Origin of the sequence: Actinomyces sp. SKVG-SVH-4(1) (assembly GCF_048514265.1) — a bacterium.
Lineage (GTDB): Bacteria > Actinomycetota > Actinomycetes > Actinomycetales > Actinomycetaceae > Actinomyces > Actinomyces oris.
Map to the genome: position 1 here is coordinate 1 of NZ_JBGEVE010000013.1, position 57671 is coordinate 57671.

General features: G+C 65.8%; 51 protein-coding genes, 2 tRNA genes and 1 pseudogene (1 of these 54 running past the window's edge). 20 read left to right on the top strand and 34 right to left on the bottom strand.

Going from position 1 to position 57671, the window contains the following annotated elements:
- Nucleotides 1–756 precede the first annotated feature (756 nt).
- On the bottom strand, nt 757–972 hold the full coding sequence (locus AB7V09_RS10305) for a YdeI/OmpD-associated family protein (protein ID WP_419143690.1): 216 nt from the start codon (nt 970–972) through the stop codon (nt 757–759).
- Between the two features lie 123 nt (nt 973–1095).
- Between AB7V09_RS10305 and AB7V09_RS10310 the strand changes: the two genes are divergently transcribed.
- Nucleotides 1096–2010, top strand: a complete 915-nt coding sequence (locus AB7V09_RS10310) for an alpha/beta hydrolase (protein WP_419143691.1) — start codon at nt 1096–1098, stop codon at nt 2008–2010.
- A gap of 34 nt (nt 2011–2044) precedes the next feature.
- A complete protein-coding gene (locus AB7V09_RS10315; protein WP_419143692.1) occupies nt 2045–2554 on the top strand; it encodes a helix-turn-helix domain-containing protein in 510 nt (169 codons plus the stop codon).
- 96 nt (nt 2555–2650) lie between these two features.
- Here AB7V09_RS10315 and AB7V09_RS10320 read toward each other — a convergent pair whose 3' ends face one another.
- From AB7V09_RS10320 to AB7V09_RS10330, 3 genes are all read right to left on the bottom strand, one after another.
- Nucleotides 2651–3004 carry a hypothetical protein gene (locus tag AB7V09_RS10320; protein ID WP_419143693.1) on the bottom strand — a complete coding sequence of 118 codons (354 nt, stop codon included), beginning with the start codon at nt 3002–3004 and terminating at the stop codon, nt 2651–2653.
- A gap of 811 nt (nt 3005–3815) precedes the next feature.
- A complete protein-coding gene (locus tag AB7V09_RS10325) occupies nt 3816–4742 on the bottom strand; it encodes a hypothetical protein (protein ID WP_419143694.1) in 927 nt (308 codons plus the stop codon).
- 3 nt (nt 4743–4745) lie between these two features.
- Nucleotides 4746–5678, bottom strand: coding sequence for a hypothetical protein (locus AB7V09_RS10330; RefSeq protein WP_419143695.1), 933 nt, complete (start codon nt 5676–5678; stop codon nt 4746–4748).
- A 1470-nt stretch (nt 5679–7148) separates the two neighbouring features.
- Here AB7V09_RS10330 and AB7V09_RS10335 point away from each other — a divergent pair.
- Nucleotides 7149–8891: a recombinase family protein gene (locus AB7V09_RS10335; RefSeq protein WP_419143696.1), complete on the top strand. Its 1743-nt coding sequence runs from the start codon at nt 7149–7151 to the stop codon at nt 8889–8891.
- 280 nt (nt 8892–9171) lie between these two features.
- Here AB7V09_RS10335 and AB7V09_RS10340 read toward each other — a convergent pair.
- Both AB7V09_RS10340 and AB7V09_RS10345 read right to left on the bottom strand, forming a co-directional pair.
- Nucleotides 9172–9247: transfer RNA gene (locus tag AB7V09_RS10340), tRNA-Val, on the bottom strand.
- 165 nt (nt 9248–9412) lie between these two features.
- Complete coding sequence (locus tag AB7V09_RS10345) at nt 9413–9817, bottom strand: DUF3052 domain-containing protein (RefSeq protein ID WP_009406144.1); 405 nt, start codon at nt 9815–9817, stop codon at nt 9413–9415.
- A gap of 397 nt (nt 9818–10214) precedes the next feature.
- Here AB7V09_RS10345 and aceE point away from each other — a divergent pair, with 397 nt between their 5' ends.
- On the top strand, nt 10215–12968 hold the full coding sequence (aceE, locus tag AB7V09_RS10350; RefSeq protein ID WP_009747360.1) for a pyruvate dehydrogenase (acetyl-transferring), homodimeric type: 2754 nt from the start codon (nt 10215–10217) through the stop codon (nt 12966–12968).
- A 108-nt stretch (nt 12969–13076) separates the two neighbouring features.
- Nucleotides 13077–13718 carry a DUF3060 domain-containing protein gene (locus tag AB7V09_RS10355; RefSeq protein ID WP_419143697.1) on the top strand — a complete coding sequence of 214 codons (642 nt, stop codon included), beginning with the start codon at nt 13077–13079 and terminating at the stop codon, nt 13716–13718.
- A 99-nt stretch (nt 13719–13817) separates the two neighbouring features.
- Here the strand turns inward: AB7V09_RS10355 and aspA are convergent, their stop codons facing one another.
- Entirely contained in the window at nt 13818–15296 is a 1479-nt protein-coding gene (aspA, locus tag AB7V09_RS10360) for an aspartate ammonia-lyase (protein WP_419143698.1), read from the bottom strand.
- Nucleotides 15297–15560: 264 nt separating this feature from the next.
- On the opposite strand from aspA, the gene AB7V09_RS10365 reads away from it, so the two are divergent.
- From AB7V09_RS10365 to AB7V09_RS10380, 4 genes are all read left to right on the top strand, one after another.
- Nucleotides 15561–16760, top strand: coding sequence for a PucR family transcriptional regulator (locus AB7V09_RS10365; RefSeq protein ID WP_419143699.1), 1200 nt, complete (start codon nt 15561–15563; stop codon nt 16758–16760).
- 261 nt (nt 16761–17021) lie between these two features.
- Nucleotides 17022–17273 (top strand): acyl carrier protein, encoded by a 252-nt coding sequence (locus AB7V09_RS10370; protein WP_070513247.1) that lies wholly within the window; start codon nt 17022–17024, stop codon nt 17271–17273.
- A gap of 8 nt (nt 17274–17281) precedes the next feature.
- Complete coding sequence (locus AB7V09_RS10375) at nt 17282–18535, top strand: beta-ketoacyl-[acyl-carrier-protein] synthase family protein (RefSeq protein ID WP_141406848.1); 1254 nt, start codon at nt 17282–17284, stop codon at nt 18533–18535.
- 175 nt (nt 18536–18710) lie between these two features.
- Nucleotides 18711–19211 carry a DUF3145 domain-containing protein gene (locus tag AB7V09_RS10380; protein WP_004564722.1) on the top strand — a complete coding sequence of 167 codons (501 nt, stop codon included), beginning with the start codon at nt 18711–18713 and terminating at the stop codon, nt 19209–19211.
- Between the two features lie 97 nt (nt 19212–19308).
- Here the strand turns inward: AB7V09_RS10380 and def are convergent, their stop codons facing one another.
- From def to AB7V09_RS10405, 5 genes are all read right to left on the bottom strand, one after another.
- Complete coding sequence (gene def / locus AB7V09_RS10385) at nt 19309–19800, bottom strand: peptide deformylase (protein WP_004564721.1); 492 nt, start codon at nt 19798–19800, stop codon at nt 19309–19311.
- 165 nt (nt 19801–19965) lie between these two features.
- Nucleotides 19966–20040 (bottom strand) — tRNA-Asn (locus AB7V09_RS10390).
- 90 nt (nt 20041–20130) lie between these two features.
- Nucleotides 20131–20697, bottom strand: a complete 567-nt coding sequence (locus AB7V09_RS10395; protein ID WP_419143700.1) for a hypothetical protein — start codon at nt 20695–20697, stop codon at nt 20131–20133.
- A gap of 50 nt (nt 20698–20747) precedes the next feature.
- Nucleotides 20748–22763, bottom strand: a complete 2016-nt coding sequence (gene dnaG / locus AB7V09_RS10400) for a DNA primase (RefSeq protein WP_419143701.1) — start codon at nt 22761–22763, stop codon at nt 20748–20750.
- Nucleotides 22764–22831: 68 nt separating this feature from the next.
- Entirely contained in the window at nt 22832–24151 is a 1320-nt protein-coding gene (locus tag AB7V09_RS10405; protein WP_419143702.1) for a deoxyguanosinetriphosphate triphosphohydrolase, read from the bottom strand.
- A 189-nt stretch (nt 24152–24340) separates the two neighbouring features.
- On the opposite strand from AB7V09_RS10405, the gene AB7V09_RS10410 reads away from it, so the two are divergent.
- The 5 genes and pseudogenes from AB7V09_RS10410 to AB7V09_RS10430 all read left to right on the top strand — a co-directional run bounded on the left by AB7V09_RS10410 (nt 24341) and on the right by AB7V09_RS10430 (nt 30800).
- Entirely contained in the window at nt 24341–25567 is a 1227-nt protein-coding gene (locus AB7V09_RS10410; RefSeq protein ID WP_419143703.1) for a glycosidase, read from the top strand.
- Nucleotides 25568–25709: 142 nt separating this feature from the next.
- Nucleotides 25710–26966, top strand: a pseudogene (locus tag AB7V09_RS10415) (sugar ABC transporter substrate-binding protein).
- A gap of 90 nt (nt 26967–27056) precedes the next feature.
- A complete protein-coding gene (locus AB7V09_RS10420; protein ID WP_314884087.1) occupies nt 27057–28631 on the top strand; it encodes an ABC transporter permease subunit in 1575 nt (524 codons plus the stop codon).
- Nucleotides 28632–28658: 27 nt separating this feature from the next.
- Nucleotides 28659–29588: a sugar ABC transporter permease gene (locus AB7V09_RS10425; protein ID WP_419143704.1), complete on the top strand. Its 930-nt coding sequence runs from the start codon at nt 28659–28661 to the stop codon at nt 29586–29588.
- A gap of 198 nt (nt 29589–29786) precedes the next feature.
- Nucleotides 29787–30800 carry a LacI family DNA-binding transcriptional regulator gene (locus AB7V09_RS10430; protein WP_419143705.1) on the top strand — a complete coding sequence of 338 codons (1014 nt, stop codon included), beginning with the start codon at nt 29787–29789 and terminating at the stop codon, nt 30798–30800.
- Nucleotides 30801–30843: 43 nt separating this feature from the next.
- On the opposite strand, the gene AB7V09_RS10435 is transcribed toward AB7V09_RS10430, so the two are convergent.
- Together AB7V09_RS10435 and AB7V09_RS10440 are read right to left on the bottom strand one after the other, a co-directional pair.
- Nucleotides 30844–32094, bottom strand: a complete 1251-nt coding sequence (locus tag AB7V09_RS10435; RefSeq protein WP_419143706.1) for a glycerate kinase — start codon at nt 32092–32094, stop codon at nt 30844–30846.
- Between the two features lie 40 nt (nt 32095–32134).
- A complete protein-coding gene (locus AB7V09_RS10440; RefSeq protein WP_419143707.1) occupies nt 32135–33523 on the bottom strand; it encodes a dipeptidase in 1389 nt (462 codons plus the stop codon).
- Between the two features lie 41 nt (nt 33524–33564).
- Between AB7V09_RS10440 and AB7V09_RS10445 the strand changes: the two genes are divergently transcribed.
- Nucleotides 33565–34173 carry a DUF3043 domain-containing protein gene (locus AB7V09_RS10445; protein ID WP_419143708.1) on the top strand — a complete coding sequence of 203 codons (609 nt, stop codon included), beginning with the start codon at nt 33565–33567 and terminating at the stop codon, nt 34171–34173.
- Nucleotides 34174–34213: 40 nt separating this feature from the next.
- Here the strand turns inward: AB7V09_RS10445 and AB7V09_RS10450 are convergent, their stop codons facing one another.
- A complete protein-coding gene (locus AB7V09_RS10450) occupies nt 34214–35269 on the bottom strand; it encodes a quinone-dependent dihydroorotate dehydrogenase (RefSeq protein ID WP_419143709.1) in 1056 nt (351 codons plus the stop codon).
- A 150-nt stretch (nt 35270–35419) separates the two neighbouring features.
- On the opposite strand from AB7V09_RS10450, the gene AB7V09_RS10455 reads away from it, so the two are divergent.
- The 3 genes from AB7V09_RS10455 to AB7V09_RS10465 all read left to right on the top strand — a co-directional run bounded on the left by AB7V09_RS10455 (nt 35420) and on the right by AB7V09_RS10465 (nt 37449).
- Entirely contained in the window at nt 35420–36328 is a 909-nt protein-coding gene (locus AB7V09_RS10455; RefSeq protein WP_009747567.1) for a neutral zinc metallopeptidase, read from the top strand.
- Between the two features lie 192 nt (nt 36329–36520).
- Nucleotides 36521–37030 (top strand): flavodoxin family protein, encoded by a 510-nt coding sequence (locus AB7V09_RS10460; RefSeq protein WP_419143710.1) that lies wholly within the window; start codon nt 36521–36523, stop codon nt 37028–37030.
- Nucleotides 37031–37089: 59 nt separating this feature from the next.
- Nucleotides 37090–37449 (top strand): hypothetical protein, encoded by a 360-nt coding sequence (locus AB7V09_RS10465; RefSeq protein ID WP_419143711.1) that lies wholly within the window; start codon nt 37090–37092, stop codon nt 37447–37449.
- Nucleotides 37450–37545: 96 nt separating this feature from the next.
- Here the strand turns inward: AB7V09_RS10465 and AB7V09_RS10470 are convergent, their stop codons facing one another.
- The 5 genes from AB7V09_RS10470 to AB7V09_RS10490 all read right to left on the bottom strand — a co-directional run bounded on the left by AB7V09_RS10470 (nt 37546) and on the right by AB7V09_RS10490 (nt 41355).
- Complete coding sequence (locus AB7V09_RS10470; protein ID WP_419143712.1) at nt 37546–39072, bottom strand: polyamine aminopropyltransferase; 1527 nt, start codon at nt 39070–39072, stop codon at nt 37546–37548.
- Nucleotides 39073–39082: 10 nt separating this feature from the next.
- Nucleotides 39083–39328, bottom strand: a complete 246-nt coding sequence (locus tag AB7V09_RS10475; protein WP_003780291.1) for a DUF350 domain-containing protein — start codon at nt 39326–39328, stop codon at nt 39083–39085.
- A 52-nt stretch (nt 39329–39380) separates the two neighbouring features.
- Entirely contained in the window at nt 39381–40151 is a 771-nt protein-coding gene (locus AB7V09_RS10480; RefSeq protein ID WP_279013054.1) for a hypothetical protein, read from the bottom strand.
- Nucleotides 40148–40486: an S-adenosylmethionine decarboxylase family protein gene (locus tag AB7V09_RS10485; protein ID WP_279013055.1), complete on the bottom strand. Its 339-nt coding sequence runs from the start codon at nt 40484–40486 to the stop codon at nt 40148–40150. The genes AB7V09_RS10480 and AB7V09_RS10485 overlap by 4 nt, the downstream gene beginning before the upstream one ends.
- A 119-nt stretch (nt 40487–40605) precedes the next feature.
- Nucleotides 40606–41355, bottom strand: a complete 750-nt coding sequence (locus AB7V09_RS10490) for a hypothetical protein (protein ID WP_419143713.1) — start codon at nt 41353–41355, stop codon at nt 40606–40608.
- 190 nt (nt 41356–41545) lie between these two features.
- On the opposite strand from AB7V09_RS10490, the gene AB7V09_RS10495 reads away from it, so the two are divergent.
- The gene (locus AB7V09_RS10495) at nt 41546–42382 is read left to right on the top strand and encodes a MerR family transcriptional regulator (RefSeq protein WP_419143714.1); all 837 of its coding nucleotides are present in this window, start codon (nt 41546–41548) and stop codon (nt 42380–42382) included.
- A 78-nt stretch (nt 42383–42460) separates the two neighbouring features.
- On the top strand, nt 42461–42856 hold the full coding sequence (locus AB7V09_RS10500; protein ID WP_419143715.1) for a DUF488 domain-containing protein: 396 nt from the start codon (nt 42461–42463) through the stop codon (nt 42854–42856).
- Between the two features lie 19 nt (nt 42857–42875).
- Here AB7V09_RS10500 and AB7V09_RS10505 read toward each other — a convergent pair whose 3' ends face one another.
- The 14 genes from AB7V09_RS10505 to AB7V09_RS10570 all read right to left on the bottom strand — a co-directional run.
- Nucleotides 42876–43271, bottom strand: coding sequence for a metal-sulfur cluster assembly factor (locus AB7V09_RS10505; RefSeq protein WP_004564698.1), 396 nt, complete (start codon nt 43269–43271; stop codon nt 42876–42878).
- 51 nt (nt 43272–43322) lie between these two features.
- Nucleotides 43323–43799, bottom strand: coding sequence for a Fe-S cluster assembly sulfur transfer protein SufU (sufU, locus tag AB7V09_RS10510; protein ID WP_010615419.1), 477 nt, complete (start codon nt 43797–43799; stop codon nt 43323–43325).
- 2 nt (nt 43800–43801) lie between these two features.
- Entirely contained in the window at nt 43802–45154 is a 1353-nt protein-coding gene (locus AB7V09_RS10515; RefSeq protein ID WP_419143716.1) for a SufS family cysteine desulfurase, read from the bottom strand.
- Between the two features lie 161 nt (nt 45155–45315).
- Nucleotides 45316–46065, bottom strand: coding sequence for a Fe-S cluster assembly ATPase SufC (sufC, locus tag AB7V09_RS10520; protein WP_419143717.1), 750 nt, complete (start codon nt 46063–46065; stop codon nt 45316–45318).
- Between the two features lie 68 nt (nt 46066–46133).
- Nucleotides 46134–47393 (bottom strand): Fe-S cluster assembly protein SufD, encoded by a 1260-nt coding sequence (gene sufD / locus AB7V09_RS10525; RefSeq protein ID WP_419143718.1) that lies wholly within the window; start codon nt 47391–47393, stop codon nt 46134–46136.
- A 92-nt stretch (nt 47394–47485) separates the two neighbouring features.
- Nucleotides 47486–48925, bottom strand: a complete 1440-nt coding sequence (gene sufB, locus AB7V09_RS10530) for a Fe-S cluster assembly protein SufB (RefSeq protein ID WP_075392583.1) — start codon at nt 48923–48925, stop codon at nt 47486–47488.
- Nucleotides 48922–49656, bottom strand: a complete 735-nt coding sequence (locus tag AB7V09_RS10535; protein ID WP_009747484.1) for a helix-turn-helix transcriptional regulator — start codon at nt 49654–49656, stop codon at nt 48922–48924. The genes sufB and AB7V09_RS10535 overlap by 4 nt, the downstream gene beginning before the upstream one ends.
- Nucleotides 49657–50212: 556 nt before the next feature.
- Nucleotides 50213–51133, bottom strand: coding sequence for a glycosyl hydrolase family 32 (locus AB7V09_RS10540; RefSeq protein ID WP_419143719.1), 921 nt, complete (start codon nt 51131–51133; stop codon nt 50213–50215).
- Nucleotides 51134–51140: 7 nt separating this feature from the next.
- Nucleotides 51141–51992 (bottom strand): carbohydrate ABC transporter permease, encoded by an 852-nt coding sequence (locus AB7V09_RS10545; RefSeq protein WP_419143720.1) that lies wholly within the window; start codon nt 51990–51992, stop codon nt 51141–51143.
- Nucleotides 51993–52107: 115 nt separating this feature from the next.
- On the bottom strand, nt 52108–52914 hold the full coding sequence (locus AB7V09_RS10550) for a carbohydrate ABC transporter permease (protein ID WP_419143721.1): 807 nt from the start codon (nt 52912–52914) through the stop codon (nt 52108–52110).
- Between the two features lie 247 nt (nt 52915–53161).
- Nucleotides 53162–54439 carry an extracellular solute-binding protein gene (locus AB7V09_RS10555; protein ID WP_419143722.1) on the bottom strand — a complete coding sequence of 426 codons (1278 nt, stop codon included), beginning with the start codon at nt 54437–54439 and terminating at the stop codon, nt 53162–53164.
- Nucleotides 54440–54537: 98 nt separating this feature from the next.
- Nucleotides 54538–55551, bottom strand: a complete 1014-nt coding sequence (locus tag AB7V09_RS10560) for a LacI family DNA-binding transcriptional regulator (protein WP_419143723.1) — start codon at nt 55549–55551, stop codon at nt 54538–54540.
- Between the two features lie 266 nt (nt 55552–55817).
- Nucleotides 55818–56522, bottom strand: coding sequence for an NUDIX domain-containing protein (locus tag AB7V09_RS10565; RefSeq protein WP_419143724.1), 705 nt, complete (start codon nt 56520–56522; stop codon nt 55818–55820).
- Nucleotides 56523–56604: 82 nt separating this feature from the next.
- Nucleotides 56605–57671 carry the 3' portion of a glycosyltransferase family 4 protein gene (locus tag AB7V09_RS10570; RefSeq protein ID WP_419143725.1) on the bottom strand. The gene runs 91 nt beyond the window's last position, so only the last 1067 of its 1158 coding nucleotides appear in the window; its start codon lies off the right edge, out of view — the gene reads right to left on this strand; its stop codon occupies nt 56605–56607.

Below are 57671 nucleotides of genomic sequence, written 5' to 3' on the forward strand. Positions count from 1 at the left end.
CGGCTCAGTAACGATGCGCCGGTCCACTGTGCTGTCTCCTCACTTCTGAGACGTTTGAGTGTCATGACTTCTGAGACACTCGCTCGGGCGGGAATCCTGGGCAGGCTGGTGGTCCAGGAGGCAAGGGTGGCTTAGGGGCGAGGCATGACGGGGTGTGGGTGTCCATAGTGCTGACATCAACCCCGCACCGGCGCTGCATGCCGGAGAGAAACCGCAGGATTCCAACGATCCCCGCTGGGCGCGCTGACGCCGGGCCCGTTGATGTCAGCGCTGCGGACACCGGGCAGGGCAGGAGGGAGTCCGTGGTTCGTACGGCAGAGCCCGGCACCCTCACCCTGGGGCCGGCCGCGCTTCTCCCTGCCTGGTCCTCGCTAGCTCCCGCGCAGGGTCCCGGTGGTCATGGTTCGACTCCGGCCCCGCCCCGAGTCGGCTCGAGGCGGCCTGCTCCACGAGGGTCGGGATCCACTGGCCAGGGGCTGTGCGTACTGCACGAAGGCCCCACCTACCTGCAGCACCCCCAACCCTCCTCCAGTAGCACCCCACCCCTCGTGCCGTGCATCCAGACGACACCAGAAGCCACCACAGTGGCCGGGGCACCCCGCTCCGCCAGGCTGAAACAGCAGCTCTCCCATCTGGCAGACGCACCCCACCGATGTCTCAGATGTCATGACATCCGAAACTCTCAGAAGTCATGAGACAACATAGATGCATCGGTCCACGCCCATGCCTGCCGCTGCAACGAGCCGGCGAGGACACTCAACCGCGACTGGCTTCCCCGTGCTTCTCCACCATCATCTCTGCCGCCTTGGTGGCCCGACGACGACGGGTCTCGGCGCGCTTCGCCTCACCGATCCATCGCATGTACTCGTTGCGGTGCGACGGAGGCAGAGCCCCGAATATCCTCCCCGCCGCCTCATTCTCCGACAACGCCTCGGACAGCTCCTCCGGGATGGCCGTCTGCTCGTCACTCATTGCCTCTCCTCCGGCCGCTTGACAGAACTATCGCAAGGATAAGGGACAGTTAGGCAGCTCGTAATGGGCCTCCGTCGTAGACCCAAGCACAGGCGCAGAGGCTCGCACGACTAGCATCGACGTATGCAGGCCAATCCGTACGCGCCCTTCCTGCCACCCCACCACCAGCACGCGGCCTCGCTGGCGCCTAAGTCGACGTGGTGGCAGTGGCACGGCCATCGGGTGCACATTGCACGTGCACCCGAACCGAAGGCGCCAGCCAGGGTGCTACTCGTCCACGGGGCGGGCGGGCACAGCGGGGCGCTGTGGCCCATCGCCGCACTGGTGGCCTCACGCGGTATCGACATCAGTGCCGTCGACCTGCCTCTGTACGGGCGCACGAGGTCTCCGGTTCCCGCAGCCGTGCGTTACGACACCTGGGTCGATCTCCTCATCGACCTCGTCGAAGCCGAGCGCGACCACCGCCCCCTGGTGCTTCTGGGCGCTAGCATCGGTGGCCTTCTCGCCTATGAGGTGGCGGCCCATTCGCCGCATGTTGCGGCGGTGGCAGCCACGTGTCTGCTCGACCCGGGCAACTGGCGCGCCCGAGCGCATATGACGCGTGCAGGAGTACTAGGCGTCCTGGGCGGGCCATTGTCGAGGCTCGCCCGAGGAGGACTGGCGCACACCATGGTCTCGATGAGCGCGGTGGCGAACCTGCGGAGGATGAGCCGCGATCGCGCACTGTCTCGTCTGTGCTCTCTCGATCCGCGTGGGGGCGCCGCCAGGGTCCCCTTAGGGTTTCTCGCCTCCTACCTGCGGTTCGCACACACCCCACCCGAGCGCAACCGCACGCCGGTGACGCTGCTGCACCCAGGTCGGGACGCGTGGACGCCGATCGAGCTCAGCGCCCGAGTTCTGGCGCGGGCCGCGGGTCCGGCCGATCTGGTGATTCTGCGCGAGTGCGGCCACTTCCCCGTCGAGGACCCGGGACTCACGGAACTCGTCGACGCAGTCGCCGGCCTGGCTCGGCGCCTCGGCTCGCAGGGTGAGGCCTGAAGTACTGCGGGCCTGTCAGCACCAGGTCACGCTCATGGTGGCCCTCCTTACCTCTGTCACCAAGAACTGGCAGACGCTACTGGAATTCGCCAGGACGCTGCCGCCCGAGGGCGAAATCCCCACCGCCACTGCCACCACCGACGGAAGAGTCCCCACGGCCGCAGCCCCGGCAACCACCGACGACGAAGCCACGACCACCATAGCCACTCCCCCGCCTCAGCGCCTGCGCCAGCATCACACCCGCCTTACGCCAGCGCAGAAGGATGAGGTGATCACCCTGTACCAGCAGGGCACGCCAGTACGCGAGATCTGCCAGCGCTATGGCATCAGCAGGCAACAGGTCAGTGACCTCCGCGCCGCTCGGGGCATCCCCTGCCGGCCACGTGGCTTGAGCGACGAGCAGAAGCGCCAGGCCGAGCAGCACTACCTCGCCGGCCAGTCCTGCGCCACCATCGGCCGCCAGTTCGGCGTGCATGCCGAGACCGTCCGCCGCTACCTCCACACCACCGGCATTGCCCTGCGTCCCAGACCCGGTGCTGCATGAGCGGCACACAGCAGATGTGTAGCACCAGGCCGAACGCCACCAGCAGACGACGCGCTCATTGTCAGCAACGACGTCGCTTAGCCAGCCGCAACCCACTCACCCCTCATCTTCCACATACCGAGCCAGCGTGCTCACCAGCCGACGGGCACTCTCTAGGGTGATGTCGAGGCCGTGAGTGTGGGAGCCGTCGCCTATGTAGAGCCACGTGTCGTCGCAAGTGCGGTACTGGTAGCGCACCAGGCTGAGCTCGACGGCGGCAGGATGATGCTGGATGGTGCCAGCCTCATCGGTGCTACGCTCCAAGGCGATGCAGGGCACGAGGGCCGGCGTGGCTTCGTGGAGGTGGTCGTCTGCCTCATCTGGTCCATCAGCGTCGTGGCTGATGCACCAGGCTGGGCAGCCGGCAGTCGGTGGGGTGTAGTCCTCGCTGCGATCTTCTGGAGTGGCCATGGGCTTCCCCTCCTCCATCTTCGGTATGCGGTGAGGCTGTCAGGGGGAGAGTGAAGCGGAGGACAAGGTGAAGCGGGAGGGCGGATGGCTGACGGAGAACAGGAAAAGCTGAAATGCACCCGCAACACATTGATGTTTCGGTTTCTTCAAAAAGGGGCGGGTCGGACTCAAACCGACCATGCCGACATCTGACGGCCTCACCTGCGAGTTACCCGTCAGCTTTCATACGCAATTGCGTGGCGGCGATTCAACGCCGCTTCACCCCTTAATATAAAGATTAGCAGACTTGTGGGACAAATACAAACTGCTCGCCCCACAAGTCTGCCAATTACTCGCACCTAGTGCTCTGTTATCCTCTTCGTCTTATGGTCGGTTGAATGATCCTGCTTCGTCCCAGGATTATCCCACGATCGATGCCATCCTTCACCGTACACAGTGACATGCTCGTCAGCGCCAATAGTGCCATAGGCGTTCTTGTTTCCGTTGATCGACATCCCTGTCGGCGACTTCCCATTGCTCCTGCGCTGGTAGATCGTTCCCTCCACAGGCTTGTCCGCCATCTGCCTAACCTCTCTGCTAGCTGCTTTGGCGATCTTCAGATTCTGAAGATACGGTTAGATTACTCTCCACCAACCCAAAGCAAATAAACTCAGCTGAATTGTAACTAGTTCGTTACCCACAGCCAGTATAGTTCCACGTTGGCTGACCGCACAACAGCATAGCTACCTACAAGGCTTACTCGTAGCACCACAAATGGGAGTAAGAAGCATAGCTACACCACGAGGTCCCGGTTCATGCCGATATCAACACACTACTTACCTTCCACAATTCTAATCCACTCCGTTGTGTCATCAGTAGTATTGCGCACTGCGATCACCTTCCCACTCTGACTACCTGGATATACATCCACGCGATACGTTGATCCATTTGCGAACGCATGGGTGAGGGCGAAGCCGTTTTTCAGCTGCTCGCCAGTAACCGTGTACGTCTTCGAGATCGCATGCGTTCCTATCTTCGATCTACTGCGATCACGGCGCTGTATCCTCGGATCTTTAATCCCGTGCTCTTCAAGCAACTTCCCAAGGAGCTTCCGGCAGCCGCCACCCTTCTTTCCTGTGATCAGGTAGTTGTCGGTCGATAGATAACTGCGATAGTAGTACGACCCATTTTTTGTCAGATAGCCATTATTTTCGTCTTCGTATCTCACACGGCGATCAAGCAAAAGCAGTAGATTTTCGCTCATCGGTGCCCACCCGCCTTCAACTTCATACCTTTGTCTGCTGTATCCCAACCAGATCTGGAAGCTGGAGTAATGAAAGCAGGCAAGTTCGCCAGTGTCAAGCAAGCAATACAGCGAGTATTCGTATATTTGGCGAGACTTCTTCGACATATTCCCAGAGCAAGGATTCTTCAGTTTTTCATTTGTCGTATCTCCAGTCTCAGTTTTACAAATAACCCAGTACCCAATATGCTCCCTCGCGTAACGCTTTTCCGGAGTATCGTTCGGTTCCGCCGCGAAGAGGTTGCGGAAGAACTTTGCGACCTTGCCGGAGCCATCGTTTGCCTCCGCTATTCTCTTATCCACCTCGCCTTGCTTCTCGTCCGTGTATCCCATAGGAGAGATATGATGATCGACGAGCAGCTTCGCCGCTTTCTGCGCGTACGACGTCACCCACGCCATGTCGAGGGTGGATGCCTCGTAGTCTTTGGCTACCTGTTCCCAATCTACCTTTGCCATGATCTACTCCACATCAATACGGATCAGTTCAACTTTGCCGCTTACACCGTCGTAGGCCGGGATAACTTTACCTGGCTTGGTGCGTGGTGGAATCCGGACACTCGCCGATCGACCGTCTTCGAATGTGTGCTCAATTCGGCAGCCGTGACGCAACTGCTCGGCAGTCAACACGTATCGTCGAGATTCCTCATTACTGCTACGTACCCAAGCGCTTCGCACTGCCACCGACTTTCTCGCACGGGCCAGCAGCTGGTTGAAGTACTTCTTGCAACCGCCACCTTTTTCCGCGACAATCAGGTCGTTGTTAGCCGAGAGACTTTCCCATTCACTGTGCCAATACTCGCCTGTCGCCTTATCGTATGGCTTATCTATTTCACGATGTCGCACTTCGTGGTCAAGCAGTAGAATTTCCTCCTCACGCATCCACTCCCATCTACCTGATGCGGTGGCATCAAAAACAATATCCAAGTCCCGTCGCCGATGTTCACGAGCATCGAAGTACCAGAGGGATCCATCGGCAAGCAGCACGTACCTGGTCACGAAGTTGGCGTCAAGCGATTCAAGACGTGTTTTGTCGAGCCAGTCAATGTACTGACGCCGCTGCCCCATGGTATGGGCCTTTGTCTCGACAAGCGTCCAGTATCCTATATGAGGGAGCTCGTCCGTCTTCGGCAGCATGTCATACGGCAGGCCAAACATCTTTCGAAGGAGATTTGGTTTAATCTTCGTTCGAGCACTTTCATTGTACTCAAGTCGATCAAACTCGGCTTGCCGTTTCTCCACCTCACGCTGCGTCTCATCCACATAGCCGCTGAACGGAATATGGTGCTGCTTCAGGACAGTCGCCACGCTGCAGGCGATATCTTGGAGGGCGGATAGGTCGAGGGTGGATGAGTCGTAGTCGATACTACCCGGAGAATGATCATGTGTAGGCATACTATCCGCCTCAGGTCTCGAGACGTGGTTTTGTATAGTTGGCATTGAGTTAGGGGAAGTGCATGTTACAGAATAAATATCGTCCGTTAGGCTGCAGTACACTGGAACTGTCACCCATACACTGTCAAGTTCACTGGAATTAAAAGTAGTCCACTACCCGAAATACCAGAACATCTCCGCTAAACTGTGAACTGCATTTCCAATATCCCTCCAACTAGAACATTGCATAAATTCAATCGCCACAATAACGAACGCTGCACATACAGGAATAAGTATCATTGCGACAAAATACGCTGGCGCGGAGGGTGAAGATATACATAGTCTTATCGCTGCGTATCCCAGCAGTAGTGAGAGCACAATAAGCAGCAAGCCGATAATTCTACTTATATACTTCATATTATCTCTATAATTGCATGTCGTTGAAGCCATGTCAATGACTTCAACGACATGCGTAGGAACGGACGAAGTTACTTCTTTCCGCTGGTTCCAGTGCGTCCTTTATCGCGAGTGGCGCTGTTGAGCTCCCTGGTTTGGCGCGATGCTTGTTGTTGCTCCTCATATTTTTCGAACTTTTTGTGCACTTCCGTCGGTTGAGATACTGCAGTGATCGCTACGGCGCCTGCATATACTACCGCTTTTGCGAGTTTTTTGTTTACCATGACGTTTCCCTTCAGGTGTCGACGTCCCGTAATACCACAAGCGGCCCGTCAGTCATGACGCGCTTCCTGTTGCTCGAAGAAGAGATGCTGAATCTGTTGTCGTTGTGCAGGCCTACCATCGAGAGAAAGCAAAGGGCTTCTTTGCTCCTCGCAGTTAAAAAATTAGTACGTTCGATTGAGAGGCGCAATATTCTACAACCGAGAACGCGCAACTCTAATGTTGTAGACAACCGACAGTATTCCTTCAGTTGTATAAGTTCTTAGACTGCCGACGTCTTGACATCGATTCAATATAGGAGTAAGATGCTTCGGCACATATGTCATTAAAGCGCTAGTTCTTACTTTGTATAGACATATGCTTGAGGTTCATAGATGTGCTCTCTGTCTGATCAGGTAGCCCATGACTCATCCTTTTCAGACGCCTCGCCCGACGCATCGCTCGACTCATCGCTGCACTCAAGCACTCCCAGTTTCCCGCGCAATCTAGCGGGTTGGTGCTGCTTTGTGGCGGCGACTGGGAGCCCCTGCTGGGCTCCCTCCTCCGCTGCCTGCGCCGTCAGGGGTAGCCACTGTCCTCCGAGTTGCTTGGCCTCTACTCAGGCTGGTGGCGGAACCGGCTGGGGCGTCAGCGCTGCGTCATCTGCCTGCCGAACTTCGCAGCCCTTCCTGCCTCCCCCTCATCCCTGATTGGCTCCGTCTCGCCATACTTCGCACTGGACTTTGCGGGCATTCTGAGCGTCAATAGAAAGAGATGCCAGTCGTAGTGTCTGGTATGTCCATACAAACGGATAAGCGAAAGGAGGATGAGTCTATGGAAGCAGGAACAACACTAGGCAGTGCGGTGGCAGCCGGAGCTGATCCCTTCACCGCCATGGCCGCCCAACTGACTCCCAAGCGCGCCGTCTCCTACATCCGCGTCTCTACTCGTGAGCAGGCTCAGCGCGGTGGGTCGGAGGAGGGCTTCTCCCTGCCGGCTCAGCGTGAGGCCAATAAGCGCAAAGCCCAGTCGATGGGTGCGCTGGTGGTTAAGGAGTTTGCCGACCGTGGTGAATCGGCTCGTAGTGCGAACCGGCCTGAGCTGCAGAAGATGCTGGCTTATCTTAAGGAAGATGGTGGGATTGACTATGTCATCGTCCACAAGCTCGACCGCCTGGCCCGGAACCGAGCCGATGATGTGGAGATTAACCGGGCGTTTGAGGAGGCCGGCGTCCGGCTCGTCTCCACCAGCGAGAACATCGACCAGACGCCTGGCGGCATGCTCTTGCATGGCATCATGAGCAGTATTGCTGAGTTCTACTCCCGGAACCTAGCTAATGAGGTCATCAAGGGGATGGGAGAAAAGGCCAGGAACGGCGGGACGCTGGGCAAGGCACCGCTGGGGTATGTGAACGTACGTGTCAGGGATGAGAACGGGAGAGAGGTTCGGACGGTCGCCTTGGATGAGGAGCGCGCACCACTGGTGCGACTGGCTTTCACAGAGTATGCGACCGGTAACTGGACGGTGCGGCAGCTGGCGGAGCACCTCAACAACCGCGGCCTGACCATCCCGCCAACTGCCCGCAAACCGACCAACCCTGTCTCGGTCAGACTCTTACAGACGCTGCTGCGAAACCCCTACTACAAGGGCGTCGTCTCCTTCCAAGGCGTGGAGTACCCCGGGGCGCACGAGCCTCTCGTGGACGCCGCCACCTGGCAGACGGTGCAAGACATCCTGACCGCTCATACCAACGGCGAGCGGCAGCGTACGCACAATCATCACCTCAAGAGCACCATCGTCTGCGGCCTGTGTGGTGCCCGCCTGCTGGTGCAGCACGCCACCTCGCGCGCCAGCGGTACCTACCACTACTTCGTCTGCGCCCGCCGCCATCGGGTGCACGACTGCACCTTCAAGGCGGTGCTCATTGACGAGGTGGAAGCCCGCGTGGCCGAGCTCTACCAGCAGATACAGCTCAGTAGCGATGACCGCCGCGAGATCGAGCGCTACCTGTCCGCGGAGTTCGAACACATCCAGGCCAACCGCCAGCAAGACATCCAGCGCCTGACTACGCGGCAGCAACAGCTGGAAGACCAGCGCCATAAGCTGCTCGAAGCCCACTACGCCGGAGCCATTCCCCTGGATCTGCTCAAGAAGGAACAGGAGCAGCTGACCAGCGGCATCCTCGCGATCCAGCGCGAACTGGACGGCTACACGGCCGACGCCGCTCTGGTGGAGCAGCACCTCACCCAGGCGCTCGACCTCCTGGAGGACTGCTCACGGTTGTATGCGGTAGTGCCCGCTCATCTGAAGAAGCTGCTCAACCAGGTGTTCTTCGAGCGCATCCTCGTCAATCCAGCGGTGGACGAAGATGGCCGCCCCATCATCCCACCACCGGCCCTGCAGACGAGCCTGAAGGCGGGACGACGAAGGGGCGCTGGTGGGACTGAGACTGGCGAGAGGATGACCGCTGCGCAGGGTGACGAGAAGACAGCGGAGAGCCCGATCTCTTCTTGCGGTGAGGCGGCTGGCGGCCAGTCAGGCGGCTCGGCATCTCAGGGTGGCCACGATGAAGCGTAGCCAGACTCGATGCATACGGTGCACCGCAGCACCATCTCCATCATCGACCATGCCAGCCACACCAACGCCACCGGGGAGCTGGCCTCACCCTTCGACCAACTCGCCAGCCAGCAGCTACAGCGAGCGGCGATGGGCGCAGCACCCGGCCAGACGGCAGACTGCGACACACCCATAACAAGAACGCCCGTACACGATGTGGACGGGCGCCGTCGATGCAATTCAGGTGATGATTCGGCCCCTGCCCCTGTTACTCAGGCCAAGGGTTCGTATACGGAGCTTGTGGTGGACCCGGCCGGACTCGAACCGACGACCGACGCGGTGTAAACGCGTTGCTCTACCAACTGAGCTACAGGTCCAGGTGCAGTGGCTCCCGGGAGCACGTTGCCCGAGTTCCCAGTGCCTGCACACAAAACTGACGGCGCGAGCCGCCTCAGCCGGAGACTTTACCGTCTCCGCCGGACGTGCCACCAATCATCTCCGCCACGGAGAGCGGGGAATGTCACGCGGCCATCGGGGTCGTCTCAGCGCCCTCGGCTGGAGACTCTGATGCCACTCCAGTGCTGCCCCATGGAGGCTGCGGAGGTCGCATGCATGCCTGCCGTCTGGGCGGCCTCCTCCACCTCAGCGGCCGGGACGGCGCCGGTGGTGCGCGCCTTGGGCGTCAGCACCCAGATGAGCCCTGCGCCGTCGAGGTTGGCCTGAGCGTCCACGAGGAGATCGGTGAGGTCGTCGACGTCGCCGTCGTCGTCGCGCCACCACACGATGGCCGAGTCGGCCACGTCCTCATAGTCCTCGTCCACCAGAGTGGTTCCGGTCTCCGCCTCAACGGCTTGCCGCAAGGTCTCGTCGACGTCGTCGTCGTAGCCGAACTCCTGAATGATGAGACCGGAGGCGAAGCCGAAAGCTCCACCCGCTGTACTCGCCACGTCCTTACACCGTCCTTCTGGGCCCAGCCCGTCTATCGCTCGCCCGTTGCTGGGCGATGGGTACTAGCCCACCCCACCCGGCACCAGCCGCGCAAGTGAACACGCACGTCAGGTTACCTTGGACTTTCCTTTGAAGGCTGGTTCCAGCGCGGCCGCGAACTCGAGGCTCCTTCCCCTCTGCCCCAGGCACCGAAATCAACCCACCATCATGTGAGCCACACCATACGTGAGGTAGGACTTTCCTCCCGTTGGGTGCAGCGTTCGCGCCGTTGCAGGTCGTAGATTAGGGCCGTCATCCACAGTGGCCTGACTTCAGGCGCACGCCGACGCCGCCTTCGGCGCCACGGCACGCAATGAGGCTCGGGCCGACCGCACAGACGCGAGGAAAGAGGATTCCGTGAGCCCCACCAGTGACTCCACGCCGCTCATTGACGGCCTCCTGACAAAGGTGACCGACAACGACCCAGAGGAGACCAAGGAGTGGCACGAGTCCCTCGATGCCCTCATCGCGGACAAGGGCGCCAAGCGTGCGCGCTACATCCTGCTGAGCATGCTGGCCCAGGCCCGGCAGAAGAACGTCACGGTCCCCACCGAGACGACGACGCCGTACATCAACACCATCGACGTCGCCAACGAGCCCTACTTCCCCGGTGACGAGAGCGCCGAGCGCACCTACCGGCGCTGGCTGCGCTGGAACGCCGCCGTCATGGTCACCCGCGCCCAGCGCCCCGGGGTCGGGGTCGGCGGACACATCTCCTCCTACGCCTCGACCGCGACCCTCTACGAGGTCGGCTTCAACCACTTCTTCCGCGGCAAGGACCACCCCGGCGGCGGCGACCACGTCTTCTTCCAGGGCCACGCCTCACCAGGAAACTACGCCCGCGCCTTCATCGAGGGCCGTCTCACCGAGGCCGACCTGGACGGCTTCCGCCAGGAGGAGTCGCGCCCGGCCGGTGGCCGCGGCCTGCCCTCCTACCCCCACCCGCGCCGCATGGAGGACTTCTGGGAGTACCCCACCGTCTCCATGGGTCTTGGCCCGTCCGAGGCGATCTACCAGGCCTGGTTCGACAAGTACCTCCAGGGCGCCGGCATCAAGGACACCTCTCAGCAGCACACCTGGGCCTTCCTGGGTGACGGCGAGATGGACGAGCCCGAGTCGCGCGGCATGCTGCAGCTGGCCGCCAACCAGCAGCTGGACAACCTCACCTTCGTCATCAACTGCAACCTCCAGCGCCTCGACGGCCCGGTGCGCGGAAACGGCAAGATCATCCAGGAGCTCGAGGCCTTCTTCAAGGGCGCGGGCTGGAACGTCATCAAGGTGATCTGGGGCCGTGGCTGGGACCAGCTCCTCGCCGCGGACAAGGACCACGCCCTCGAGCACCTCATGATGGAGACCCTCGACGGCGACTACCAGACCTTCAAGGCCAACGACGGCGCCTACATCCGTGAGCACTTCTTCGGCCGCGACCCGCGCACCGCCGAGCTCGTCAAGGACTGGACCGACGACGAGATCTGGGCCCTGCAGCGCGGCGGCAACGACTACCGCAAGATGTACGCCGCCTACAAGGCGGCCATGGAGCACAAGGGCCAGCCCACCGTCATCCTGGCGCACACGGTCAAGGGCTACCTCCTGGGCGGCCACTTCGCCGGCCGTAACGCCACCCACCAGATGAAGAAGCTGACGCTGGACGACCTCAAGGCCCTGCGCGACCGGCTCCACATCCCGATCACCGACGAGCAGCTCGAGGCCAACCCGAAGATGCCGCCGTACTACCGGCCGGCCGCCGACGACCCCTCGCTGCTCTACATGCTGGACCGGCGCCGCCAGCTCGGTGGCTTCATCCCCGAGCGCCGCGATGCCGGTGTCGAGCTCGAGCTGCCCGGTGACAAGACCTACGACATCCTCAAGGGCGGCTCGGGCAAGCAGGAGGTCGCCTCCACGATGGCCTTCGTGCGTCTGCTCAAGGAGCTCATCAAGGACAAGGGCATCGGACGGCGCATCGTCCCGATCGTTCCGGACGAGTCGCGTACCTTCGGCCTGGAGTCACTCTTCCCCACCAAGAAGATCTTCAACACCCAGGGTCAGAACTACACGCCGGTCGACGCCGACATGATGCTGTCCTACCGGGAGTCCACCTCCGGTCAGCTCATGCACACGGGCATCAACGAGGCCGGTTCGGTCTCCCTGTTCCAGGTGGCCGGAACGAGCTACGCCACCCACGGCGAGCCCATGATCCCGGTCTACATCTTCTACTCGATGTTCGGCTTCCAGCGCACCGGCGACCAGTTCTGGGCCGCCGGCGACCAGCTGACCCGCGGCTTCATCATCGGGGCCACCGCCGGGCGCACTACCCTGACCGGTGAGGGCACCCAGCACATGGACGGCCACTCCCCCATGATCGCGGCCACCAATGACGCAGTCGTCAGCTACGACCCGGCCTACGCCTACGAGATCCGGCACATCGTGCGCGACGCCCTGGAGCGCTGGTACGGCCCGGACTCGGGTCGCAACCGCGACGTCATGTACTACCTGACCGTTTACAATGAGCCGATCCACCAGCCCGCTGAGCCCGACGGCGTCGACGTCGAGGGAATCCTGCGCGGTATTCACCGCATCAGCACGGCTCCTGACGGCGAGGGTCCCGAGGTCCAGCTCCTGGCCTCCGGCGTCGGGGTGCCCTGGATCGAGGAGGCTCGCCGCATCCTGGCCGAGGACTGGGGCGTGCGCGCCGCCACCTGGTCCGTCACCAGCTGGAACGAGCTGCGGCGCCAGGCCCTGGAGGTGGAGAAGGCCAACTTCCTGGCCCCCGACGGCGAGCGGCAGGTCCCCTACCTGACGCAGAAGCTCTCCGAGGCCACTGGCCCCTTCATCGCCACCAGCGACTACGACCACCTGGTCCCCGACCAGATCCGCGCCTGGGTGCCCGGCGACTACTACACGCTGGGCGCCGACGGCTTCGGATTCTCCGACACCCGGGCCGCCGCCAGGCGCCACTACCTCATTGACGCCCAGTCAGTGGTGGTGCGCGCCCTCCAGGCTCTGGTGGAGCAGGGGCGCCTCGACCGCTCCGTCCTGGCTCAGGCCGTTGCCCGCTATGACTTGACCAACGTCAACGCAGGCACCTCCGGCTCCCAGGGAGGGGAGTCCTGATCCGCCCCGTGCGGCTATAGTTGGACGCACTGACCAATTGTGGTGCCGGTGGAGCGCGGTCTTCCGTGTTCCACCGGCACCACCATGTCTGCCGAATGAGGTCCCCCCGTGTCCCGCTCCCAGCTCCTGCGCTCCACCGCCTTCATGGCCGCGTGCCTACTGACCCTGTCCGGTTGCTCAGTCGGTTGGACCGGCGCCAGGGGGACGTCCTCGGCCCCGCCGGACCAGGCTCAGGACGCCGCCCCAGAGGCCGCGGAGGAGCCGACTGGGAAGCTGGAGGACACCAGCCCCATGGATCCGCTGGAGTACGGCAACTGCACATCCTCCGACATCCAGGACTACGACGACGAGCTCACCGACAACGACGCGGAGGACACCCGTGCCCAGGCGGAGGCCCAGGTCACCAAGGTCATACCGGCCTCCGAGCAGGTCAGTGTCACCGCTAACGAGCTCTCCACCGATCAGGTGGTCAAGGTCTCGGCAGGCGCTCGAGACGTAACAATCACCGCACAAAGTCTCGTGGTCGTCATCGAGGGGGAGATCGAGTCACTGACCATCAACGGCTTCGACAACACGGTCTGGGTCGGCGCTTCCAATAAAGTCACGTTCGGCGCGAACGACGGTGACAGCCAGAATTATGTCTTCTGGCACTCCAGGCCTCCGCAGGCGAAGGTGGATCCGCAAGGCCTCAACGTCATCGGCAAGGACGTTCACGCCCCGGTCGTCCGCTCCTGCCGATCCTTCTCATGATGCCCTGCGGGATATAGAGCCGGAATCGGCCTTCCGAGGTCGGCGAGGCAGTGCGACAAGCCGCTGACCGCCCGCCGGCCTTCAGAAGGCCGATTCCCCTTACCCCTCCGAGTCAGGCGCCGTGGACACAACCGGCGGAGTTGACGGATCGGATCCTGAGTAGACGTTCAAGTCGCGGAAATGGGGGCGCAGAAGGTTCTCAGGGCTGAGAATCTCATCAAGAACAGACTCCTCGAGCAGCCCCATCTCCAGAACCACCTCTCGCACGCTGCGTCCTGAACGGGCGCACTCACGGCCCACCAGGTCGCCGTTGTGATGACCGATCACCGGGTTGAGGTAGGTAACGATTCCAATCGAGTCCAGCACATTGCGGCGACATACCTCCTCGTTGGCCTCGATCCCCACGACACAAAGCTCCCGCAGGGTCGACATCCCGCGGGTGAGCAGATTGATCGACTCGAAAATCGCCTGGGCGATCACCGGTTCCATGACGTTGAGCTGAAGCTGTCCCGCCTCAGCGGCGAAGGTCAGCGCCACATCATTACCCATGACCTTGAAGCAGACCTGGTTCACCACCTCGGGGATCACCGGATTGACCTTGGCCGGCATGATGGAGGATCCGGCCTGGCGCTCAGGCAACCTGATCTCCCCCAGCCCCGCACGAGGTCCGGAGGACAGCAGGCGCAGGTCGTTGCAGATCTTGGACAGCTTCACCGCCAGACGCTTGATAGCCGCATGCATCGAGACGTAGGCACCTGTGTCACTCGTGGCTTCCAGCAGGTCATGCGCTCCTCGAATGTCCAGACCGGTGATCTCCCGCAGACGCCCGACAACAGTGCTCTGATAGTCCGGAGGCGTGTTGAGCCCCGTGCCGATCGCCGTGGCCCCGAGGTTCACCTCCAGAAGCAGGGCGGCATTGTTGTGAAGCCGGCTAACCTCCTCCTCCAGCAGAACGGCGAAGGCCTCGAACTCCTGCCCCAGGCTCATCGGAACAGCATCCTGAAGCTGAGTGCGCCCCATCTTCAGAACATGGACGAGCTCGGTTCCCTTGGCTCGCATCGCCGCGATGAGTCGCTCGAGCTCCTCGATGAGCGAACCAACGAGGGCGAACAGTCCCAAACGGAATCCGGTCGGGTAGGCGTCGTTCGTCGACTGGGACTTGTTGACATGATCGTTGGGATTGATGATGTCATAACGGCCCTTGGCATATCCCAGGTACTCCAGCGCGAGGTTGGCGATCACCTCGTTGGTATTCATGTTGACGCTGGTCCCAGCACCACCCTGGAACTGGTCGACCGGGAACTGATCGAGGCAACGCTCAGCAACCAGCACCTGGTCACACGCCCACACAATCGCACCAGCGACCTCCGGGTCAAGAGCCCCAAGATCACTGTTCGCTAACGCTGATGCCTTCTTCACCTGCACCATGCCGCGAACAAAGGCCTCTTCGTCGCCAACCACTGATCCAGAGATCTGGAAGTTCTCCATCGCACGTAGCGTGTGGATTCCCCAATAGGCTTCTAATGGAACTTCCCGTGCACCAAGAAGATCTTCCTCTGTGCGGGTTGCCTTCGTCATCCTGAGCCTCCGAGTTGTCTAGCTAGGCACCTGCTTGCGCACATCCATGCTGACATACGACGCGCACGTTCAGGTCATTGCAGATTCACATACCATGGCTTCCACAATGGTTACGCTATTGTAACCTGCCTAATCCACTCCGCCTCGACGACACACCACCCTCAGTTATCCCCGTATTTTCAAGACAAACTCGTGTCGGATCACACGCCGCGCCAATCGAGAACCTACTGTCCTCAGGATATTCCAGTCGGTAGCATCCACAGCATGGATGAGTTGAGCGCTCCGGGAGTGTCTGCACTGCGACAGGCGCAGGACACAATTATTGAACACTCACTGGACCGCATCAGTTCGGCCCACGATTTCTACCGAACCCTGCCGGAAGGATCGCGCGACCAGATCGCGGCGGTGGCCCGCCTGGGCGTCACCATGTTCGTCGACTCGGCGGAGAACCCCTCGACACCGCTGACCCCCTCGCAGATCTTCTCTGTGGCGCCTGCGGCCCTGACCGGCGTCATCACGCTGGAGCAGACCCTGGCTCTGGTGCGCACGGTCCTCGACGTTGTTGTTGACGAGGCGCCTCGTGCCGTACCCGAGGAGGACCATGACACCGTCCGCATCCTCGTCCTGACCTTCGGACGTGACGTCGGCTTCGCCGCGGCCGAGGTGTACGCCCGGGCAGCTGAGGCCCGCGGCGCCTGGGACGCACGGTTGGAGTCCGTAGCGGTCGACGCGATGCTTCATGACGCCCCCGAGGACGCCGCGACCCGGGCCGGAACCGCCGGCTGGAACGGGACCGGGCCGGTGGCGGCCATCGCCGCCAAGACCACTCTGGATGCGCTCGGCGTCTCCAGGCTGCGCCACGAGTGCCGCAACCTGGCCAGCGACTGTCTGGTATCCGTACGCGGCGACTCCGTCCTCATCGTCCTGGGCGACAGCCAGGCGGCTCACCCTGGGACATCCAAGCACTCCGGCCGGGAGGCCACCCCTGAGCAGCTGGTGGACCAGGCGGCCATGCAGGTGGCCGGCGGCCTGGGCGGGTCAGCCGTCGTCGGCCCGGTGGTTCCAGGGATCTCGCACGCGGGTCGTTCGCTGCGCTCGGCCCTGGCCGGGCTGCGCGCGCTGCCCGGCTGGGCCGAGGCTCCCAACCCGGTCCACGCCGACGATCTCCTTCCCGAGCGCCTTCTGGCCGGCGATGAGCTCGCCTGCGAGCAGATCCTCAACCTGGTGCACGCCCCCCTGCATGAGATGGGCGACCCCTTCGAGAGCACGGTGGCCACCTATCTGGCCCTGGGCGGCAGCCTGGAGGCCACTGCTCGGAACCTGTTCGTGCACGCCAACACGGTGCGCTACCGCCTGGGCCGGGTCAGCGAGCAGGTCGGCTGGGACGCGACGAACGCCCGTGACGGCCTCATGCTGCACATGGCAATCATCGTGGGCCGACTCGCTGTCAGCCGAGAGGCCTGACGCGCCGCGCCCTAATACGCACCCTCGTCCACTCCTTCACGACCGGACCCGTCCGTCACCCTCGGACAGGTCCGGTCGTGGCGCTATGACCGTGCCCCTGCCGCAAGCCGGCCCCTGTGGCGCATCGATGCAGGAGCACCCCTTCTCATCTGGGACAATGGTCTGACCTGCGGCGCAGCCGCCGGCGAAGCACAACCATCATCGAGTCACTGCGCCGTCACGGAACCTGGATGCTCCGTCACGGCGCCCGAAGGAGCCACCATGGCTGAGCAGAGCAAGGACGACGTCCTGTCCGTCATCACCCAGATCGTCAGTGAGGAGTCCGGCGTCGCCGCCAAGGACATCACCCGCGAGACCGCCTTCGCCCAGGACCTCGACGTCGACTCACTGGGTCTGCTGACCATCGCCACACAGGTCGAGGAGCGTTTCGGCGTAGCCCTGGACGACTCCCTCATCCCGACCCTGCCCACTGTTGGAGCGCTGGTCGACCTGGTGACCTCCAAGAAGGCCTGACGACACACATGAGCCCGGAAGCCGAGTGCCGCCCTGACGACGTCGTCGTCACCGGACTGGGGACCATCAATCCTCTGGGCGCAGACGTCGAGTCCACCTGGAGCGCCCTGAACGAGGGCACCTGCGCGGTTCGCACCCTCGAGCACGAGTGGGTCGAGAGCCATGACCTGCCCGTGCGGATCGGCGCCCCCCTGGCGGTCGATCCTGCCGAATCACTCCCGCCGCGCCAACTGCGCCGTCTCGACCGCGCCAGTCAGTGCGCGCTGCTGGCCGCCCGCCAGGCCTGGGAGCAGGCAGGGGCCCCGCAGGTCGCCTCACAGCGTCTAGCGGTGTCCGTCTCCCCGGGTATGGGGCCGGTCCTGTCGGTCATGGAGGCCTGGGACACCCTGAGGGACAAGGGGCCCCGGCGGGTTCTGCCGACGGCGGTCCCGGCGCTCATGCCCAACGCCCCGGCGGCGGCCGTCGGGATCGAACTGGGGGCCCGCGGCGGCATCCATGCTCCTGTCTCAGCCTGCGCGTCGGGAGCCGAGGCCATCGCCTACGGTGCGGATCTCATTGCTCTGGGGCGGGCTGACGTCGTGGTGGCCGGGGGGACGGATGCGGCCCTCCACCCGATGACCGTGGCCGCCTTCGCTGCAATGCGGGCCCTGTCGACACGCAACGCCGACCCGCAGACCGCCTCCCGCCCCTTCGCCCCGGACCGCGACGGCTTCGTCCTGGGCGAGGGCGCCGGGCTCCTCGTCCTGGAGCGCGCCGCGCATGCCAAGGCCCGAGGAGCCCGGATCCTGGCCGTGATGGCAGGCTCCGGGGTCACCGCCGACGCCTACGACGTCGCACGTCCGGAGCCATCTGGCGCGGAGCAGGAGCGAGCCCTGCGGCTAGCCGTGGAGCGCGCGGGCCTTGACGCCGCCGCCGTTGGGCACGTCAATGCTCACGCCACCTCGACGCCGGCCGGCGACGTCGTCGAGGCCGGTGTCCTGGCCAGGACGGTTCCGAACGCGGCGGTCAGCGCCACGAAGTCCGCCACCGGTCACCTCCTGGGTGGGGCCGGGGGTCTGGAGGCGGTGCTGACCGTCATGGCCCTGCAGGAGCGCTGGGCCCCGCCCACGCTGCTGCCGGCCGGAGTGGATCCAGAGCTGGCCCAGCTCGGGCTGGACGTTGTTGGGCCGCAGGGCCGGGACCTGCCCCAGCTGACGGCGGCGGCCAGCACCTCCTTCGGCTTCGGCGGGCATAACGTCGCCCTGGTCTTCACCCGCCAGTAGCCATGCTCGGGCCGGAGGCCCCGTGCGCCCCCGCCTGTGACCCACGGCGCTGGACCCGGCCGGTGCAGTCAGGCACAATAAGCCGTGCATGCCGCGTACGTCATGACATGAGCCCGGTTGTGGGTCGAGACCGTTGGGGAAGGCGAATCTCGAAACCAACCAGGAGGCGATACTCATGATCGGTGCCTACACCCGCGGTGTACTTTTCGTGCATTCAGCACCTCGGGCGCTCTGCCCCCACATCGAGTGGGCAGCGGCCGAGGTGCTCGGTTCGCGTGTCCACCTGGACTGGACCGAGCAGCCTGCGGCCCAGGGCATGATGCGGGCCGAGACCAGCTGGGTGGGGCCCGCTGGAACAGGAGCCAGCCTTGCCTCCGCCCTGCGCGGCTGGGCGAACCTGCGCTATGAGGTGACCGAGGAGGCGAGTGTCGGCACCGACGGCGGCCGCTGGTCCCACACCCCGGACCTGGGCATCTTCCACGCACAGACGGATGTTCACGGCAACGTCGTCGTGCCCGAGGACCGGATCCGTGCCGCGCTCGTCTACGCGGCTGATCCTGACAGGATGCGCCGCGAGCTCGACCTGGCTCTGGGACAGGCCTGGGACGACGAGCTCGAGCCCTTCCGCTACGCCGGAGCCGGCGCGCCCGTGCGTTGGCTGCACCGCGTCGGCTAGGAACGCCGAGCACAGGACGCCTCATCGCCTGCTGAAAACCGGGTGGGGCAACAGGTCTCGCAACCTGTTGCCCCACCCGGTTTGCGTCCTGGGGACGTTACAGTCCCTGCGCTCGCAGCTCCTTCATCGCCTTGGCCCGGTTCTTGCGGTCGAGGCGGTCGAGGTAGAGGTGGCCCTCCAGGTGGTCGCACTCGTGCTGGATACAACGGGCCATGAGCTCCTCCCCCTCGACGACGACCTCCTTGCCGTCCAGGTCCACTCCCTCAGCACGGGCGTACCAGGCCCGCTCCGTGGGGAACCACAGGCCAGGCACTGACAGGCAGCCCTCGTCCCCGTCCTGGTACTCGTCCTTGGAGACCTCGACGATCTTGGGGTTGAGGATGTAGCCGATCTCGCCGTCGATGTTCCAGGAGAAGGCGCGCAGACCGATCCCGATCTGATTGGCGGCCAGGCCGGCCCGGCCGTCCTCATCGACCGTCTCGAGCAGGTCCTCAACCAGGGCCTTGACGGAGTCGTCGATGTCAGTGATCCAGTCGCACTCGGTGCGCAGGATCGGGTCGCCGATGATGCGGATGTCGCGGTATGCCATGGCGGCATCCTCCCATGACCGCAGCGACGCGGTCATGTTCGACCCATCTCGTGATCTGCTGCTCGCACACCGCACCGGCATCATCGAGAACAGGCCACCTGGCCCCAGGGCCGAGTATGTGAAAAAGGAAGAGTCCCCGGCCTGATCGACCGAGGACTCCCCTGGTGGCTCCTGCGGCTGGACTCGAACCAGCAACCGTCCGATTAACAGTCGGATGCTCTGCCATTGAGCTACGCAGGAATGCGTTTGACGCGCAGTGAACTTTAGCAACATCCCGCGGCGACGTCGAATCCGGTGAAGCACAGGAAACGCTGATATTCCAAGGACATCCTACCGTGTGGGCAGGCCCACACCCTCACGGACGCGGTTTTCCAGCTCTCGAAGCGTGCGGCGATCCTCCGCCTCGTCGACCTGTGAGATCAGTGGCCGGGTGACGGAGTAGAGCTCGCCATCACTGCGCCGACGCACGCTGGCTGTGGCCGTGGCGCCGCTGGGGAGTGTTGCCACGGCGCTGTGGATGATGGCGGCCTCGACCCGTTGGCGCAGGGCCTTGGCGAAGGGGGCCACGTCCGCTGAGACGTAGGCATCGCCGTTGCGGACTCCGGCCGGGACCTTCAAGGCAAGGTCCTCGCGGTCCTGCTGCGTCCACGTCAGGGTGAAGACGCGGTCCTGGCCGTCCCAGCTCCCCTGCTCCACCTCGTCCCAGGGGTGGGTCTCGGGCCTGCTGCGCCCGTTGAAGACCACCAGGGAGCTTGCCGTGGCCACCGCCCATGTCGAGCCCTCCGCGTCCAGGGGAACGGCCCCCAGGGCGGGCTCGCGCAGCTGTTCGCGCATCTCCAGCGGAAGCGTGGCGGTGGAGCGGGTGGATGTGCCTTGACGACGGCGCAGGATCGGCATGACCGCCAGGCTACCTGCACCTGCTCGCCGACGTGGGCCACCGCCTGGTCTCAGGTCCCCTGCCTGATCTGCATGCGGCGCTGCTCGAGGGCGGCGATCTGGGAGAACAGCTCGCGGTAGCCCTCCTCCTGCGGCGACATCCGCCGGTGGCGTGAGCGCATCTCAACGAGCCTGCGGTTGATGCCCATGACGGCCAGGGAGTCGAGCACGCCCTTGGCGTAGCGCTCCAGACCGGAGGCGTCCACCTCGGTGCCCCGTCCCCGGATCGTGGGCAGGGGCAGGGGTGCCACGGCGAGCTCGGTGATGGCGGCCTCGACCAGGCCGATGGCGCCGTCGCGCACCTGCTGGAGCCAACGCAGCGTGGCCCGGCGCTGCGCCTCCTGCTCCCCCATGCCGGCGGCCACCGCCTGCTGGACCAGCCCCGGCACCTCCCCAGTGCCTCCGGCGGCGGCGACGGCCTCGTAGACGGCCCGGTGGGTGAGCTGGCCGAAGGAGTCGGCCCCCAACTCGTCTGCGCCGGCCTGGTGGGCCGCCACCGGGAACTGGATGATGACGGCCAGGGCCTCACGCTCGAGCTGCTCAACAGGGTCGGTCACCGGCGGCAGCCCCCGCACGGGGGCGGCGGCATCGGGACCGGCAGTCTCATCGGCGGGCCACTGGCCGCCCCGCGCCGTGCTGGGCTGGGCCCCTCGCCTGCTTGCGGCCTGGACTGCGGCGTGGACCTCGGCATCGGGCAGGCCCAGCCATCCGGCCAGGCGCCGGGTGTACTCGCGCTTGAGCGCCCGGTCCCGGATCCCGGCCACCACCGGCGCCGCCGAGCGCAGCCCCCGGACGCGGCCTTCGGAGGTGTCCAGGTCCAGGTGGGACAGGGAGGTGCGGATGACGAACTCGAACAGCGGCACCCGTCGGGACAGCAGGCGCGGGATGCCCGAATCCCCCTCCTTCATGCGCAGGTCGCAGGGGTCCAGGCCGCCGGGGTCGACGGCCACGAAGGTCTGGGTGGCGAAGCGCTGGTCCTCGGCGTATGCACGCAGCGCGGCCTTCTGACCGGCCGCGTCACCATCGAAGGTGAAGATGACCTCACCGCCACGGGCCTCTCGCCCCTGACCGGTGACCACCCCCGCTGCCGGGTCGTCCACATCCCCTAGCAGGCGGCGCACGACCCGCACGTGGTCCGCACCGAAGGCGGTCCCGCACGTGGCCACGGCCGTGGTCACCCCGGACAGGTGGGCTGCCATGACGTCGGTGTAGCCCTCGACGACGACGATGCGGTGGGAGCGGGCGACCTCCCGCTTGGCCAGGTCCAGCCCGTAGAGGACCTGGCTCTTGTGGAAGACGGGGGTCTCGGGGGTGTTGAGGTACTTGGGGCCCTGGTCCTCCTCCAAGAGCTTGCGCGCCCCGAAGCCGACGGTGGCTCCGGTGACGTCCCGGATGGGCCAAATGAGGCGGCCGCGGAAGCGGTCGTAGACGCGGCGCCCGTCCTGCCCGCCCCGGCTGCACAGGCCGGAGTCAACCAGCTCGGCCTCGGTGTAGCCGGAGCTGCGCAGGTAGCGGGCGAGGTTGTCCCATCCGGCGGGCGCGTACCCGACGCCGAAGTGCGCGGCGGCATGGCGGTCGAAGCCCCGGGACGTGAGGAAGTCCCGCCCTGGCTGTGCCTCCGGGGTGGCGAGCTGCTCGCGGAACCAGGCCTCGGCCAGGCGGTTGGCGTCCATAAGGCGCTGCCGTGTGCCCGGCTCGACCCCGCGCCGCACCGCGCCGCCCTCCTCGTAGCGCAGCTGGACCCCGGTGCGGTCAGCGAGGTACTCGACGGCCTCGGCGAATCCGAGGTGGTGGATCTTCTCGATGAAGGTGATGACGTCACCGCCCTCACCGCAGCCGAAGCAGTGCCAGTAACCGAGCTGGGGGCGGACGTGGAAGGAGGGGGTGCGTTCGTCGTGAAAGGGGCACAGCCCCTTGAGCGAGCCGACGCCGGCGCTCTTGAGGGTCACGTGCTCACCGACGACGTCCTCAAGCCTGGCGCGCTCGCGCACCGCCTCGATGTCCTCACGCCTAATCAGTCCCGCCACAGGGCCATCGTAGGCGAGGGCACCGACATCCTGCGCCAGGGCTTGAAGGGGCTCCCCGGCCAGAACAGCTAGACCTCGGAGAACATGCCGCACAGCCGGGCGTGCCAGGCCCGCGCGGAGGTGTCCGTCAGGGAGGCGATCTGGTCGACCACCACCCGCAGGCGCGCATCATCGTTCTCGGCCCGGTGCCAGACATCGAGCAGAACCGGGTCGATTCCCTTCCCGCCGCCGGTCATGAGGACGTCGGCGAGGTCGAAGATGAGGGTTCGCTGACGCAGGTAGACCGGCTCGTGCTCCCTCGGCTCCATGACGTAGCGCACGGCGATGCCCTTGAGCAGGAGGATCTCCGCGGCCGTCTCCTCGGGGATGACGAGCTCGGCCTCGTAACGGGTCAGGGGCCCATTGCCATAGGTCTGGCGGGTGGCGGAGGCGACCGCGGAGACGAAGCGTCCGATGATCTCACTGGTGAGATTCTTCAGGTGCGCGGCGTCGGCCACCGAGCCGTTGTAGGAGCGGATCCAGTAGGGCCGGCCGGCCAGCCTGTCGAAAGCCGCCCCGAGGGCGTCGGCGCTCAGGTCGGTGCCGTACCAGGCCCGCGTGGCCTCGAGCAGCTCATCGACCTCCTTGGGGTCGGTCAGGCAGGCCGGATCCAGGCGCCCCAGGGCGATCGCGTCCTCGACATCGTGGACGGAGTAGCCGACGTCGTCGGACAGGTCCATGATCTGCGCCTCGATGCAGCGCCTGTCCTCCGGGGCCCCCTGACGCATCCAGGCGAAGATCTCGGCGTCGTCGTCGTAGGCGGAGTACTTGCGCGCACTGCGCCCGCTCGGTCCACCCGGCCCCCTCCCCTTGAGCCACGGATACTTCGCGACGGCGTCGAGGCTGGCCCGCGTCAGGTTGACGCCCACCGGCCGCCCGGCCGCGTCAAGAGTCTTGGGCTCCAGCCGGGTGAGGATCCGGAAGGTCTGGGCATTGCCCTCGAAGCCCCCGATCTGGCGGGCCACGACGTCGAGCGCCTTCTCACCGTTGTGCCCGTAGGGAGGATGACCCAGGTCATGGGACAGGCAGGCGGTGTCGACGACGTCGGGGTCGCATCCCAGCGCCTGTCCCAGGGCGCGCCCCACCTGCGCCACTTCCAGGGAGTGGGTGAGCCGGGTACGCACGAAGTCGTCAGCAGCGGGCCCCAGCACCTGGGTCTTGGCCCCCAGGCGCCGCAGCGCCGAGGAGTGCAGGACCCGGGCCCGGTCGCGTTCGAAAGGGGTGCGCTGGGGATTCTTCGCCTGCTCGTGAACGAAGCGCTCCACGTCATGCACCCGGTACCCGGACAGGTCAAGGGCGTCTCGTCCGTCGATACGCACAGGTTCGGATCCAGATTTCTGCGCTGACATAGTCACAAGGTAGCGCAGAAGCGGGTTACCATGGTCGTCACCATTCCGACACCTCCGACACCATCCCAGGGGAGCACCGGTACCCGATCCCTCCAGCTTGTGGTCACCACGCACCCTCCTCACATCGATGAATCACTTCTTGGACGTCAAGTCCCCGGGCGCACACCCGGTGGAAGGGAGACACCTGCCGTGACCACCACCACAACCCTCGTTCACCGACCCTACGACGGTCCGGAAGAGTGGTGGCGCCACGCACTGGTCTACGAGATCCCCTCACCTGCCCTGGGAGCAGCCGAGCTGGACCACACCGATCCCATCATCAAGCACGCCCGCTACCTGGGCATGGACGCGGTACTCATCCGTCCGAGCCTGCTCGACATCGACACCGAGATGGACTCGATCCGCCGCTTCATCGACGAGGCCGGGGAGCAGGGGCTGCGCACCATCGTGCGCATCTCCGGTGCGCTGGGTCCGATCACGGGACCCTACGCCACGCAGACCACCGGCTTCGTCACCGGCCTCGAAGGCGCCGCTGACGACCTGCTGCGCCGTTCGGAGGCCTACCTGCAGGCCGGTGCGGCCGGCATCGACCTGGGCACGATCGTGCCTCCCCAACTCACCAGCGGAATCCGGCTGGATCGACTCAGCACCTACTGCGCCATGCTGCACGGCCAGCTGGCCGAGTACGTCGACGAGGGCATCATCGGTGCCGACGTGACCGCCGACTACCCGGAGTCACTGCGTCATCACCTCCAGGACGACTGGGTGCACCACTTACGCGACGACTGTCTGACACTGACACGGTGGAACGCCGGGTCGCTCACGTCCCACCTGACCCGGTCGCTGGACGAGCACGACCGCTTCGGGGCACCCCCCACCTGGCGATTCCTGCCTCCCCACATTCTCTCCGAGCACCTGGATCCGGGCGACGGGCAGCGCTGGTACTCCGTCAACCGCGATGAACGGCTGCGTCGAGGGCTCGCCCTGCAGGCCATGATGCTGGCCCTGCCCGGCTCGCTCTACCTACGTCAGGGCGATGAGATCGCCCTGTCCGACTCCGACAAGCCAACCGCTCCCCTGGAGCTGGCCGACATGGTGGCTGAGCACACGCAGGTGCAGTCCTCTCAGTTCGGCTCTCCGACTGCGACCGTGCGCCACGCGGCCCACGTGCGGCACGAGTACAACCTGGCCTGCGCTCCTCTGGCCTTCGTCACCGGGCTGGAGTGGTGCCCGCCCCAGACCCTCTCCTTCCTGGTGCGTGGCGTCCTGGTCGTCGTCAACACCTCCGACTCCCCCGTCACCTTGCCGGCCGAGGCCAAGGTTCTCCTATCCTCCCAGCCCCTGCGCCAGGAGGAGGGGCGTCTACTCGTGCCCCCGGCGACGACAACGTGGCTGGAGGCCACAACCGTTGCCTAGGGCACACGGATGCAAGTTTCATTGGTCTCTTGCATTCTTTACATAAGCCGATTAAATTATGGTGCCAGGCGAGGAACTCCTCGCTGCGGATCTGATTCGAAGGAGAATCCCTGTGGCACCCACCCGCCGATCCTTCCTGACGATGGCCGCTCTGGCCTCCACCGTGCCAACGTTGGCCGCCTGCTCCGGCTCGCGCAATACTGCGGGTACGGCGGCCTCGGGCGGCGCTGCCTCACAGGCATCTGACGCCTCGGCAGGCGGCTCCGATGCCGATCTGGTCATCTGGGCGGATCAGAAGAAGGCGGACTCCCTCAAGGAGATCGCCAAGACCTGGGGCAAGCAGCAGGGCATCTCGGTGGCGGTCCAGACCGTCGCCAATGACTTGCAGCCCAACTTCATCACCGCCAACCAGGCCGGCAACGGCCCTGACATCGTCCTCGGCGCACACGACTGGATCGGCAACCTGGTGCAGAACAGCGCGATCCGGCCGGTCGTTCTGAGCCCCGAGGCCGAATCCAACTACTCCGACATCGCGCTCAAGGCGGTCACCTACGACGGCCAGATCTACGCAACGCCCTACGCCGTCGAGTGCCTGGGCCTGTTCGTCAACAAGGCACTGACCTCAGTGACCCAGCCGGCCAGCATCGAGGAGATGATCGAGGCCGGCAAGGCGGCCTGAACCGAGCTCGTCCTGTCGCAGGTCGTCGACGAGAAGGGCGACGCCTACAACATGGAGCCGATCTACACCGCCGCCGGCGGCTACATGTTCGGCAAGAACCCTGACGGCTCCTACGATCCCAATGACCTCGGTATCGGCAAGGAGGGATCCATCAAGGCCGCGGAGAAGATCCGCCAGCTCGGCCAGCAGGGAGTCCTCAGGAAGTCGGTCACGGCCGCCAACCACATTTCCTTGTTCACCGATGGTAAGGCTCCCTACCTCATCTCGGGGCCATGGGCCCTGGCGGACATCAAGAAGGCCGGTATCGACTACCAGCTCGCTCGGATTCCGGGCTTCAAAGACATCAAGAACAGTCAGGCGAGCCCCTTCGTCGGAGTCAACTGCTTCTATGTCGCCTCCAACGGGAAGAACAAGGCCTTCGCCGAGACCTTCGTGGCCGACGCGGCCAAGGACATGACCTTCGCGGAATCGATGTTCCCCACCAACGAGCTGCCCCCGGCCCAGAAGGACCTCGCGGACAAGCTCAAGGCGGAGCACCCCGACATGGTCACCTTCGCGGAGCTCTCCGCCAAGGCCGACCCCATGCCCGCGATCCCCGCCATGTCCTCAGTGTGGGAACCCCTTGGACGCGCTCAGGCCAACATCGTCGGTGGGGCCGATCCCGCCAGCACCATGACCGGGGTCGGCCAGACCATCAAGGCGTCGATCAAGGGCTCGTAAACCGCCTCGACGCCGAAGAGCGGAACGCTTCTCCACGCACCCGGATATTCCTCATACTGCTTTCCCACTTCTGGAAAGGACCCGCAGATAATGACGTCCGCATCCACCACCCCGAGGGAGAAGACCACGACCATCAGAGGTCTCGTCGGTCGCATCATCGTGCTGTCCCTCACGCTGGTCGCAGCGATCTACCTCGTCCCACTTCTTATCGCCTATCGGATGTGGTTGTGGCTGGGAATCGTCGTCCTGACCACGGGGGCCATGTTCCTGCTGTACTCGACCAAGAGATTCGTGCCCGCCAAGTACCTCTTCCCCGGCACGTTCTTCCTCACCGTCTTCCTCATCGTCCCCATCGTGCTGACCATTCAAACCTCCTTCACCAACTTCGGGGACGGGTATCGCGGGACTAAGGAGGAGGCCATCGCCTCCATCACCAACAACTCCATGGTCCGCACCGAGGACTCTCCCACCTATGGTCTGTCAGTCGCAACCGACGGCGACGTCACCAAGGGCCCCTTCTCACTGTTCCTCGTCAATCCGCAGACCAAGGAGGTGCTGCGGGGAAGTGACGGGAAGAAGCTAGAGAAGGTCGACGCCAGCACCGTCACCGTCGACAACGGCGTGGTGACCAAGGCGGAGGGATACACGATCCTGTCCCCCAGGCAGATCAACACTGCCTACGAGGACATCAGCGCCATGTCGGTTCCCTTCACGGACAAGACCACGGTCAAGGTTCAGGGCATCCGGACCGCTTTCGAGGGAACCAAGCGGATGGTCTACAACAAGTCCTCCGACACCATTACCAACACCGCCACCGGGGACGTCTACTCGGTCAAGAAGGTGGGGCTGTCCGAGCACTTCGTCAACGCCGAGGGAGAGAGGCTGGCCCAGTCCTGGAAGCAGAACGTGGGTCTGGCCAACTACTCGCGGCTCTTCACTGAGGGCAACCTGGCCTCCCAGTTCCTCAAGGCCTTCGCATGGACCATCATCTTCGCCCTGGGCTCGGTGCTGCTCACCTTCGGCCTCGGTTTCTTCCTGGCGCTCACCCTCAATGATGATCGCATCAAGGGTAAGAAGCTCTACCGCTCCTTCCTCCTGCTGCCCTACGCCGTACCCGGCTTCATCTCGCTGCTCGTGTGGTCGAACTTCTACAACCAGGACTTCGGCCTCATCAACCGGATGATGCACCTCAGTATCCCGTGGCTGTCTGACCCGACCATGGCCAAGATCGCCGTCCTGCTCACCAACACGTGGATGGGCTTCCCCTACATGTTCATCGTGTGCACCGGCGCTCTGCAGTCCATCTCCGGCGATGTCAAGGAGGCGGCCAAGATGGACGGCGCCAGTGGTATGCAGGCCACATGGCGCATCGTCACCCCACTGCTCCTGGTCGCCGTCGCCCCTCTGCTGGTGAGCACCTTCGCCTTCAACTTCAACAACTTCAATGCCATCCAACTGCTGACCGAGGGTGGGCCCTTCCCGGCCGGGGAGTACACGCGCGGCGGAACCGACATCCTCATCTCCATGGTCTACCGCATCGCCTTCGGCCGTGCCGGCTCGGACTTCGGATTCGCCTCGGCCGTCTCCGTGGTCCTGTTCGCCGTCACCGGCGTCCTGGCCGCATTGCAGTTCCGAGCCACCAAGAAGCTCGAAGACGTCAACTGACCAGCCGACCTCGGAAAGAACATCATCATGAGCACCTCATCGCAGTCCGTGCCCCAGTCCGCATCCAAGGGTTCCGAGGAGAGCACCGTCGTCGAGAATCACATGTCGTTCTCACGCTGGTTCCGGGAGATCGGCTGGAGACACGTCGTCGGCGTCATTGCCCTGGTCTTCGCAGCCTTCCCCGTCCTCTACGTCATCTCCGCCTCTCTCAACCCCCTGGGCACGGTGGCATCCACCGGCTTGATCCCCACCAAGGTGAGCCTGGTCAACTACCAGAACCTGCTGTCCGGCGCACGAGGCCCATTCCTGCGCTGGTACCTCAACACGATCATCATCTGCACAGTGGTGGCCACCGCTCAGGTCTTCCTGTCCCTGCTGGGGGCCTATGCCTTCTCCCGGTTCCGGTTCACCGGGCGCCGCGGCGGCCTGCTCGCCCTGCTCCTGATTATGATGTTCCCCGCGATCCTGTCCATGATCGCCATCTACACGATGATCTCCGACATCGGCCAGGTCGTCCCCTTCCTCGGCCTCAACACCCTGGCCGGCTACAGCCTGGCGCTCATGGGCGGAGCACTGGGGCAGGTGTGGCTCATCAAGGGAACCTTCGACACGATTCCCCGCGAGCTCGATGAAGCCGCCATCATCGACGGCTGCACGCACTGGCAGGTCTTCCGCATCATCCTTCTGCCCACGCTCAAGCCGATCATCGCCACCACCTTCCTGCTGGCCTTCGTGGGTGTCATCAGCGAGTTCCTCCTGGGCTCGATCATTCTGACCGACAACTCCCAGAAGACGCTCGCAGTGGGGCTCTACGGCATGCTCGTCGGCGACCGCTCCAACAACCTGGGCATCTTCGCTGCCGGAGCGGTCCTCACCATGGCCCCGGTGATCGCCCTGTTCCAGTACTTGCAGCGCTACATCGTCGGCGGATCGATCTCGGGCGCGGTCAAGGGCTGATCAGGGCCAGGCGCCTTGACGCATCCTTCCCCCCGCCCCATCGGCCGGGAAGCAGGGCCGACAGCGCCACCTCACCGTCCCGGATTCCAACAAACGGTACATGACCTGCGATGATGGTCAGTGGAGGGACGCGACGATCCGCTGTCGGTTCAGGCGAGTCAGCCCCTCCATCCTGACCGTTCTTCGTAGGATTCACTCATGCCACAGAGACTCACTCTCACTGACATCGCCGACCAGGCGGGCGTCTCCACCGCAACTGTCTCCCGTGTGCTCAATGGAAAGTCCAACGTGGCTGACTCGACCCGTCGGCAGGTACTCGCTGCGCTCGACATCCTGGGCTATGAGCGGCCCGAGTCGGTGCACCAGACCTCCCGCGGTCTCATGGGGCTGATCGTGCCCGAGCTGAGCAACCCGATCTTTCCGCTGTTCGCCCAGCAGATCGAGCAGCTCCTGGCACCCTCCGGGCACACTCCCCTGCTGTGCACCCAGACCCCCGGCGGTATCAGCGAGGACGAGTACATCGAGATGCTCGTGGACCGCGGTGTCGCCGGCATCATCTTCGTCTCCGGACGCCACGCGGACACCACCGGTGACGTCACCCGCTACCAGCGCCTGCGTGAGCGCGGCGTACCACTGGTGACGATCAACGGCAACGCGCCGACCATCAAGGCACCGGGCTTCGCCACCGATGACCGCAGGGCGACCCGCATCGCGGTGGATCACCTCATCGCCCTGGGCCACCAACGCATTGGCCTGGCCATGGGGCCAATGCGCATGGTGCCGGCTCAGCGCAAGCGCTCCGGCTACGAGGACGCCATGAGCGAGGGCCTTCCCGAGGAGCCACTGCGGATCATGGAGACGCTCTACACCTACGAGGGCGGGGTCGGCGCAGCATTGCACCTGCTGGAGCAGGGCTGCACCGGCATCGTCTGCTCCTCGGACGTCATGGCCCTGGGAGTGGTCCACGGGGTGCGCCAGACGGGCAGGTCAGTACCTCATGACGTCTCCGTCATCGGCTACGACGACTCGCCACTCATCCCCATGACGGACCCGCCGCTGACCACGGTACGTCAGCCCGTGGAGTCCATCTGCCGAGCGGCCGTATCCACGCTCCTCGCGCAGCTCAACGGGCAGCGGCCGGCCGACACCGAGATGCTCTTCGCCCCCGACCTCATCGTGCGCGACTCGACCGCCGCGGCCCCCATCGACTGAGCCGCCCGCAGCCCGCAGCCGCGCCCCGGCGTGAAGCATCCGGTCAGCGCGACCACGTGCGGGCCAGTCGGGAGCCGAGGTCTACCAGCCGTGCCTCCAGCCCGTGGGAGTCAGTCGCTTCCCAGGGCTCGGCGGCGTGAGCCTCCTGCATCCCGTAGGCGTTGGTGACGCCGGCTGCGGCCAGCTCGCCGCGACTCACTGCGCAGCGCCCGCACACCACGATGCACGGCTGTGCCTGTGAGGCGGCATGCTGGCCGACGACACCCACGACACCGTCAGCCAGAACGTCGTAGAGCTCTCCCCAGGCCGTGACGACCAGGTCCTGCCCCTGGACGGCATCGCTGAGACTGACGAGCTCAGCCATGACTCGCGCCCCGGGCCGCGCCCAGGCTCCCAGGGCCCGTAGCAGCAGGGCGCTGCCTCCGCCTGCCCCGGTCCCCCAGGTCGACACGCTCAGGCGAGCCGCTCCATCCAGATCCGCCACGTGCGCGAAGGCGGACGGCCCGGCGTCGTCGAGTGCGGAGACGACAGGCAGTGGCCTGTGTGGGCCGACGGCACCGGCATCGAGATCCTGAGCCTCGCTGACGACTTCCATCGCCCGGGCGCAGGCACGGCGGTCCAGATCCTGGGCCCGCTCAGGACTGATGGAGGTAGTGCTCGCCAGGGCCGCCCCGGCGCCGTTCATGCCTCCCAGGGCGATGTCGTCGGCCAGAACGAGTCCGAGGCTGCGATGCGACAGCAGGTCCTTGGCCGCTCGCAGGCCGCCGAGCGCATCGATGGCTCCGATGCCCCCGTCGTGGACGGCGCAGCGCGACATCCCCACCAGGAGCGTGTCCAAGGGGCCGGTACGGCTCAGGGCGGCTCCGATGACTCCTCCCAGGCCGGAGGAGCTGCCCTCCAGCGCCTCCTGGGCCGCCTCATCGGGATCTGAGGGAAGCGCCAGGAGACGGGCGGAATCCAGGAACCAGGTGCTCGCTTCTGCGGGGTGCCGGTTCCCGGATCGTGCCGCCCTGGGGACCAGACGTACCAGGTCGACCTCTCTGACCTGTCCGAGCGGGCCCCGCCCCTGAATGACCTCCCGGGAGGCGACCTGATCGGGGGCGATCACCTGGGCCGAGCCCGGTCCGCCGTCCGCTATGGGCAGCAGGGTCAGGGCGTCATGGGGGCGCGCCGCCCGCCAGCCCCGTGCCAGACAGGAGGCGACCCGGCCCGGGGCGAGACCTGGTCCCGAGCCCGCTAGGGGCACTCCAGCGGGCTCGGGCCACAGCCCGCCAGGGGCGAGGAGAACCTTCATGGGCTCGTTCTCCGGTGGCGGGCGCGTTGAGCACTGGCCGTCATGAGCCGATGGCGCCGCTCAGACGGGCCAGGAGGAGGGCCTCGGCGACCACGATGTGCTCGAGCTCGCCCAGGTGCATGGACTCGTTCTCACTGTGGGCCCGGGTGTCGGGGTCCTCGATCCCGGTGACGAGTACCTGGGCACCCGGGAAGGTCTCCTTGAGGGTGGCGATGAAGGGGATGGATCCGCCCTGTCCGATGTTGACGGCCTCGGTGTCCCAGGCGGTGGACAGGGCCCAGTGAGCGGCCTCGGAGGCGGGCGTGACCTCGGAGCCGTCGAAGGCGGGCCCGGCTTCACGGCCGGTGACGGTCAGCCGGCCCCCGAAGGGCACGTGCTTCTCCAGGTGGGCGACCAGGGCCTCCTGGGCCGCGGCCGGGTCCTGCCCAGGAGCGATGCGCAGCGAGAGCCGGGCCGTGCACGAGGGGGTCAGGACGTTGCCGGCCAGCTCCAGGGGCGTGACGTCCATGCCGATGAGCGTCAGCGAGGGCTTGGTCCACAGCCGGGCAGTGAGGTCACCGGTGCCGGAGAGCTCGACGCCGTCGAGAATGCCTGCGTCGGCGCGGAAGTCGGCCTCCGGGTAGTCGGGGAAGTCGGCGTCGGCCTGGGACCGGCTGACCAGTCCGGCCACGGCGACGTCACCGGCCTCGTCGTGGCAGGAGGCGATCAGTCGGCACATGGCGGTGGCGGCGTCCAGCACGGGGCCGCCGTACATGCCGGAGTGAAGCGCGTGGTCGAGCATGTCGAGACGGACATCGACCTGGACGACGCCGCGCAGCGAGGTGGTCAGGGACGGGATGCCGACCTTCCAGTTGGAGGAGTCGGCCACGACGATGACGTCGGAGGCCAGGCGGTCGCGGTGGGTGGTCAGGAAGCTCTCGAAGGAGGGGCTGCCGACCTCCTCCTCGCCCTCGATGAAGACCGTCACGGAGCAGGGCAGCTCGCCGTCGGCCAGGGAGGACAGGATGCGCAGGGCATGGGCGTGGGTGATGACGCCGGCCTTGTCGTCAGCGGTTCCGCGCCCGAACAGCCGCTCCCCGCGCCGCTCGGCGGTGAAGGGGTCGGCCTGGTCCCAGCCGGCCGGGTCGCCGACGGGCTGGACGTCGTGGTGGGAGTAGAGCAGGACGTGCGGGCTGCCCTGGGGGCCGGCCTTGTGGGCCAGGACGGCCGGCCGGCCGGGGGTGCCGTCGGGGGCGGATACCGAAAGGACCTCGGCATCCAGACCGCTGTCGCGCAGGAGCGCGGCCACGGCCTCGGCGGAGCGCTGGACCTGGGACTGGTCGTGGCTGGAGGCGGAGACCGAGGGAATCGCGACCAGGTCCGTCAGGTCGGAGACGATGGTGGGCATGGAGGTGTGCACGGCGGTGCGCACGGCATCAACGGTGATCATGGTTTTCAGGGTATCGCGCCGCTGCCGCTAGTCTTGGCACCGTGAGCCTGTTCAAGAAGCGCAGCCAGACCCCTGAGCCGGAGCCCGTGGCCGAGCCCTCCCCCAAGCCCGGAGGCAAGGGACGCCCCACGCCCCGGCGCAAGGACCAGCAGGCCAAGAACCTGCACCCCGTGGTCCCCAAGGACCGTGCGGCCGCCAAGCGGGAGGCGCGAGAGGCCCGCGACGCCGCCTGGAAGCGTCAGAACGAGGCCATGCTCACCGGTGAGGAGAAGTACCTCCCGTCGCGGGAGAAGGGGCCGATCAAGCGCTACATCCGCGACTTCGTTGATGCGCGCTTCAATCTGGGCGAGTACTTCATGCCCCTCATCTTCGTCCTGCTCATCATCTCCTTCGGGTTCAGTCGCATCCTGCCCCACTACCCGCTCGTCAGCTTCTACACAGTGCTGGCGATGAACGGCTACCTCCTACTGGCGATCGCCGACGCCGTTTGGTGCTGGGCGCGCCTGCGCCGCCGCCTGACCGCGAAGTTCGGTCAGGAGCGGGTCAAGGACGAGGGGACGATCCTCTTCTACATCATGTCGCGCTGCTTCATGCTGCGGCGCTGGCGCCGTCCCGCCGCCCTGGTCAGTCGGGGTCAGTACCCGTCCTGATCCGTTCCGGTCCGCTGTGGGCCGGCCCCGGACCTGGGGCTCAGGCAGTCGCCCGGGCGGCGGAGCCGGTGGCCAGGGCCCGGTTGATGCGCCCCGGCCAGGCGGGACCGTTGTAGATGAATGCCGTGTAGGCCTGAAGCAGGTCCGCTCCCGCGTCGAGCATGAGCTCGGCGTCCATGACGGAGGAGACGCCGCCGACGCCGATGATCGTGGGTTCCTGCCCCAGCCCGTAGCGCAGGCGGCGCACGACCTCCAGGGCGCGGGGAAGAAGTGGGGCGCCGGACAGTCCGCCCTCCCCCAGGTCGTGGTCGATGGTCGTGTTGGTGGCCACCACCCCGTCGAGCCCCATGTCCAGAACCATCTGCGCAACCGCGTCGATGTCCTCGTCGGCCAGGTCCGGGGCGATCTTGACCAGCAGCGGGACGTGCCGCCTGGCGGCGCGGTCGGCGGCCTCACGGACCGCCTCGAGGATCGGTCGCAGCGTCTCAACGCTCTGCAGGCTGCGCAGCCCGGGGGTGTTGGGGCTGGAGACGTTGACGACGAGGTAGTCGACCCAGCGGGCCACTGCCGCGGCCGAGTAGCGGTAGTCCTCCACCGCCTCCTCGAGCGGGGTCACCTTGGTCTTGCCGATGTTCGCGCCGACGACGATGGAGCGTCCCCGCGGGGTGCGGCGCAGGGCACGTAGGCGCTTGGCGGCCTCATCCGCCCCGGAGTTGTTGAAGCCCATGCGGTTGCGCACGGCGCGCATCTGCGGGTAGCGCCACATGCGGGGCTTGTCGTTGCCGCCCTGGGGGTGGGCGGTGAAGGTGCCGACCTCGATGAAGCCGAAGCCGAGCATGTCCAGGCCCTCGACGGCCTGCCCCTCCTTGTCCATGCCCGCTGCGAGCCCCAGGATTCCGGGCACGGGCCGGGCGAAGGGGCCGCCCTGGTTGGCCGAGGGCACGGGGAAGACCGGCCTGCGCCCCCACATCTGGCGCACCACGTCCCTGACGAGGGGAACCTTGCCGGTGATCTCGATCGCGTCCAGGCACACGTCGTGGATCAGCTCGGGGTCGATACGGGTGAGCACGGTCTTGTACAGCAGGTCGTAGAGCACGGCATCAGGCTACCCCGACCAGGCCTTCCAGGGACTGTGCAGGGTCCCGCCGTTATTCTCCTCGGTGTCCACGCTTCGCGCCGGTGGTGGTGTCACGGTAGCGTGGGCTTCGTCCGAGCCTCATTGCAGGCGTGTTCTCAGAGGTGGCCAGTGTCCTTCAACCGCGATATCCAGCTCGACCCCAACCGGGTCCAGACCCGTTCCGGCGGAGGCCGGGGCGCCATGATCGGGGGCGGCTCGATCCTGACCGTCATCGCCGTCGTCCTCATCTCCCAGCTCACGGGAGTGGACCTGACGTCCATGCTGGGAGCGCAGCAGCAGACCGGGACGACGACGTCGACGGCCTCATCGATCGACACCTCCGTGTGCACCAGCGGGGACAGTGCCAACAAGTACACCCAGTGCCGCATGGTGGCCACCGCGGAGTCCCTCGACGCGGTGTGGACCGAGCAGTTGCCGGCCCAGGCGGGGCTCAAGTACGCCAAGCCCGAGTTCGTCCTGTGGGACGGCACCCAGATCTCCTCGGCCTGCGGCAACGCCTCCTCGGCGGTCGGTCCCTTCTACTGCTCAGGGGACCGGACGGTCTACCTGGACATGAGCTTCTTCTCCGAGATGGAGCGCTCCCTGGGGGCCGCTGACACGCCCCTGGCGGAGGAGTACATCGTGGCCCACGAGTTCGGCCACCACATCCAGCACCTGACCGGGCAGATGGCCAAGGCCGACCGCTCAGGCAGCGGTGCGACGTCGGACTCGGTGCGACTGGAGCTCCAGGCGGACTGCTACGCGGGGATCTGGGTCAACCACGCCTCCTCCACCCCCGACCCGGACACCGGCAAGCCCTTCCTCAATCGTCCCAGCAGTGAGGAGATCAAGGGCGCGCTGGGCGCGGCCGAGGCCGTGGGTGATGACCACATCCAGGAGCGGGCCAAGGGGCACGTCGACTCCGACACGTGGACCCACGGATCCTCCGAGCAGCGTGTGCGCTGGTTCACCACCGGGATGAACTCCGGCTCAGTGCAGGCCTGCAACACCTTCGCCGTCGACGCCTCCCAGCTCTGAGACGAGCCGCGGCGACGCTGTTCGTCGCCCCGGCTCGTCCTTCCTCCCCACCGATCCTCTCGGCCTGACGGGGCCCGCCGCCTTGAGAGCGGCGGGCCCCGTTTGCGTGCGACGTGGCGTCACACCCGACAGTGGGCTCATGACACCCGAGCCACCAGCGACAGCGCCGTTATCAGTTCTCAGGAGGACACCATGACCAGGGCACTCATCATTGTTGAGTCCTGCTTCGGCAATACACGGGCCATCGCCGAGGCCGTTGCCGCCGGGTTGATCGAGGGCGGCGTCGAGGCGCAGATGGTCGACGTCGCCCAGGCGCCAGGCGCTCTGCCCGAGGACCTGGATCTGCTCGTCCTGGCAGCCCCCACTCACAACCGGGGTCTGCCCACTGCGGCTACGCGGGCCAAGGCCCGTGCGCAGGCGGGGCCGGGCAACAACTCCCCGGGGATCAGCGAGTGGCTGGGAGACGCAGAGGTTCCAGCCGCTCTCAGCGTCGCCGCCTTCGACACGGTCATCTCCAAGGGCTGGCTCAGCGGCTCAGCGGCCAAGGCGATCGCCAAGACGCTACAGCGGCGTCAGGGTCGGCGGACGGTGTCGGTCAGAAGCTTCGTGGTCACGGCGAACAAGGGCCCGCTGGCCACCGGCCAGGAGACCCACGCACGCAGCTGGGGACGCGAGCTCGCGGACTCGGCGAAGACCGGATAGCGACAGGCGCCCCCGCGACAACGACTGCGCATCGCATCATCGAAAGGAAACACAGCAACATGACAGCAACGAATCAGGACAAGTCGGCCCGGCAGCAGCTGAGCGGACGAAGCATCGCCGGAGCATGCCTGGCCGTCTGTGGTCTCCTCATCATCGTCTGGGGAGCGACCCTCGAGCCCGTCGACGTCACTGACCCCGGCTTCATGTCCTTCGCCGTCAGCGGGCTGGTGATCGTCGCAGCCGGAGCATGCCTGGCGACGGCACTTCCTCGCGCTGCTCGTGTCACGCTCATCTGGCTGGCAACACTGGCGGCAATGCACTATCTGTTCATCATCGGCATGGCGGTCATCGTGTCCCTCATGAGCTGCGTGATGATCGGCGGAATCGCCGCCTGGCTGTCCATCAGAATCTTGAGATGAGTTGAGGCGGCCGCCGCAATGCGGCAACAGGGCGACGGCGAAGTCGCTTCGGGACGATTCAGACCGAACCGGCTTCGCCGTCTCTTCCCAGGTGGCTCAGTAGTAGCGCCACTGACGCATGTCTTGGTTGTAGACCTCGACGATCCGGGGATGCAGAAGGGTGGAGGGCTCCATGAACTCGGTGCGGGCCGGCTTGGTTCGCATGATGAACTCCAGGGTCTTCCGGTCCTGGTAGGTCAGCCCCTTGGGAAGCGGCTGGCTGATGAGGTTTTGCGGCGTCCTGGTGGACAGCACGAAGCCCCACTCCCCGAAGGAGGGGATATTGGTGGAGAAGGGCAGGATCTGTCGATCCGGCTGAGCGGCGGCGACGGTGCTGGCCACTGTGGAGAAGGCGTGGGGTGAGAAAAAGGTGGAGGTGGCCTGGGTGACCATGACGCCCTCGGGTGCCAGCCGCGCCTCGATGCTCCGATAGAACTCGGTGGAGTAGAGCTTGGCGAGCTTCTCGTTGGAGGGGTCGACCAGGTCGATGAGAACGACGTCGTAGGTCGCCTTGGAGTCCTGAACGTAGGTGAAGGCATCATCGTTGACGACCTTCACCCTGGGGTCGGACAGGGAGGCGTGGTTGAGGTCCTTGAGCAGGCGGTTGCTCCGAGCCAGCTCGGTGACATCAGGGTCGATGTCCACGATGGTGACGTCCGTGACGCTGGGGTAGCGCAGGATCTCCCGGGCCAGCAGGCCGTCGCCGCCGCCGAGCACGAGCACGTGGGCGGGTTCCTTCACCGAGGTCATGGCACTAGCGGACAGGGTCTCGTGGTACCTGGCCTCGTCCAGGCTGGAGAACTGGAGCTGGCCGTTGAGGTACAGGCGCAGGTCGTCCTGATACTGGGTGAGGACCACCTTCTGGTAGGCGGTCTGCTGGTAGTAGACGATCGGGTCGTTGTAGGTCAGCGCCTCCACACTGCGCTCGATGCGGTTGGCGGCCGCGAACATGCCCACCAGTGCCACAACGGCGGCGGTGGCCGCCCACAGGATCTTCCGAGGTGTGCGCACCTGGAGCAGGACGAGCAGAGCGACCAGGACGTTGAGGGCGCCTACCAGGTAGGCCCCGCGCATGAGGCCGAGCTGCGGGAGGAGCACCAGGGGGAAGACCAGGGAGGCCACCAGGGAGCCGAAGTAGTCGATGGCCATGACCTTGCCGAGCAGCTCGCTGGTCGAGCGGCGCCCGAAGGCGGCGAAGGTCCGCACCAGCAGCGGGATCTCCAGGCCGATGAGGATGCCGATGGTCAGGCTGATGCCGCCGAAGACGACCCAGTGCAGGCGGGTGCGCCCAAAGGCCAGGTACAGCAGGAGGACGGAGTTGCCACCGATGAGGCCCAGGAGCACCTCGCTGACACCGAAGACGACTGCCGGCGCTGCACGGAAGCGGTTGACCAGCAGTGAGCCGATACCCATACCGAACAGGGTGATACCGGTGGCCAGACTGAAGCTGAGCACGGAGTCGCCCAGGAGGTAGGAGGCGGCCGTGCCCAGGATGAGCTCGTAGATGAGCCCACCGATCGCGGCGAGCAGCGCCGCAGTGAACAGGGCGACGTTCTCCCGTCGCCCGATTCGGCCGTGGGTCATGGTGTGCGGCTCAGCTCAGGATGGTGGCGGCGATGATGATGGCGATCGCGAGCGCCGTGCCGGCGAAGGCGACCCCCAGGCCGATGTTCTGGTCCTCGATGAGCTCGCGTCTGAGGTCGAGGCGGAAGATGCGGTTGACCAGCAGCGCGAACACCATGAGCAGGACCACTCCGAGCACCGCGTAGACGATGGTGCTCAGCAGTGACTGCCAGTTGAGGTCGACCGATGAGTGATGGGCGATGGTCATGAGCGACATGTCTTCTCCTTCGTGTATGACCGTCGAGGGGGGTGAGTCAGTGGGCTCCAGGTCATTTTCCGACGCCGCCGCCCCCGCCGCCGTAGACCGAGCGGTTCCGGAAGGGGACGCCGCCTCCTGAGGGAAAGAAACCCTCATCTTCATCGATCAGCTCGGCGAGCACCAGCGCCACGAACATCAGGACGATCCAGAACACGGGGACCCACACGCTGTCGTTCGTCCCGGAGATCGCCGCGGGGAACCACCGCCAGAACCTTCGCATGAAACCGGGTATCCACCACGGTCGGGTCACGGGCCTACCGAAGACCTTGTACTGCTTCGAGGAGGACAGACCTGTTTCGCTGTAGATCTCTCGGGCGTGGAGGCGATGTGCATCGACCACCATGGTGGAGATCGAGCCGTGCGCTTCCACCACGCGGAGCTCGGCACACGTCGTCGCAGTGAGAGCCCCCTGGGAATGATCGATGGCCCCGGTCTCGTGGTCGATCTCAGCACGGCGCACATTCGTGACCTCGACGGTGCACGGCCGGCCGCGGACTCTCAGCTTCCGGCTCCAACCGACCTCGAGGGTGAGCGGGTCAATCGCCGGCTGAACAGGAACCGGCTCGTGAAGAACCACCTTGTTGGTGTCTCGACGGATCTCCAGCCAGAGCTCTTTACCCTCGTCGTCGATCAGGCGCCACTGCTCCCGCTTGACGAAGCGCCGACCTCCCTGATCCCGTCGTTTGAGGACAACTCGCCCCATGACGGTGTAGGAGCGGCGCTTCTTCCTCAGGGAACCCCGAAGCGTCTCACCGACTCTCAGATCACTTCTGACACTCACAGCGTGATCCCCGAGCTGGTCACCTGCTGGGCCCGCAGGCGCTTGCGCACCAGCTCCCCCACGGCCTCGATCTGGGCGGGGGTCAGTGTGCGGCAGCTGGTGAGCGTCACGTAGCCGGTGCCGGACTCGGGCCAGGTGTGGGCGGCGATATGCGACTCGGACAGAATGATGACGGCGCTCAGTCCCTGGGGCTCGAAGCGGTGGTGAGCGCTGGATACGGCAGTCAGTCCCGCCGTCTGGGCGGCAGTCAGGAGAATCGACTCCATGGTGGACAGATCGTTGAGCGCATACGGCTCAGCGCCACTGATCTTGTAGCTGACGGAACACAGGCTCACCGCACTCACGCGAGCACGGTAGCAACGAGGCAGACAGCCGACAAACGGGCTGAGGTCCCCATCCTCACTCCCCCGCCGTCGACAACACATGGCGGGAAGCCCGTCACCGATGGGGCGACCTACTTGCCGACTCCGCCTCCGCCGCCCCCATAGACCGGGCGGTGACGATAGCCCCGTGAAGAGCCCGAGTGCGAGGTGCTGGTGGGATCGGCGTCGCCACTGAAGCGGCTGGGGTTGGAGCAGGCGGAGAACAGTCCGCCGACGAGCACGATACTGACGAGGGCGGCGACGACCGCGCATCCGATGTTCCGGCCGGTTCTTCCAGGGGCAGATCGGCGGTTGTACAGGACCCGCCCGAAGAGCTGCTTCTGCTGCGCAGTGGACAAGGAGGTCTTGCGGTATGCCAGGAGGTCACGGAAACGGTGGCTGTCGATGGTCAGCCTGCTGGTCACGCCGGCCGGGTCCGTCAGCCGCACCTCGGCGTAGGTCATGGTCTCGCCGATGTTGAGCGGGCACACCGGGGAACCGATGACGTTCTCGAGGGTGCCGGTGGTCACCTCCTCAACCATGCCCCGGTGCAGGACGCCGTTGATCGTCAGCGGCATCGTCTGGCCGACGGTCAGGGTCCACGGCTCGATCGTCTCCTGGAGACGAACGGGTTCGTAGAAGAGGACCTCGCCAGGATCGTGGTCGATCTCGACCCATGTGTCGGCGTTGCTGGCCCCGATGAGCTGCCACTCCTCCCAGTAGTAGAAGCAGTGGTCCTGGGAGTCCCATTCCTTGAAGAGCAGGCAGCCTGTGACTGACAGGGCGCCTGCAGTGCCCTGGAGCAGGTCGCCGACCTGCAGGTTGCCTCGCGTGCCGTTCACCAGGACCCTCCCGCCTGCGGAGAGCAAGACGGGGCGCCACTGCCGCCGTCGGTACCTGATCCGCCTGTCATCACGCGGGCACAGTAGCAACGCGGGCATGTCCCGGCAAACGGATCGCACTCCCCATGATCCGGCCCCACTACGTGGATCCGAACGGCTCAGGATCCGGGTGCCGTGTGAGACTGTCCCCATGCGCGTTGCCGAGATCGCCGAGCTGACCGGGACGACCGTGCGCACGGTGCGCTACTACCACTCGCTGGGTCTGCTTCCAGTCCCTGACGAACGGGGCGGCTGGCGCGACTACGACCTGAGCCACGTCGCCCGGCTCTCCCGGATCCGCTGGCTGGTCCAGGCCGGTGTGTCCCTGGAGACCATCAGGCGCGTCCTCGACGAGTCCGAGGCCACCGGCGTCGAGCAACCCGACGACGCGCCCGCGGCCGGAACGGTTGAAGCACGCGCGGCGGCCGGCTCCGTGGTCGAGGACCTGGCCGGGGCACTGGCCGCCGTGGAGGATCACCTGGCCGAGGTCGCCAGGCAGAGGGACATGCTCACCGGCCTGCTGGAGCGAGCCAAAGCCGGTTCGACGGTCTCACCGATGTCCCCGCGTATGGCGGCCTTCTTCGACCGGCTGGAGCAGGCCGCTGCCGATGAGGCCACCCGCTGCGCCGTGCGCAAGGAGCGGGACCTGACCGACCTGGCCTGCTATCGCGGCCAGATGCCGCCGGAGGCGGAGTTCCTCTTCGTGGACCCGGATCCTGACTACGACGCCGAGTCACTGGCCCTTTACTCCCAGGAGCCGACCGAGATGTCAGAGGCGCAGATCGAGCAGCGCGCCCAGGTCATGGTCTCCCGGATGGAGGCCCGGCTGCCGCCTGAGCGCCTTGCAGCCCTTGCCAGCAGCGTCGACACCGATGCGGTCCGGGGGCTCTTCAGCCTCATCGGAGCCACGGGGTACCCCGATGCGCGGCTCACCCGGGCCTTGGAACGGGAGTTCCTCACCGCGATCGACCGATGGCACCCCAGCTAAGTGAGCGCCGCTCGCACGCCTGGTTCACTGCGAGCCGATGGGACCGCACCGACGGATGGGGCGAGTAGCGTCACTGGTATGAGTCAACGCCTTCCTTCATCTGCCAACGTGGTTCTCAAAGGCATCCGTGAGGAGCCCAGCGCCGAGGACGGAGCACGGGTCCTGGTGGACCGGCTCTGGCCCCGTGGCGTGTCCAAGGAGCGCGCCGCTCTCGACGAGTGGGCCAAGGACGCCGCCCCCACCACCGAGCTGCGGCGGGCCTTCCACAGCGGGGACCTGCCCTGGCCCCAGTTCGTCGAGGCCTACCGAGCCGAGCTCACCGAGAGGCCCGAGGCGGTCGCCGCCGTCGAGCACCTGCGTCACGAGGCCCTTACGGGGCGCGTGACGCTCCTGTTCGCCGGCCACGACCACGTCCACTGCCACGCGCGTGTCCTGCGCGAGGCGGTCCTCGGTGTCGAGGAGGACCTGACCTGACGGCGGCCTCGACGGAGTCTCAGACGTTGAAGCCCAGGGCGCGCAACTGCTCGCGGCCCTCAGGGGTGATCTTGTCCGGCCCCCACGGCGGCAGCCAGACCCACTGGATGCGGACCTTGTCGGCAATGAGGGACAGGGCCTGCTGGGCCTGCTCCTCAATGACGTCGGTGAGCGGACACGCGGCGGTGGTCAGGGTCATGTCGAGCACGACGGTGCCGTCGGGCTCGATCGACACCCCGTAGAGCAGGCCGAGGTCGACGACGTTGATACCGAGCTCAGGGTCGATGACGTCGCGCAGGGCCTCCTCGACGGCGGCGACATCGACGCCCTCGGTGCTGGCGACGGGGGCCGGCGGCTGCTGGGCGGCCATGGGGTTGTCGGCGGCTGCCGGCATCCCACTGGGGTTGTCACTCATGGCTTCTTCCTTCTTCCTCGCGGGTCGGACAGTGGTGTCAGGACAGTTGATCTACTCGGCGCCGTTCGGCTCAACGGCGGGCAGGGCGACGCCGGACTTGGCCAGGGCGTCCTTGAGGGCCATCCACCCGAGCAGGGCGCACTTGACGCGGTTGGGGTACTTCGAGACGCCCTCGAAGGCGGCCCCGTCCTCCAGGTCATCCAGGACGGCGTCGTCGACGCCCTTGCCGCGCGAGTGCATGAGGGTATCGAAGTCCGCCTCGAGGCGGGCCACGGTGGCCAGGTCGGCGCCGTTGACGAGGTCGTGCATGACGGAGATGGAGGCCTGGGAGATGGAGCAGCCGTCCCCCTCCCAGCCGATGGCCTCGATCTTGCCGTCCTTGACGCGCACCCCCAGGGTCACGTCGTCACCACAGGTGGGGTTGACCTGGTGGCTGGTGGCGTCCGGGGCGTCGAGGGCGCCGGAGCCGTGGCGCTCGCGGGAGTGGTCGAGGATGACTTGCTGGTAGAGCTGGTCGAGTTCGTTCATGCTCACCTCTGGAAGTAGCGCCGGACGTCGGCGATGGCGGACAGGAAGCGGTCCACCTCCTCGGGAGTGGAGCAGGCCCCGAAGGACAGGCGCGAGGAGGCGTGGATGCCGAAGTGCTGGTGGATGGGCTGGGCGCAGTGGTGGCCGGTGCGCACGGCGACGCCGGCGGCGTCGAGGACCTGGCCGACGTCGTGAGGGTGGACTCCCTCGATGGAGAAGGCGACCACGCCCAGGCGGTCGGTGGTGTCGGTCGGGCCGACCAGGCGCAGCCCGGGGGCCTGGGCCAGGCCCTCGAGCACCTGCTGGGTCAGGGCCTGCTCGGTGGCGTGGAGCCGGTCCAGGCCGATCCGGGCAAGGTACTCCACGGCGGTGCGCCATCCCGCGGCCTGCGCCAGCGGCTGGCTGCCGGCCTCGAAACGGGGCGGGCCGCTCATGAAGGTCGACGACTCCATGGTGACGATCTCAATCATGGAGCCGCCGGTGAGCACCGGTGGCATCGCCGCCAGGAGCTCCTCGGTGGCCACGAGCGCGCCGATTCCGGTGGGGCCGAGCATCTTGTGGCTGGAGAGCACCATGGCGTCCACGCCGGCGGTCTTCAGTGCGCCGAAGTCCAGCGGCAGGTGGGCGGCCGACTGGCAGGTGTCCAGGACGACGAGCGCACCGACCTGCTGCGCGCGCGGGAGGATGAGGTCCAGCGGGCTGATCGCGCCGGTGACGTTGGAGGCATGGGTCAGGGCCAGCACGCGGGTGCGCTCGGTGATGACGTCCAGGGTGGCGGCATCGATGCGCCCGTCCTCGGTCAGGTCCAGCCAGCGCAGGGTGGCGCCGGTGCGGGCGCACAGCTCCTGCCATGGCACGAGGTTGGCGTGGTGCTCAGCGCGGGTGACGACGACCTCGTCGCCCTCTCCGATGATGAGGCGCCGAGCCGGGTCATCGGCCGCGGCGGGCCCTCCGCCACGGGCCGCCGACCGACCCTGGCTGGCGTGCCCGATGGCCAGGGCGACGAGGTTGATGGCCTCGGTGGCGTTCTTGGTGAAGACGAGCTCGCTGCCACGCGCGCCCACGAAAGCAGCGATGGCGTCACGGGCGTCCTCGAAGGTGGCGGTGGCCTCGTCGGCGAGCTGGTAGGTGGAGCGTCCCGCCGCGCCGTTGGACATGCGGTAGAAGTCGGCCTCCGTGGTGATGACGCCGGCGGGCTTCTGGCTCGTGGCCGCCCAGTCCAGGTAGGCCAGAGCCTCGCCGTTGCGGGCGGCCCGCTCCAGGTAGGGGAAGTCGGCGCGGATCGCGGCGATCTCCTCCGCGTTGAGTGCGCCGGTCGAAGGCGCCCCGGTGAGTGGGGCCGTGGACTGAGTCATGACGTGCCTTTCCGATTCGGTGCGGGGCGGTTCCGGGCATGGTCGCCGACGGCGGGGGCTGAGGTCACGAGGAACCATAGTCCCCCTGCCTCAATGCCGGGGCCGGCGACGGCGCCTTGTTGCGCGGCGCGCCGTCGTCGGCCCCGGCACGGTGAGGACGGTCAGGCCAGGTAGCGGTCGTAGCCCTCTTCCTCGAGGCGGTCGGCCAGGTCGGGGCCGCCGGCCTCGGCCACGCGCCCGTCGACGAAGACGTGGACGTGGTCGGGCTTGATGTAGCGCAGGATGCGCGTGTAGTGGGTGATGAGGAGGAAGCCGGCGTCAGACTCGGCGTGGAGGCGGTTGACGCCCTCGGAGACGATGCGCAGGGCGTCAACGTCCAGGCCGGAGTCGGTCTCGTCCAGGACGGCGAAGCGGGGACGGAGCAGCTCCATCTGGAGGATCTCGAAGCGCTTCTTCTCACCGCCGGAGAAGCCGGCGTTGACGTCACGCTGGGAGAAGGCGGGGTCCATCCGCAGGTTCTTCATGGCCTGGTTGACCTCGCCGACCCACTGGCGCACCTTGGGAGCCTGGCCGTCGATGGCGGTCTTGGCCGTGCGCAGGAAGTTGGCCACGGTGACGCCGGGAACCTCGACGGGGTACTGCATGGCCAGGAAGAGGCCGGCCCGGGCGCGCTCGTCCACGCTCATCTCCAGCAGGTCGACGCCGTCGAGGAGGACCTCGCCATCGGTGACCTCGTAGTCGGGGTGCCCGGCGATGGAGTAGGCCAGGGTGGACTTGCCTGAGCCGTTAGGGCCCATGATGGCGTGGACCTGGTTGGAGTCGATGGTCAGGTCGACGCCCTTGAGGATGGGCTTGGGGCCGTCGTTGGTGGCCACCTGGACGTGGAGGTTCTTGATCTGCAGAGTGCTCATGCGACGTTTCTTTCAGCTGGGTTGTGGTCTGGTTGCGGGCGGGCGGACCGTCGTGCGGGTCCGGCCTGTCACTCGGCTGCCGGCTCGGCGGCGGGGTCCTGGTCGGTGCGGGCGGTGATGAGTCCGGTGAGCTCGAGCTCCTTCTCGATGGCGGCCATGAGGCGCTCCTCGACCTCGTCGACACCGATCTCGGCGACGATCTCGTTGAAGAAGCCCAGGACGACGAGGCGGCGGGCCTCGGTCTCGGGGATGCCGCGGGCACGCAGGTAGAACAGCTGCTGGTCGTCGAAGCGGCCGGTGGCGCTGGCGTGGCCGGCCCCCTCGATGTTGCCGTTCTCGATCTCCAGATTCGGCACGGAGTCGGCCTTGGCCCCCTCGGTGAGGACCAGGTTGCGGTTGAGCTCGTAGGTGTCGGTGCCGCGGGCGGCCTGGCCGATGAGGCAGTCCCCCACCCACACGGCGTGCGCGCCCTCGCCCTGGAGGGCGCCCTTGTAGGTGACACGCGAGTAGCAGTGGGGCTCGGTGTGGGCCACGTAGGGACGGTGCTCCTGGTGCTGACCGGCATCGGTGAAGTAGACGCCGTAGGCGTCGATGTGCCCGCCCTCGCCGGAGAAGCCCAGGTCGGGGCAGATGCGCACGTCTCCGCCGAGGCTGACGACGACGTGCTTGAGGACGCCGCGGCCGCAGACCTTGACCCGGTGGTTGGAGGCGTGGATGGCCTCGTCCTCCCAGCCCTGGACGGTCACCAGGGTGAGCTCGGCGCCGTCGGCGACCGTCACCTCGACACCCTGGGTCAGGGCGGCGGTGCCGGTGTGGTCCAGGACGACGGTTCCCTTGGAACCGGCCTCGGCGGCGACGAGGATGTGCTGGGCGGTGGGGCGGGCGAGCTGTGTGTCCTGGCCGATGATGTTCAGTCGGGCGGCCCGCTCCAGCTGGGCGCCGGGCTCGAGCGTGAGCACCGTGGCGGTCTCTGTGCCGTTCCAGGCGGTGACGCCGGTGCGGTCGACCGGGGCACCCACGGTGCCGATGCGGGCGTCGCTGCGCGCGACCGTCTCCAGGCTCACGCCGTCGGGCAGGTCCGTCTCGATACGGACACCGGCATCGCTCTGGCCGGCGGTGGCCGCGCGGATGGCGTCGAGGTCGAACAGCGGGGCGAAGCGCTTCATCGGCGTGAAGCGCCACTCCTCCTCACGGCCGCGCGGCACCGGGATGTCGGCGGGGTCGAAGGAGGTGGGGCGGTCGGCGCGCGAGGAGACGTAGCGCGGCCCGCCGTGGGAGTGGGCGCCGTCGAGCGTGGCGCTCGAGTGGTCGGTGGAGAGTTCAGGCATGTGGAGGTGCTCCTTGGCCGGCAGCAGGCCGGTGTGATGAGGTGTGGGTCGAAGGCTGAGTGGGCTGACGAGGGAGGATCCGCTGCGGTGGGTCAGCCCACCGAGTTCTCCATCTGCAGCTCGATGAGCCGGTTGAGCTCGAGGGCGTACTCCATGGGCAGCTCCCGGGCAATGGGCTCGACGAAGCCGCGCACGATCGTGGCCATGGCCTCGGTCTCGGTCAGCCCGCGCTGCATGAGGTAGAAGAGCTGGTCGGCGCTCACCTTGGAGACGGTCGCCTCGTGGCCCATCTCGACGTCGTCGGTGCGCACGTCGACGTAGGGGTAGGTGTCCGAGCGGGAGATCTCATCGACCAGGAGCGCGTCGCACAGCACGTTGGACTTGGAGTGCCGGGCGTTCTTCATGATCTGCACCAGTCCGCGGTAGGCGCTGCGGCCACCGTGGCGGGCGATCGACTTGGAGACGATGTGGCTGGAGGTGTGGGGCGCCATGTGGACCATCTTGGCGCCGGTGTCCTGGTGCTGGTCCGCGCCGGCGAAGGCGATGGACAGGGCCTCGCCGCGGGCGTGGGGGCCCATGAGGAAGACGGCCGGGTACTTCATGTTCCGCTTGGAGCCGATGTTGCCGTCGACCCACTCCATGGTGGCGCCCTCCTCGCAGGTAGCGCGCTGGGTCACCAGGTTGTAGACGTTGTTGGACCAGTTCTGGATGGTCGTGTAGCGCACGCGGGCGTTCTTCTTGACCACGATCTCCACGATCGCCGAGTGCAGGGAGTCGGTGGAGTAGATGGGGGCGGTGCAGCCCTCGACATAGTGGACGTAGGAGTCCTCGTCGGCGATGATGAGCGTGCGCTCGAACTGGCCCATGTTCTCGGTGTTGATGCGGAAGTAGGCCTGGAGCGGGATCTCGACGTGGACGCCCTTGGGGACGTAGATGAAGGAGCCCCCGGACCACACGGCCGTGTTGAGGGCTGCGAACTTGTTGTCGCCGGCGGGCACCACGGTCCCGAAGTACTCCTTGACGAGCTCGGGGTACTCGCGCACGGCGGTGTCGGTGTCCACGAAGATGACGCCCTGCTCCTCCAGGTCACCGCGGATCTGGTGGTAGACGACCTCCGACTCGTACTGGGCGGCCACGCCGGCCACCAGGCGCTCGCGCTCGGCCTCGGGGATGCCGATGCGGTCGTAGGTGTTCTTGATGTCCTCGGGCAGGTCGTCCCAGGAGTTGGCCGGCCGGTCCGTGGAGCGCACGTAGTACTTGACGGCGTCCATGTCGAGCTGTGAGAGGTCCACGCCCCAGGTGGGCATGGGCTTGCGCTCGAAGGTGGAGTAGGCCTTGAGACGCTTGGCCAGCATCCACTCCGGCTCTCCCTTGATGGCGGAGATCTCGCGGACCACCTGCTCATCAAGGCCTCGCTTGGCCTTCTCACCGGCCTCGTCGGAGTCGTGCCAGCCGAAGTCGTAGCTCGTCGAGATCGAGTCGATGATCTCGTCGTCGGTGCTACGCGTGGTCTCGGTTGTCGGCAGTGTCATCGGGTTCCTTCCATTCGCTTGGTCTCAAGGCCTCGCGTCTTAGCCGCCGCCCGAACCGCGCGCTTGCGCAGCGCGGGCATGGCGATCGGAATGTGGGTGGTACAGACGTGCTCGCCTCCGGCCAGGGTGGCCAGACGCTGGACCGGGACGCCCACGAGCCGGGAGATGGCCTGGGTCTCGGCGTCGCACAGCTCGTGGAACTCCCCGGCCACATCGCGCACCGGGCAGTTGCCCTGGCACAGCTGGACGGCGAAGGAGCCGTCCCCGACGTCGCGCACCGAGGCCGCGTAGCCGTCGAGAGTCAGGGCGTCCGCCAGGGCGCGGGCCCTCTCCGAGGGGTCCTTGCCGGCCGCCTCGACGACGGTGGCGTAGCGGCGCTCGAGGTCACGGCCCCTGGCCGCGGCGAAGGAGTCGACCGCCTTGTCACCGGCCACCTGGGACAGGTAGTGCAGGGCGCGGTTGGCCAGGTCGGAGTAGCCCTCCGCGAAGGAGGTGCGGGCCTTGGGCGTCAGGACGTAGTGCCGGGCCGGGCGACCGCGGCCGCGCTTGCCCGTCTGGGCCGGCGTGTGCACCTCGATCTGCTCAGCGTCCTCAAGGGCGGTGATGTGCCTGCGCACGGCGGCCGGCGTCAGGCTCAGGACCTTGGCGAGCTGCGCCGCCGACACCGGTCCCTTCTCAGCGATGAGGTCGAGAACGCGTGCCCGGGTAGAGTCGTCGTCACTCTGAGTCATGACGGTTCTCCTCCCCTAGTCGCTTCCGACGCCTCACGGCCTGCCCCGTTGCGGCCGGTTCGGCCTTGCCCTGGACCGGCTCCAGGCACTGACCTGCGAGGCGTCGCTGGTCGTTGTGCCACGAGTTTAACCAAGATCTTGCTTGCCGAATTCAACGCTGGCAAGTTCACGACGGAGCGTCGCAAGGTGGGATTGAACACGTCACCCAATCAAAGGTGAACCTTACCTAGGAATACCTAACTAGTCGTTGGTCAGGTTCCCCGGCCGCGCGCACCGTAAATCGCGTTTCCCATCCTGAACGCACTTCTCCCGCAGGCAACTGGAGACAGACCCCAGTCGCCTGCGGGAAGACGCCGTCCTCGACTGGCAGGTATGCTCCCGAACGCTGCCGGCGCGGTCCGACGTTGCCGTGGCGGCCGCCTTGAGCGCCTGATCCAGGCAGAAGCGACCCGGCTCCCGCCTCGCCACCCGACACAGCACGATGAGCGAGGGACGCACCCGGTCCTGGAAGGGCTCCCCGTTCACTCACTGTCCAGACAACTGACAACGCGGCTTCCTAGCTCCCGCCTCTTGACAGAAGCTCGACGTTGGCCCACGGCAACAGGTCCGGAGCCGCTCCGATGAACTCACCATTGACGATGTTCTCGAAGCCCGTGAAAACCCACGCTCCATCGCGCATCTGAAGCAGCTGACCGGCGTAGAGGTGCTCTGGGCGCACGTACCTGGCGCCATCAATGTCCCAAGGCCCCAGCGCCCCCTCCCCCTCGGCGACCCACACCCCGCCGGGGCCGGGTTCGGCCTTCATGTCGTCACCGCAGGAGAAGATGAGGAGATGGTGGCCGTCAACGCTTCTGCTCTGGGAAACCTCCAGCTGTCCGAAAACCGACGGGCTGGTCAGCGGCGGCCCGATCCGCCAGTGATCCAGGTCATCGGAGACGGCATGACCGATGACGCCGGCACCATAGTGCTCAGCCCCCTTCGCCCTGGCGGTGATGAGCATGTGCCAGCGCCCGTCATACCTGAAGACAAAGGGATCTCTCCAGTGCTCGGCGCCAGAGACGTCTGCTTCTCTCTTTTCGTACCATCTGGCGTCCGCCTCCAGAGGAACATTGCACGTGCGTTCAAAGATCACGCCGTCAGTGGAGTCAGCCCAGCCGATGCGCTGAACCAGCCCGTCCTCGGCTCGAGAGATTCCGGTGTAGAAGACACGCATAGCACCGTCGGGCTTGACGATGGTGGAGCCGGTCCAGATCGCCTTGTCGTCGAACCCCGGCCCGTCGGAATGCACCAGGGCGTCGGGTAAAAGCTGCCACGTACGCGCATCATCGGAAACGGCGTGCCCCATGGAGGCACGGAAGTGCCGCCGCTCCGGATCGTGCAACGCGCGCGACGCCCGCAGGAAGAAGAGGTGATAGCGATCGCCGTCGTCACAGATCCAGTGGTCCCACAGCCAGTGGTCGGCAAGATGAAGAGACATGCTTTCCTCAGCCTTTGACGGCAGTGCCTGCCAACGACGCCACGAAAGAGCGCTGGAACAGAGCGAAAATGATAAGAACAGGCAGAGTGATGAGTGTACCGTATGCCATGATCTGCCCCCATACCGGGTTGAGCTGGAAGAAGTACTGCATGCCCACGCTCGCGGGCCGCATTGACTCCTCCTGGATGACCATGAGCGGCCACAGGTAGGAGTTCCACGCCGGCAGCATCGTGATGATGGCAACTGTGGCGAAGGTTGGACCGGACAGTGGCACAATGATTCGCGAGTAGATCACCCACCAGGACGCGCCATCAACACGGGCCGCCTCGTCGATCTCCTTGGGGATGTCCCCGAAATGCTGGGCGAAGAGGAAGATGGAGATTGCATTGGCAACGAAGGGCAGAATCTGCACCTGGTAGGTGTTGAGCATTCCCTGCTTGACAAGAAAACCATCAACGACCCACTGCAGCGATGGCAACTTTGCGACCCAGTATACGAGCGGCACAGCGATGGTCTCAAAAGGTACCATGAGAGTGGCCAGAACAAGCGAGAGGACAATATTCTTACCCCTCCAGCGCATACGCGAGATCGCGAAACCGATCATCGAGTTGACAATAAGACCGAGCACTACGATCGCGACTGTCACGATGAGCGAGTTCGCAATAAATCGTACAGCTGGGACCCTTTCGAATACTCCGGAGTAGTTATCCAGCGATAGGCGCCCAGTCGGAAGGAATGCCTTAAGAGAGCCGAGATCGGCGAAGATCTGCTGGTCTTCTTTGAAGGAGGAGAAGACCATGAATAACAGGGGGAACACAGCGACGCACGATGCGGTGACAAGTCCGATGTAGGTCAGCACCCTGGATCGTCTCCTGGTGGCGGCTCGGCCACGGCGACGCGGGCTCCTTTCGGCAGCCCCGAGGGCATCGACATCTGCAGGTGCCGCATCGGCCCTAGTTGTCTCAGTGAGCATGTCAGTCCTTCTCCCTGGTGAGCCAACGCTGGATGAGGCTGATGAGTAGAACGGCGACAAAGAATATGAGTGAGATGGAGCTGCCGTACCCCATGTCCTGCTCCCGGTAACCCCTGCGCACCGCGTGGTAGACAATCGTCGAGGTGGCGTCTTGGGGACCTCCGGACGTCATGACGTCAACCTGGACGAACAGGCCCAGCGCAGCGATCGTGATGGTGACGAGGATGAAGACCATCGTTGAATGCAGACCCGGCCACGTGATGTAGCGGAAGCGTTGCCATCCGTTGACACCGTCGAGGTCAGCCGCCTCATAGAGAACCGGGTCGATCATTTGCAGGCCGGAGAGCCAGATGATCATATGGAAACCGACCGCCTGCCAGATAGACAGAACGATAATGGCCGGCATTGCGGTGCCGGGGTGGTTGAGCCAGGCGATAGTGGACCACCCGCCACCAGTGACGGTGTTGAGCATCGAGTTGAACAGACCGTTGTCCTGGTAGAAGAAGCTCCACAGGATGGAGACCACAACCATGGAGGTCACCACAGGCATGAAGATCATTGTGCGGAAGGCGGTGACTCCCTTGACCTTCTGGTTGACAAGAATCGCCAACGCTAGGGCAAGGGCGGACTGGAAGGGCACGACAATGAGCGCAAAGAAGACAGTATTCGTCAGAGACCGGATGAAGGTCGGGTCGTCGGTGAACGCCCGCACAAAGTTCTCCATGCCAATGAACTGCGGAGGGTTGGGGGAGATGAGACGCGTATTCGTGAAGGACAGGATGAAGGTAAGCAGGATCGGGATGCCCATGAAAAGCACGAGGAGCAGGAGGGCCGGTGAGCTCATGAGCCACGCCGTCCGAGCCTCTCTGCGCAATGCGGCGGTCCTGCCGCGGCGCCTCATGGTACTGGGGGCTGCCATATCGGTTCCCTTCCCAGTGTCGCACTCTTGTGCGCACACCGGATCGGTGCTGGTGATGTAGGGAGGTAGCGCGGCTGTTGACCGGCCGCACGATCAGGTACTCAGTATTTCACTTGGCCTAGTTGGCCTAGTTGGCCTACTTGGCCTTGTAGCCACCGTTCGACTTGATATCCGCGTTGATGTCCTTGACGGCCTGGTCGAGGGTCGACTTGACATCGGAGCCGGAGACGATGTCTCGAGCGGCCTTGTCAAAAGTCGATGAGATGACCTTGTAACCGGGTGTCGCAGGACGCAGGAGGGCATACTTCTTACCGATCTCGTAGACAGGCTCCAGCGGCTTGCCCTCGCCGTAGTACTTCGTCTTCGGAGTGGCCGACTCGACTGACGGGAAGTTGCCGATCGCGTCGGAGTACTGAACGAGATACTTGTCCTGCATGAGGAACTCAATGAACTTGTTCGCAGCGTCGGCGCTCTTCGAGGAGGAGGACACGCCCCACTGCCAGGAACCACCGCCTACGTGAGCGCCCGCGCCGAAGTCGACAGGCGGGAGGATAAGGACCTCCTCCTTGCCGAAGGTCTCCTGAGCCTTGAGAACCTTCCATCCGCCGGCATAGACGAGCGGCACCTTGCCTTGAAGGAAGTCCTGGCCGTCCTTGGCTGGAGTCTGAGAGGCGTAGTTGGAGGTGAACAGCGAGCGGAACCAGGTACCCCACTCGACGGCCTTGTCCCCATTGAGGAAGCCCTCGGCGGTCTCATAGCTCTTGCGGTCGATGAGGTCGCCACCGAAGGACTGGAGCATGGGAGCGTAGGCGTAGGGCCACCACTCGGCGGTGTCCCATACCGACATGTCGATGGCGTAGCTGAAGCCGTCGAGCTTTGAGAGCTTGTCAAGGGCCCCCATGAACTCGTTCTTCGTCCACGGCTTGTCGACCGTGGGGATGGCAACACCGGCCTTGTCGAAGGCTGATTTACGACCGAGGAAGCACAGCGAGGTGTCGTAGGGGCCGACGGAGTAGAGCTTGTTGTTCCAGACTCCTTTGGCGGAGTCGATGATCCTACCCTGGAGTTCCTGCGAGATGGTCAGCGGCGAGAGGTATCCGGCCCAGGCCCAGTTCGGCATGATCGGGCCGTCAAGGTCGAGGATGTCGGGCAGGTTGCCGGAGACGGCGGCTGAGGCAATGGCATCGTTGTAGGACTCCTGCGGGAAGGACTTCACCGTGACCGGAGTGTTGGGGTTCGCGGCGTTGAAGTCCTTGACCGCGCTGTTGACGACGTCGAGCTCCTCCTTGTTGCCCCCGTTGTGGGTCCAGAGCGTCAGTCCGCCCGACCCCTTTCCGGACTGAGAGGAGCATGCGGCAAGCGTGGTCAAGGCGGCGGCGCTGGCGCCGAGGAACATGCGGCGGGTGGTCATCATGATGGCACTCCTTTGTGTATCAGCGTGAGTGGTGGGGATCTGACTCCACCCCATCGGGCGGAGAGCTGGTGGGGCCGGCCTCGTGTGCGGCGCGCGGGCTACGGCAGCAAGGTGGTGGGAGGCGCCGTGGAGGCTCGCTCGATGAGAGGGCAGGGAAAGCGCGTGACGTCCGGGAGCTCGGCTGTACGGCCCGCGGCAAGCTCGCGAGTGAGCCACTCGGCCATCTCCCAGTGCGGCAGGCGCATCGTGGTGAGCCTGGGATCGAGGTTCGTAGAGATGAGCGCAAGGTCGTCGAAGCCGATAACAGAGAGGTCGTCGGGAATGGAGATCCCCAGGCGTACCGCCTGCCGGAAGACGCCGGCCGCCAGGGCGTCGTTGTAGCAGAAGACGGCGGTCGGACGATCAGGCCGGTCGAGGAGACGGCGGGCAGTGGCGTCGACGCTGTCGGGGTCGAGTCCCCCGGTGACGAGGAGCGACTCGTCCACCGCCAGCCCGGCCTCTCGAAGGCTGTGGCGGTAGGAGTCGGAACGCTCACGCACAGCGATGCTCTCGGCGTCGTCGTGCCCAAGGTAGCCGATACGGCGGTGGCCGAGGTCGACGAGGTGAGCAACGGCATCGCTGGCGCCTTGACGCTCATCGGGAACGACGCCAGGAACCCCAGGGCGGTCAGCAACGCCGTTGAGCACGACGACATCCTTGATCTGCTCAGGAACCGGAACAACGCGGTGATACATCGAGGCAATGACCACCTGGCCGACGCGCCGGGCGACCATTTCGCGGACTGCCTCCTTGGCGGCGACGCCGTCGTGTCCTGCGTCAGTGAGAAGGACGGACCACCCGAGGCTCTGACTGGTGGACAGAACAGCGTCAATCATGGAGACGGCGTAGGGCGTGGACAGGACACGCTCGCCGATGACCCCAATCGTCCGGGTTCGACCGTTGCGCATACCACCGGCAATGGCGTCACGGACGTAGCCGAGCTCGTCAGCGGCCACACGAACACGCTCAGCCTTGCGCTCACTCACGCGACCCTCGAACTTGCCGGAGAGCACGAGGGAGGCCGCAGCCTTGGAGACACCAGCCGCGGCAGCGACATCGGCGAGAGTCGTCATCGCCTCTCTCCCCTCTTCTGGTCGGGAGGCCCGGCATCGGTACCGGACACAGAGAGATCATGACTCAGAACACACTCAAGAGTCAACCGGTTAACCACATTGAGTCGAGTCAATTAATCGATTGATGTTCGAGGTGTTCTTCACCTGAGTCAGGCTGCCCTCGCTCGTGATAGCGGGCAGACTCGCCGAATCCTGGCCACTATCTTGCCCAGGAACGCCGGTCCGAAAGTGCTCCCACTGGTGACAGACAAGTACTTCGACTCGTCTTACAGGCTCTCCGGGCTGCGCAGCCAGGGGGCGTCGGCGGGACGCAGTCCCACCCAGCCGCGGGTGCGCGCGTGGGCCGTGGCCAGGACTCCGAGCACCGTGGAGGGGTTGTGCAGGCGGCCGCCCATGACGGCGTCGAGGGCCTCGTCCAGGCGGACCCAGGTGGGCACGAACTCGGCCTCCTCGTCCTCGCGGACGGTGCGCCGGTCCTCGGGCAGCAGGCTCAGGTCCTGGGCGAGGAAGATCCGGGCCCCCTCGGTGGTGAAGCCGGGCGAGGCGTAGAACTCGGCCAGCGTGTGCCAGGTGGCCGCCTCGTAGTCGGTCTCCTCGGCGAGCTCTCGGGCGGCGGCGACGGCCGGTTCCTCCCCCGCCACGTCGAGCAGTCCCGCGGGGATCTCCCACAGGCAGGCGCGCACGGGATGACGGTACTGGCGGATCATGAGGATCTCCGCGGCGCCGTCGGCCTGGGAGGATGCCTCGCCCTCGCGCAGGGCGACGACGGCTACGGCATCGTGGTGGACGACGACCTGACGGGCCACCGGTTCCTGACCGGGCCCCAGGCGCACCTGGTCGGCGTCGACGGCGAAGATCGGCCCGCTCCAGACCCGCTCGCTGGAGACCAGCTCCCGCCCAGGTTCGCGCGTGTCGGCGAGGCTGTTCTCTAAGCCTTCGCCGCTGCGGGTGCTCGTCACCGGATGATCCACGATTGGCTCCTCATTCTCGCTGCCGGCGTCGTCGTTGCTGGGCGCTCGGGCACCACGATGCTACCGCTCGGGGCAGGGCGGCTCAGTGCAGGTCGAGGACCGTCTGTCGCAGCTGGGCCGCCAGGTCCTCGAGCCCGGGAAGGCCTCTGGCCGCCGCCTGCGCGCGCTCAGCGGCGCGGGTGCGGGCCTCGGGGTCGCTCAGGAGGGTTCGAAGTGCCTCCGCGATGGCCTGGGCCTGAGGGTCCACGAGGACGGCTCCTCCTCTGGCGGTCACGGCGGTGCCTCCGACGTCGGTGGCCACGATCGCGGTGCCTGCGCGCAGAGCCTCCTGGATGGTGAGGGGCTGGCCCTCCCACAGGCTGGTCTGGACGACGACGTCAGCGACCTCCATGAGGGCCGGAGCATCGCTTCGCCGCCCCAGGAGGCTGACCGGGAGCTGTTCAGCGGCGATGCACTCAGCGGCCTGCTCGCGGCCGGGGCCATCCCCGGCGAGGGCCCAGGTGAAGGCGGTCAGCCGGCCGGCGTCAACCTCGCGGGAGAGGATCGCGGCGGCCTCGAGCAGCAGCGGCAGGCCCTTCTGAGGAGCCAGGCGGGCGACGGTCAGGAGGCGGGCCCCGCTTCGCGGCCAGGCATCCTCCGCCGCGGCCGCGTCGGAGGCGCCCGGTTCAGCGGGCTGCTGGGGTGGCACCGCGGGAATGATGGCGAGCTCGACGTGTGGGGCGCCGAGATCCTGGGCCCGTTCGGCCAGGTCGGGGCTGACCGCCAGGACGAGGTCGGCGCGCCGGGCGATGAGCCGCTCGAGCCTGTCCCCCACCAAGGTGGTCAGGCGCCCCCCGACGGTGAGGTTGTGGAGGGTGACGACCAGCCGCGTGCGTCCGCGGCGGCGTCGTCCCAGGGCCAGGGCGGCCAGGGCCCCGGCTCGCAGGCCGTGGGCGTGAAGGACGTCGGCGCGCCGGCCCAGGCGACGCAGCCTGGCCACGGCCAGGGTGTCGTTGAGGCTGGGGCGGGGGCCGATCTCGAGTGGCTCGGCGCGAGCCGGCTTGATATCCAGTCCGTCAAGGACCGCGGCGGGGGCCTCAACAATGACGTCGTGGCCGTCGGCGGCCAGGAGGCGGGCGCAGTCAGCCAGGTGGGCCCGCACCCCTCCAG

What these genes read in the sequence shown, in the direction of transcription:
- AB7V09_RS10305 (WP_419143690.1), bottom strand. Translation starts at nt 972, where the DNA reads ATGAGTGACGAGCAGACGGCCATCCCGGAGGAGCTGTCCGAGGCGTTG.
- AB7V09_RS10310 (WP_419143691.1), top strand. Translation starts at nt 1,096, where the DNA reads ATGCAGGCCAATCCGTACGCGCCCTTCCTGCCACCCCACCACCAGCAC.
- AB7V09_RS10315 (WP_419143692.1), top strand. Translation starts at nt 2,045, where the DNA reads ATGGTGGCCCTCCTTACCTCTGTCACCAAGAACTGGCAGACGCTACTG.
- AB7V09_RS10320 (WP_419143693.1), bottom strand. Translation starts at nt 3,004, where the DNA reads ATGGCCACTCCAGAAGATCGCAGCGAGGACTACACCCCACCGACTGCC.
- AB7V09_RS10325 (WP_419143694.1), bottom strand. Translation starts at nt 4,742, where the DNA reads ATGGCAAAGGTAGATTGGGAACAGGTAGCCAAAGACTACGAGGCATCC.
- AB7V09_RS10330 (WP_419143695.1), bottom strand. Translation starts at nt 5,678, where the DNA reads ATGCCTACACATGATCATTCTCCGGGTAGTATCGACTACGACTCATCC.
- AB7V09_RS10335 (WP_419143696.1), top strand. Translation starts at nt 7,149, where the DNA reads ATGGAAGCAGGAACAACACTAGGCAGTGCGGTGGCAGCCGGAGCTGAT.
- aspA (WP_419143698.1), bottom strand. Translation starts at nt 15,296, where the DNA reads ATGACGAAGGCAACCCGCACAGAGGAAGATCTTCTTGGTGCACGGGAA.
- AB7V09_RS10365 (WP_419143699.1), top strand. Translation starts at nt 15,561, where the DNA reads ATGGATGAGTTGAGCGCTCCGGGAGTGTCTGCACTGCGACAGGCGCAG.
- AB7V09_RS10370 (WP_070513247.1), top strand. Translation starts at nt 17,022, where the DNA reads ATGGCTGAGCAGAGCAAGGACGACGTCCTGTCCGTCATCACCCAGATC.
- AB7V09_RS10375 (WP_141406848.1), top strand. Translation starts at nt 17,282, where the DNA reads ATGAGCCCGGAAGCCGAGTGCCGCCCTGACGACGTCGTCGTCACCGGA.
- AB7V09_RS10380 (WP_004564722.1), top strand. Translation starts at nt 18,711, where the DNA reads ATGATCGGTGCCTACACCCGCGGTGTACTTTTCGTGCATTCAGCACCT.
- def (WP_004564721.1), bottom strand. Translation starts at nt 19,800, where the DNA reads ATGGCATACCGCGACATCCGCATCATCGGCGACCCGATCCTGCGCACC.
- AB7V09_RS10395 (WP_419143700.1), bottom strand. Translation starts at nt 20,697, where the DNA reads ATGCCGATCCTGCGCCGTCGTCAAGGCACATCCACCCGCTCCACCGCC.
- AB7V09_RS10405 (WP_419143702.1), bottom strand. Translation starts at nt 24,151, where the DNA reads ATGTCAGCGCAGAAATCTGGATCCGAACCTGTGCGTATCGACGGACGA.
- AB7V09_RS10420 (WP_314884087.1), top strand. Translation starts at nt 27,057, where the DNA reads ATGACGTCCGCATCCACCACCCCGAGGGAGAAGACCACGACCATCAGA.
- AB7V09_RS10425 (WP_419143704.1), top strand. Translation starts at nt 28,659, where the DNA reads ATGAGCACCTCATCGCAGTCCGTGCCCCAGTCCGCATCCAAGGGTTCC.
- AB7V09_RS10430 (WP_419143705.1), top strand. Translation starts at nt 29,787, where the DNA reads ATGCCACAGAGACTCACTCTCACTGACATCGCCGACCAGGCGGGCGTC.
- AB7V09_RS10435 (WP_419143706.1), bottom strand. Translation starts at nt 32,094, where the DNA reads ATGAAGGTTCTCCTCGCCCCTGGCGGGCTGTGGCCCGAGCCCGCTGGA.
- AB7V09_RS10440 (WP_419143707.1), bottom strand. Translation starts at nt 33,523, where the DNA reads ATGATCACCGTTGATGCCGTGCGCACCGCCGTGCACACCTCCATGCCC.
- AB7V09_RS10460 (WP_419143710.1), top strand. Translation starts at nt 36,521, where the DNA reads ATGACCAGGGCACTCATCATTGTTGAGTCCTGCTTCGGCAATACACGG.
- AB7V09_RS10465 (WP_419143711.1), top strand. Translation starts at nt 37,090, where the DNA reads ATGACAGCAACGAATCAGGACAAGTCGGCCCGGCAGCAGCTGAGCGGA.
- AB7V09_RS10470 (WP_419143712.1), bottom strand. Translation starts at nt 39,072, where the DNA reads ATGACCCACGGCCGAATCGGGCGACGGGAGAACGTCGCCCTGTTCACT.
- AB7V09_RS10475 (WP_003780291.1), bottom strand. Translation starts at nt 39,328, where the DNA reads ATGTCGCTCATGACCATCGCCCATCACTCATCGGTCGACCTCAACTGG.
- AB7V09_RS10495 (WP_419143714.1), top strand. Translation starts at nt 41,546, where the DNA reads ATGCGCGTTGCCGAGATCGCCGAGCTGACCGGGACGACCGTGCGCACG.
- AB7V09_RS10500 (WP_419143715.1), top strand. Translation starts at nt 42,461, where the DNA reads ATGAGTCAACGCCTTCCTTCATCTGCCAACGTGGTTCTCAAAGGCATC.
- AB7V09_RS10505 (WP_004564698.1), bottom strand. Translation starts at nt 43,271, where the DNA reads ATGAGTGACAACCCCAGTGGGATGCCGGCAGCCGCCGACAACCCCATG.
- sufU (WP_010615419.1), bottom strand. Translation starts at nt 43,799, where the DNA reads ATGAACGAACTCGACCAGCTCTACCAGCAAGTCATCCTCGACCACTCC.
- AB7V09_RS10515 (WP_419143716.1), bottom strand. Translation starts at nt 45,154, where the DNA reads ATGACTCAGTCCACGGCCCCACTCACCGGGGCGCCTTCGACCGGCGCA.
- sufC (WP_419143717.1), bottom strand. Translation starts at nt 46,065, where the DNA reads ATGAGCACTCTGCAGATCAAGAACCTCCACGTCCAGGTGGCCACCAAC.
- sufD (WP_419143718.1), bottom strand. Translation starts at nt 47,393, where the DNA reads ATGCCTGAACTCTCCACCGACCACTCGAGCGCCACGCTCGACGGCGCC.
- sufB (WP_075392583.1), bottom strand. Translation starts at nt 48,925, where the DNA reads ATGACACTGCCGACAACCGAGACCACGCGTAGCACCGACGACGAGATC.
- AB7V09_RS10535 (WP_009747484.1), bottom strand. Translation starts at nt 49,656, where the DNA reads ATGACTCAGAGTGACGACGACTCTACCCGGGCACGCGTTCTCGACCTC.
- AB7V09_RS10540 (WP_419143719.1), bottom strand. Translation starts at nt 51,133, where the DNA reads ATGTCTCTTCATCTTGCCGACCACTGGCTGTGGGACCACTGGATCTGT.
- AB7V09_RS10550 (WP_419143721.1), bottom strand. Translation starts at nt 52,914, where the DNA reads ATGGGCATCCCGATCCTGCTTACCTTCATCCTGTCCTTCACGAATACG.
- AB7V09_RS10555 (WP_419143722.1), bottom strand. Translation starts at nt 54,439, where the DNA reads ATGATGACCACCCGCCGCATGTTCCTCGGCGCCAGCGCCGCCGCCTTG.
- AB7V09_RS10560 (WP_419143723.1), bottom strand. Translation starts at nt 55,551, where the DNA reads ATGACGACTCTCGCCGATGTCGCTGCCGCGGCTGGTGTCTCCAAGGCT.